Source organism: Amycolatopsis sp. NPDC051903 (genome assembly GCF_044452505.1).
In the GTDB taxonomy this organism is placed as follows: domain Bacteria; phylum Actinomycetota; class Actinomycetes; order Mycobacteriales; family Pseudonocardiaceae; genus Amycolatopsis.
The window spans coordinates 1-57,671 of sequence record NZ_JBITBT010000051.1 but is presented as its reverse complement, the minus strand read 5'-3'; the positions used below and the strand labels follow the sequence as shown (position 1 = coordinate 57,671).

The 57,671-nt window shown below is 68.8% G+C and carries 43 protein-coding genes and 2 pseudogenes (1 of these 45 running past the window's edge); 33 read left to right on the top strand and 12 right to left on the bottom strand.

The features are described from left to right. A protein-coding gene (locus ACIA77_RS47695) for a LuxR C-terminal-related transcriptional regulator (protein WP_395892838.1) crosses the window boundary here: on the top strand, positions 1-1,802 show its 3' portion. The gene continues 826 nt to the left of window position 1, outside the view; the window shows 1,802 of its 2,628 coding nt (coding positions 827-2,628); its start codon lies beyond the left edge, outside the window; its stop codon occupies positions 1,800-1,802. An 18-nt stretch (positions 1,803-1,820) separates the two neighbouring features. Here the strand turns inward: ACIA77_RS47695 and ACIA77_RS47690 are convergent, their stop codons facing one another. Together ACIA77_RS47690 and ACIA77_RS47685 are read right to left on the bottom strand one after the other, a co-directional pair. Beyond that, positions 1,821-3,455: an FUSC family protein gene (locus tag ACIA77_RS47690; protein WP_395892837.1), complete on the bottom strand. Its 1,635-nt coding sequence runs from the start codon at positions 3,453-3,455 to the stop codon at positions 1,821-1,823. A gap of 110 nt (positions 3,456-3,565) precedes the next feature. Further along, positions 3,566-6,352 (bottom strand): AAA family ATPase, encoded by a 2,787-nt coding sequence (locus tag ACIA77_RS47685; protein WP_395892836.1) that lies wholly within the window; start codon positions 6,350-6,352, stop codon positions 3,566-3,568. 330 nt (positions 6,353-6,682) lie between these two features. On the opposite strand from ACIA77_RS47685, the gene ACIA77_RS47680 reads away from it, so the two are divergent. The 9 genes from ACIA77_RS47680 (at position 6,683) to ACIA77_RS47640 (ending at position 16,017) form a co-directional block, all read left to right on the top strand. After that, complete coding sequence (locus ACIA77_RS47680) at positions 6,683-7,078, top strand: heme-binding protein (protein ID WP_395892835.1); 396 nt, start codon at positions 6,683-6,685, stop codon at positions 7,076-7,078. A 7-nt stretch (positions 7,079-7,085) separates the two neighbouring features. Beyond that, positions 7,086-8,321 carry an LVIVD repeat-containing protein gene (locus tag ACIA77_RS47675; RefSeq protein ID WP_395892834.1) on the top strand — a complete coding sequence of 412 codons (1,236 nt, stop codon included), beginning with the start codon at positions 7,086-7,088 and terminating at the stop codon, positions 8,319-8,321. A gap of 3 nt (positions 8,322-8,324) precedes the next feature. Then, complete coding sequence (locus ACIA77_RS47670; RefSeq protein WP_395892833.1) at positions 8,325-9,278, top strand: NADP-dependent oxidoreductase; 954 nt, start codon at positions 8,325-8,327, stop codon at positions 9,276-9,278. Beyond that, positions 9,275-10,204 carry an NADP-dependent oxidoreductase gene (locus ACIA77_RS47665; protein WP_395892832.1) on the top strand — a complete coding sequence of 310 codons (930 nt, stop codon included), beginning with the start codon at positions 9,275-9,277 and terminating at the stop codon, positions 10,202-10,204. Before ACIA77_RS47670 ends, ACIA77_RS47665 begins: the two co-directional genes overlap by 4 nt. Before the next feature lie 130 nt (positions 10,205-10,334). Continuing rightward, positions 10,335-12,068, top strand: coding sequence for a ubiquinone-dependent pyruvate dehydrogenase (gene poxB, locus ACIA77_RS47660; protein WP_395892831.1), 1,734 nt, complete (start codon positions 10,335-10,337; stop codon positions 12,066-12,068). A 16-nt stretch (positions 12,069-12,084) separates the two neighbouring features. Further along, entirely contained in the window at positions 12,085-13,173 is a 1,089-nt protein-coding gene (locus ACIA77_RS47655; protein WP_395892830.1) for an L-dopachrome tautomerase-related protein, read from the top strand. Next, entirely contained in the window at positions 13,170-14,279 is a 1,110-nt protein-coding gene (locus ACIA77_RS47650; RefSeq protein ID WP_395892829.1) for an enolase C-terminal domain-like protein, read from the top strand. Before ACIA77_RS47655 ends, ACIA77_RS47650 begins: the two co-directional genes overlap by 4 nt. Before the next feature lie 30 nt (positions 14,280-14,309). Further along, the gene (locus tag ACIA77_RS47645; RefSeq protein WP_395892828.1) at positions 14,310-14,834 is read left to right on the top strand and encodes a YbhB/YbcL family Raf kinase inhibitor-like protein; all 525 of its coding nucleotides are present in this window, start codon (positions 14,310-14,312) and stop codon (positions 14,832-14,834) included. A 550-nt stretch (positions 14,835-15,384) separates the two neighbouring features. Next, positions 15,385-16,017, top strand: a complete 633-nt coding sequence (locus ACIA77_RS47640; RefSeq protein ID WP_395892827.1) for an alpha/beta hydrolase — start codon at positions 15,385-15,387, stop codon at positions 16,015-16,017. Positions 16,018-16,114: 97 nt separating this feature from the next. Here the strand turns inward: ACIA77_RS47640 and ACIA77_RS47635 are convergent, their stop codons facing one another. The 4 genes from ACIA77_RS47635 to ACIA77_RS47620 form a co-directional block, all read right to left on the bottom strand. After that, entirely contained in the window at positions 16,115-17,725 is a 1,611-nt protein-coding gene (locus tag ACIA77_RS47635; protein WP_395892826.1) for a helix-turn-helix domain-containing protein, read from the bottom strand. A gap of 1,225 nt (positions 17,726-18,950) precedes the next feature. Continuing rightward, positions 18,951-19,481 (bottom strand): IclR family transcriptional regulator C-terminal domain-containing protein, encoded by a 531-nt coding sequence (locus ACIA77_RS47630; protein WP_395892825.1) that lies wholly within the window; start codon positions 19,479-19,481, stop codon positions 18,951-18,953. A gap of 36 nt (positions 19,482-19,517) precedes the next feature. Beyond that, positions 19,518-19,703 carry a helix-turn-helix domain-containing protein gene (locus ACIA77_RS47625; RefSeq protein ID WP_395892824.1) on the bottom strand — a complete coding sequence of 62 codons (186 nt, stop codon included), beginning with the start codon at positions 19,701-19,703 and terminating at the stop codon, positions 19,518-19,520. 37 nt (positions 19,704-19,740) lie between these two features. Further along, a complete protein-coding gene (locus ACIA77_RS47620; protein WP_395892823.1) occupies positions 19,741-20,193 on the bottom strand; it encodes a PPOX class F420-dependent oxidoreductase in 453 nt (150 codons plus the stop codon). A gap of 39 nt (positions 20,194-20,232) precedes the next feature. On the opposite strand from ACIA77_RS47620, the gene ACIA77_RS47615 reads away from it, so the two are divergent. From ACIA77_RS47615 to ACIA77_RS47605, 3 genes are all read left to right on the top strand, one after another. Beyond that, complete coding sequence (locus tag ACIA77_RS47615) at positions 20,233-20,673, top strand: MarR family winged helix-turn-helix transcriptional regulator (protein WP_395892822.1); 441 nt, start codon at positions 20,233-20,235, stop codon at positions 20,671-20,673. A 66-nt stretch (positions 20,674-20,739) separates the two neighbouring features. Next, positions 20,740-20,925 (top strand): hypothetical protein, encoded by a 186-nt coding sequence (locus ACIA77_RS47610; RefSeq protein ID WP_395892821.1) that lies wholly within the window; start codon positions 20,740-20,742, stop codon positions 20,923-20,925. 1,056 nt (positions 20,926-21,981) lie between these two features. Beyond that, complete coding sequence (locus ACIA77_RS47605; protein WP_395892820.1) at positions 21,982-22,614, top strand: helix-turn-helix domain-containing protein; 633 nt, start codon at positions 21,982-21,984, stop codon at positions 22,612-22,614. A 130-nt stretch (positions 22,615-22,744) separates the two neighbouring features. Here the strand turns inward: ACIA77_RS47605 and ACIA77_RS47600 are convergent, their stop codons facing one another. After that, a complete protein-coding gene (locus ACIA77_RS47600) occupies positions 22,745-24,127 on the bottom strand; it encodes a recombinase family protein (protein ID WP_395892845.1) in 1,383 nt (460 codons plus the stop codon). A gap of 342 nt (positions 24,128-24,469) precedes the next feature. Here ACIA77_RS47600 and ACIA77_RS47595 point away from each other — a divergent pair, with 342 nt between their 5' ends. The 4 genes from ACIA77_RS47595 to ACIA77_RS47580 are packed head-to-tail and all read left to right on the top strand — an operon-like array spanning position 24,470 to position 32,767. Further along, positions 24,470-25,996 (top strand): TIGR02677 family protein, encoded by a 1,527-nt coding sequence (locus ACIA77_RS47595; RefSeq protein WP_395892819.1) that lies wholly within the window; start codon positions 24,470-24,472, stop codon positions 25,994-25,996. After that, on the top strand, positions 25,993-27,258 hold the full coding sequence (locus ACIA77_RS47590) for a TIGR02678 family protein (protein ID WP_395892818.1): 1,266 nt from the start codon (positions 25,993-25,995) through the stop codon (positions 27,256-27,258). The genes ACIA77_RS47595 and ACIA77_RS47590 overlap by 4 nt, the downstream gene beginning before the upstream one ends. Then, the gene (locus ACIA77_RS47585) at positions 27,255-31,448 is read left to right on the top strand and encodes a TIGR02680 family protein (protein WP_395892817.1); all 4,194 of its coding nucleotides are present in this window, start codon (positions 27,255-27,257) and stop codon (positions 31,446-31,448) included. Before ACIA77_RS47590 ends, ACIA77_RS47585 begins: the two co-directional genes overlap by 4 nt. Next, positions 31,445-32,767 carry a TIGR02679 family protein gene (locus tag ACIA77_RS47580; protein WP_395892816.1) on the top strand — a complete coding sequence of 441 codons (1,323 nt, stop codon included), beginning with the start codon at positions 31,445-31,447 and terminating at the stop codon, positions 32,765-32,767. Before ACIA77_RS47585 ends, ACIA77_RS47580 begins: the two co-directional genes overlap by 4 nt. Before the next feature lie 161 nt (positions 32,768-32,928). Here the strand turns inward: ACIA77_RS47580 and ACIA77_RS47575 are convergent. After that, positions 32,929-33,370: pseudogene (locus ACIA77_RS47575) on the bottom strand (transposase family protein); the annotation flags it as partial. A 160-nt stretch (positions 33,371-33,530) separates the two neighbouring features. Here ACIA77_RS47575 and ACIA77_RS47570 point away from each other — a divergent pair. Together ACIA77_RS47570 and ACIA77_RS47565 are read left to right on the top strand one after the other, a co-directional pair. Further along, on the top strand, positions 33,531-34,199 hold the full coding sequence (locus tag ACIA77_RS47570; RefSeq protein ID WP_395892815.1) for an IclR family transcriptional regulator: 669 nt from the start codon (positions 33,531-33,533) through the stop codon (positions 34,197-34,199). Positions 34,200-34,323: 124 nt separating this feature from the next. Then, positions 34,324-35,349: a CapA family protein gene (locus tag ACIA77_RS47565; protein ID WP_395892814.1), complete on the top strand. Its 1,026-nt coding sequence runs from the start codon at positions 34,324-34,326 to the stop codon at positions 35,347-35,349. Between the two features lie 122 nt (positions 35,350-35,471). Here ACIA77_RS47565 and ACIA77_RS47560 read toward each other — a convergent pair. Beyond that, a pseudogene (locus ACIA77_RS47560) lies at positions 35,472-36,157 on the bottom strand (transposase family protein). A 105-nt stretch (positions 36,158-36,262) separates the two neighbouring features. Here ACIA77_RS47560 and ACIA77_RS47555 point away from each other — a divergent pair. Continuing rightward, positions 36,263-37,627: an MFS transporter gene (locus ACIA77_RS47555; protein WP_395892813.1), complete on the top strand. Its 1,365-nt coding sequence runs from the start codon at positions 36,263-36,265 to the stop codon at positions 37,625-37,627. Positions 37,628-38,156: 529 nt separating this feature from the next. After that, the gene (locus tag ACIA77_RS47550; RefSeq protein WP_395892812.1) at positions 38,157-38,510 is read left to right on the top strand and encodes a transposase; all 354 of its coding nucleotides are present in this window, start codon (positions 38,157-38,159) and stop codon (positions 38,508-38,510) included. 98 nt (positions 38,511-38,608) lie between these two features. On the opposite strand, the gene ACIA77_RS47545 is transcribed toward ACIA77_RS47550, so the two are convergent. Next, the gene (locus tag ACIA77_RS47545) at positions 38,609-38,947 is read right to left on the bottom strand and encodes a hypothetical protein (protein ID WP_395892811.1); all 339 of its coding nucleotides are present in this window, start codon (positions 38,945-38,947) and stop codon (positions 38,609-38,611) included. 112 nt (positions 38,948-39,059) lie between these two features. Between ACIA77_RS47545 and ACIA77_RS47540 the strand changes: the two genes are divergently transcribed. Continuing rightward, positions 39,060-39,461, top strand: a complete 402-nt coding sequence (locus ACIA77_RS47540; RefSeq protein ID WP_395892810.1) for a VOC family protein — start codon at positions 39,060-39,062, stop codon at positions 39,459-39,461. Positions 39,462-39,779: 318 nt separating this feature from the next. Then, positions 39,780-39,950 (top strand): hypothetical protein, encoded by a 171-nt coding sequence (locus ACIA77_RS47535; RefSeq protein WP_395892809.1) that lies wholly within the window; start codon positions 39,780-39,782, stop codon positions 39,948-39,950. 1,530 nt (positions 39,951-41,480) lie between these two features. Here ACIA77_RS47535 and ACIA77_RS47530 read toward each other — a convergent pair. After that, positions 41,481-42,416 (bottom strand): LysR substrate-binding domain-containing protein, encoded by a 936-nt coding sequence (locus ACIA77_RS47530; protein WP_395892808.1) that lies wholly within the window; start codon positions 42,414-42,416, stop codon positions 41,481-41,483. 135 nt (positions 42,417-42,551) lie between these two features. Between ACIA77_RS47530 and tcuA the strand changes: the two genes are divergently transcribed. The 10 genes from tcuA to ACIA77_RS47480 all read left to right on the top strand — a co-directional run bounded on the left by tcuA (position 42,552) and on the right by ACIA77_RS47480 (position 55,640). Further along, the gene (tcuA, locus tag ACIA77_RS47525; RefSeq protein ID WP_395892807.1) at positions 42,552-44,135 is read left to right on the top strand and encodes an FAD-dependent tricarballylate dehydrogenase TcuA; all 1,584 of its coding nucleotides are present in this window, start codon (positions 42,552-42,554) and stop codon (positions 44,133-44,135) included. Further along, on the top strand, positions 44,132-45,550 hold the full coding sequence (locus ACIA77_RS47520; RefSeq protein WP_395892806.1) for an MmgE/PrpD family protein: 1,419 nt from the start codon (positions 44,132-44,134) through the stop codon (positions 45,548-45,550). The genes tcuA and ACIA77_RS47520 overlap by 4 nt, the downstream gene beginning before the upstream one ends. Further along, the gene (locus tag ACIA77_RS47515; RefSeq protein ID WP_395892805.1) at positions 45,547-46,944 is read left to right on the top strand and encodes an MmgE/PrpD family protein; all 1,398 of its coding nucleotides are present in this window, start codon (positions 45,547-45,549) and stop codon (positions 46,942-46,944) included. Before ACIA77_RS47520 ends, ACIA77_RS47515 begins: the two co-directional genes overlap by 4 nt. Further along, positions 46,941-48,431, top strand: a complete 1,491-nt coding sequence (locus tag ACIA77_RS47510; RefSeq protein WP_395892804.1) for an aldehyde dehydrogenase — start codon at positions 46,941-46,943, stop codon at positions 48,429-48,431. The genes ACIA77_RS47515 and ACIA77_RS47510 overlap by 4 nt, the downstream gene beginning before the upstream one ends. A 73-nt stretch (positions 48,432-48,504) precedes the next feature. Then, the gene (locus ACIA77_RS47505) at positions 48,505-49,878 is read left to right on the top strand and encodes an MFS transporter (protein WP_395892803.1); all 1,374 of its coding nucleotides are present in this window, start codon (positions 48,505-48,507) and stop codon (positions 49,876-49,878) included. Positions 49,879-49,912: 34 nt separating this feature from the next. Then, positions 49,913-50,593, top strand: a complete 681-nt coding sequence (locus tag ACIA77_RS47500) for a cyclase family protein (RefSeq protein ID WP_395892802.1) — start codon at positions 49,913-49,915, stop codon at positions 50,591-50,593. Beyond that, positions 50,590-51,768, top strand: coding sequence for a mandelate racemase/muconate lactonizing enzyme family protein (locus tag ACIA77_RS47495; RefSeq protein WP_395892801.1), 1,179 nt, complete (start codon positions 50,590-50,592; stop codon positions 51,766-51,768). The genes ACIA77_RS47500 and ACIA77_RS47495 overlap by 4 nt, the downstream gene beginning before the upstream one ends. 1 nt (position 51,769) lies before the next feature. Next, a complete protein-coding gene (locus ACIA77_RS47490; RefSeq protein ID WP_395892800.1) occupies positions 51,770-53,353 on the top strand; it encodes a GMC family oxidoreductase in 1,584 nt (527 codons plus the stop codon). Beyond that, complete coding sequence (locus tag ACIA77_RS47485) at positions 53,353-54,816, top strand: aldehyde dehydrogenase (RefSeq protein ID WP_395892799.1); 1,464 nt, start codon at positions 53,353-53,355, stop codon at positions 54,814-54,816. Before ACIA77_RS47490 ends, ACIA77_RS47485 begins: the two co-directional genes overlap by 1 nt. 353 nt (positions 54,817-55,169) lie before the next feature. Next, the gene (locus tag ACIA77_RS47480) at positions 55,170-55,640 is read left to right on the top strand and encodes a transposase (RefSeq protein WP_395892798.1); all 471 of its coding nucleotides are present in this window, start codon (positions 55,170-55,172) and stop codon (positions 55,638-55,640) included. Positions 55,641-55,677: 37 nt separating this feature from the next. Here the strand turns inward: ACIA77_RS47480 and ACIA77_RS47475 are convergent, their stop codons facing one another. Then, positions 55,678-57,066 (bottom strand): recombinase family protein, encoded by a 1,389-nt coding sequence (locus ACIA77_RS47475; RefSeq protein WP_395892797.1) that lies wholly within the window; start codon positions 57,064-57,066, stop codon positions 55,678-55,680. Positions 57,067-57,671 lie beyond the last annotated feature (605 nt).

Below are 57,671 nucleotides of genomic sequence, written 5' to 3'. Positions count from 1 at the left end.
CGGTCTACCACTCGGCGCCGGCCGCGGTTCGCCGGCAACTCCACGCCGACTTCGTGGCCGCGATCGCCGAACCGTCGTTCGAACGCGCCATGCACCAGGGCCGGGTGCCGCTGGGACCCGACGCCGACGCGGCGAACGCGCTGGAAGAAGCGAGCCGCCGCGCGCTGGCGGTCGGGGCGTTGCAGCAGGCCGGCCTCGCCGCCCACCGCGCCGCCGAGCTGCGGTCCGACCAGAGCGATGCTGCTCGCGCCTACCTGCTGGCCGGGCTCGCCGCCGCGGCGGCCGGTGACGGGGAGTGGGCCCGGGATGTCGCGCCGCTCGTGCTGCGCCGCACCGAGCGCCCCGATCTCCGGGCCGGCGTCGCGATGACCACCGCACTGGCTTTGTCGCGCAAGGGGTTGCAGCGCGAAGCGATGGAGACGCTGGAAGGTGCCGCGCGCAGCCACCCACCGGCTGACCGGCTGACCGCGCTCGGGTCGGCGGTCTGCGCCAGCGTGGTGGCCGCGGCCTCTGGCCTTGCCGAGCACCTCGCGGCGGCCCGTCGGCTCTTGCGCTTCGCCGACACTCTGGCGCTCCGGTCACCGCCGGTGCCCGTCCTCGGCTCCGCTGATCCCGACCTGCAGCGTGCCGCGGCCGAGGTCCGGCTCGACGCCGGCCGCGCGCTGTCTCGCCAGGAGATCGTGCGCCGTCCGGAATCAGGCGCCCGCGCGGCCGACCGGCTCGCGCTGGCCGAGCTCGCGGACCGGAGCGGCGCCGCGGAGCTCGCGGTCGAGCTGCGGTGGGGAGTGCTGATGGACCCAGTCGCCGAGCCGAGCGCACCCCATCACCCCGAGGCGTGGCCGCTGCTGGCGGCCGGCCTGATTGTCTCGGGCCGGTGGCCGGAGGCCGATCAGGTCCTCGGCGGCGCCGGGGACCTGGCCGCCACCCACGAGCTGACTTTGTTGCAGGTCGAGGTCTTCGCGCTCAGGGCGATGCTTCTGGCGTTGCGCGGCGACGCGCCGGGTGCTCGCTCACTGGCGGAAGGTGCGTGGCCGCTGCTCGACCTCGGCGTCAACCGGGAGGCTCATCGGGATCTGCTGCGTGCCCTGGGGTTCGCCGCGCTCACCGCGGGCGACTACGACACGGCCACCCGCGACTTCCTGGACATGGACGCGATGTGTGAGCTGGCCGGGTCGTTCTTCCCGCGCCTGCTGGACCCACTGGGCCTCGCCATCGCCGCCTCGCGTTCGGGGAGAACGCGGGACGCTCTCCCCGCCGTGAACCGGATCCGCGAACGGGCCGGCGCTCACCCGCCGGCCCACGTGAGCCTCGCCCTCGACCACGCCTACGCCTTGCTCTGCGACGACGGCTCGGCCGAGGAGCGGTTCCTGTCCGCGATCCACGGCCCCGGCGCACCGGCGCGGCCCGTCGAGCGGTCGCTCGCCCGCTTGCACTTCGGGGCGTGGCTGCGGCGCAAGCGACGTCCCTCTGAAGCCCGGCTGTACTTGACCGACGCGATCACAGGTTTCGATCGGCTCGGTGCGGCATCGTTCACCCAGGCCGCTCGCGTTGAGCTGCAGGCCAGCGGGGGACAGGCCGGCAGCGCCCCCTGCGCCGCCCCGCTCTCGGCCCAGCAAGTACTGATCGCCGGCCTCGCGGCGCAGGGTTTGGGGAACCCCGAGATCGCGGAGCGACTGCAGGTGTCGCCGCGGACGGTGAGCAGCCATCTACGCAACGCCTACCTGCGGCTCGGCATCAGCGGCCGCAATCAGCTCCGCCAGGCGTTGCCCGCCGAAATCTGGAGATCCGACGCGGTCCGGTGACCCGGCTGCCGCGGGAGTTCACCACCGCGCATCGACCCGCTTCGTGCGCTCGGCCAACGCGTTTTCGAGCCGGTCGGCCACCGCGGACCAGCCGGCTGCGCGCTCCCGCAGCGCCCGGGGTTCGGAGCCGGCCTGACGCGCCCGGCCGCGCAGCGCGGCGAGTTCGGTCGCGACCTTGACACGCTGGAGCGAAACGTCCACAAGAGACCCGCCGGGCATTCGCTCGATCATCGTGGCCAGCCGCCGCGACTCCCGCTCGAACCGCGGGAACCAGGTTCCCGGCCTCAGCGCGTACCCGAACACCAGGACGACCAGGCACCCGGTGGCCGTGTTCACCAAACGCTGCACCGCGACCGCCGGTCCGGTCGGACCGCCGTAGTCGAGAAGCAGCAGAACGAGTGGTGTGATGAGCACGGAAAAAGCCCAGTAGCTGCGGCGGACCGCCCACGGGATGAACCCGCACAGCGCCGCCAGGATCGGCAGCAGCCAGTACCCGCCGGAGAAGCAGGTCGCCACGGCGCCGAGGACCACGCCCACCGCCGTGCCGAAGCCACGTTGGACCGTCCGTGAGAAGACAGAGGCGAAGTCGGGCTTCAGGCACAGGGCGACGGTCAGGATGATCCAGTACCCGTGGCCGAACGGCGTGAGCTGGCGCAGCACCTCCGCCGCAAGCAGGCACAGGGACAACTGTGCCGTGAACGCCCAGGAACGGCCGTCCCCGAGGCGCTCGGCGACAATGCGCGCGACCGGGATCGGCCGGGCAACCGGGAGCGGCGCCGACAGAATTCCGGCGAGAGCCCCTGGCAGTGAAGGGGCGCGTGGCGCAGGGCCGGACACGTTCGTGACCGCAGCCGCGTATTCGCCCAAAGCCGCGGCGATGTGCGGCGACGTACTTCGCGCGCGCAGGAGCGTGGCGAGCACGCTGGTGGTGCCGAGGATCGAGCGGTACACCGCGATCCGCTGCCCGCGGGCCGGCCGGACGGGCCGCGCAGTCAGCACGAGGTCCGCGGCCGCGCCGAGCGCGCCATCGGCGCTGCGCCCGAGTGCGGCGGGCCGCGGGGAGCCGGCCCAGCCGGCGAGCGCTCCGACCGCGTCGGCGAGTGCCCGGGCGTAGAGCCGGTCGGTGCGCTCGAAGGCGCTTTGCAGCCACATCCCGGCAAGTGCGACGACGCCGCCGGCGAGGTAGGCGCACACCTTGTCGCGCAGGGCCAGGTCCACGGAGATCCCGCCCGCGATGGCCATCTGAACGAGCAGCTGCATGGCGGCCCACGACAGCCCGGAACCCAGGCAGCTCAGAAGACCCGCGAGCAGACCGAACGCCAGCACGACGGCGATCGGACGCACCCCGCCGCCGGCCGTGAGCGGTCCGGCCACCATCGCGAGCGCGCCGGCGGCGAGCCCGCCGCCCGACCGCAGGGTGCGCTGTCCCGTCGTGCCGCCGCGTTCGCTCAGGACGATGAGCAACGCCGACAACGAGGCGTAGAGCGCGATCGCGGGGCCGCCGACCGCGTAGCTCACCGCGGAGACGCCCGGCAGAGTCAGCGCGGAGCGCACCGAATCGCGCCAGGGCACCGGGGACCGTGCGAACGCGAGCGACGCGGTGAACCAGTGCGGCACGATCGTGCGCCGGTGACGGGTGCTGCACTGTCGCATGTCGTCCCCCGCGTGGCCCGATGGCGCCCGGCCGCGCGGCCGGGCTCGGGCCGACGGTGCCAGTGCCGGCCCGGAAACGCCTCGGTCGAATGACTGCCTTTCCTCGCCGGTCAGTCGTCGACGGCGGCCAGGGCGTCCCGCAGCGCCGCGCGCGAGGTGACCCCGAGCTTGGGGAAGATCTGGTACAGGTGCGCGCCGACTGTCCGGTGCGACAGGTAGAGCTTTTCGGCGATCTGCTTGTTGGTCAGGCCTGACGCGGCCAGGCGGGCGATTTCCCGTTCCTGAGCGGTGAGCGCGCCCACGGGCAGCCCGGTGCGCGCGCCCGTGGACGACGACCAGCCTGCCGCGCGCAGCTCCTTCGCGGTCCGTTCCGCCCACGGCCGGGCGCCGAGCCGGTCGAACACCTCGCTCGCCGCCAGCAGCTGGCCTCGGGACAGCGCGGTTGATCGTGCGCGCCGCAAACGCTCCCCGTAGGCAAGCCGGACTCGCGCGGCATCGAACTGCCAGCGATCGACGTCCGGAATCGCCAGCGCCTCCTCGAACCGCTCGACGGCTTCGCGGTCGGAACGCGCGCACAGCGCCTCCGCCGCGTGGACGTGCAGGGCGAGCCGTGGTGAGAGGGCCGACACCCCGGAATCCCGCATCGCACGCAGGTGAGCTGCCGCCTCGGCGTCGCGGCGGGTGCGGACCGCGGCTTCGACCAGGTCCAGCATCACCCACAACGCGTGGGGCGTGTGGGGTTCCAGCCTGCCCGCGGGACTGACCGCGGTCGCGTGGTCGTAGGCGCGGTCGAAATCGGCGCGGGCCAGTGCGGCGACGGTGCGCGCGTGCCCGGCGAGGTCGAGCGCGGCTTTGACACCGCGCGGTGCGGCCCAGCCGATCATCCGCGCGGTGGAACGGGCGCTCGTGTCCTGGTCACCGCGGGCGCCTGCGACCAGCGCCCGGTTGTAGTCGTAGTACCACGCGAGGAACTCGTATCCGTGCTCCGCGCAGAGCGCCAGCGCCTCGCCGGTCAGCTCGTCGCACTCGTCCCAGCGCCCGGTGAGGAAGTTGTCGAGGCAGAGTTGCATCATCGCGCCGAGCTGCCGCCGCACGGGCCCGCCACGGCGGCCTTGGCGGACCACCTGCCACGACACCTGGCGGATTTCGCCCAGCCGGTCGGTGTAGACGGCGGCGCTGCCCAGCCGGTTGATTCGGGCCAAGTCCGCGTCCCGAGGTGCCCGCGCCAGCAGCGCCTCGAGTTCGCCCACGGTCGCCGCCCCGGCTCCGGCCGGGTTGCCGAACAGTCTCGCCGCGACCGTCATCAGCGGAGGTGGCGCGGGCCGCACCCGGCCGAGGACGCGGTTGAAAAGATCCCACAGCTCGCTGCGGCCGGCGTAGTAGGACAGCAGGAGCAACGTGTCGAGCGCCGCCGCCAACGTCGGGTCGCCGCCGTCGTACTTGTGGTCGCCCGCTTCGATGGCGCTCAGCAGCAGCCGGTGCGCGGTCTCGACGGTCCCGTCGCCGCTGAGGAGCAGGAAAGCGGCCGCGGCGGCGGAGTGCAGCGTGCGGACCCCGGGGGCTGCCCGCCGGGCGTCCTCGAGCAGTTCCCGTACGTCGTGCATCCGGCCGGCGGACTCCGTGCCGAGGTAGGCCGCCTCGGCCAGCCGGCGCGCACGAGCGGCCGGTTCCGGGCTGAGCTCGGCCGCGCGGGTGAGCGCGGCGACCGCCGCAGCCGCGCTGCCGCGTTCGAGGATGAGGTGCGCCGCTTGCTGGAGCAGCGTGGCCACCTCCTCATCGGGCTCCAGCGAGGCTTCGCCGAGGTGCCAGGCACGCCGTTCGGGCTGGTCGGCCAGGGCGCCGGCCAGCGCGCGGTGTGCTGCCCGGCGTTCGAAGCTGGTGGCCGCGGTCACGACCGCGGAGCGGATGAGGGGGTGTCGGAAGAGCAGCCGGCGGGTCGTGGTGTCCACCTGGACCAGCTGCGCGCGTTCGGCCGGGGCGAACTCGGCCAGGTCGGGCCGGCCGCCCATCAGCAGCGCGCAGGACTGCAGCACACCGAGCTGACCGGTGCCGTCGAGCGCGGCGGCCAGCAGCAGCCTGCGGGTGGTGTCGGCGAGTCCGGCGATCCGGCCGGCGAACACGTCCTGCAGCCGTTCGGACAGCGGAAGGACCTCCGGCACTTCCTCGTGGGCCAGTTGCTGCGCGGCGGTGAGCGCGGTCGGCAATTCGAGCAACGCGAGGGGGTTGCCCTTGGCGCTGTCGAGCAATCGATCGCGAACCCGGTCCGCCAGAGCGGGGAACCGCAGCCCGACCAGCAGTTGCGCCGCTTCCTCGTCCAGCGGCGGAAGTTCGTACGCGGGCAGACCGCTGTGCCCGAAGAATTCGTCGGCACCGGTGCGCATCGCACCCAGGAAACCGACACCGGTTCCGGGAAGCCGCCGCGCCATCAGCCCGAAGACCGTCGCACTGGCACGGTCGATCCACGGCAGGTCGTCGACGACGAGCAGGACGTGCCGCTCGGCCACCGGGCCGCGCAGCAGCGCGATCGCCGCGTTGGCGACGAGCAACCGGTCGGGACGCCGGCCGGCGGTGAGGCCGAGTGCGACGTCCAGCACCTCGCGGTGGGTGCCCTCGAGTGCGCCGAGGACGCCGAGCAGGGGGAACAGGGCCTGGTTGAGGCCGGAATACGCGATGTCGGCCTCGAACTGCACGCCGGCCGCGCGCAGCACGAGCGTGCCCGTTTCCGCTTCCGTCTCGGCGATGGCGTCGAGCACGACCGATTTGCCCACGCCGGCCGCACCGGTGAGGAGCACAGCTCCACCCGCGGCAGGCAGGAGTGACTTCACCCGGCGCAGATCCTCCCGGCGGCCGATCACCGCGGAACCCGGCTCGGCGGTGGCCGCGGACAGTTCGCTCACGGTCGGCGACGCCGGTCGGGGCCCGGGTTTCCCCGCCGGGGGCTGCTCCGGTTCCAAAAAGAGATCACCAACTCCTGTTCGGAATATGAGGGCTTCGGTGTCGCGGAAAAACGGCGACGGCCCGGAACCTGTGTAGCAGAAGGCGCCCCGCGGCCAGGCCGCTTGGCAGGACGCGCCACCCCGGCGAGGGCGAGATGGACAGTCACATGACGGATGGAGCCGCGACACGCACGGGCGAGACTGACACGAGTACCAGGCTGAACCGGCCAATTCGGACGGTCAGCGGGCCTTCGGCCCGCCGGGGCCGGGAAGAACGGAGGGAGACAGGTGATGATCACGTTGGCAGCCGCGGAAAAGGCCATTCAGGCCGGTAAGGAGAAGAGTGCCGAGCTCGGTGTCGCGTTCACCATCACGGTCGTCGACGCCGGCACGCATCTGATCGCGGCGGCCCGGGTGGACGGCGCCGCGCTCGCCGCGGTGGAAACCAGCCACACCAAGGCGCGCACCGCCGTCCTGTTCGAACAGTCCACCCAGGACCTCGTGCCCGCGGTACAGCCCGGCGCGCCCCTGTTCGGCATCGAAGCGGCCACCCGCGATCCGCTGGCGTTCGTGCCGGGTGGCATCCCGGTGTTCGAGAACGGCGCGCTGGTCGGTGCGATCGGTGCGGGCGGCGGCACGCCCGATCAGGACCACGAGGTCGCCGCGGCGGCCGTCGCGGCGCTGTGAGGACGCCATGACCGTCCCGGAACCGGTTTACGCCAAGGGCTTCTCCCTGGTCGGCCACTCGGACCAGGGAGGACGGCCGGACGCGATGCAGGTGCAGTACCACCGCGACCACGTCTACGTCGGGCACCTGTTTTCGGGCGGCTTCTCCGTGCTCGACGTCCGGGACCCCCGTTCGATGCGGGTGCGCCACTTCGAGCCCGCGCCGCCGAACACCTGGAACATCCACCTGCAGGCCGCCGACGACTTGCTCCTGGTGATCCACGCCAAGGACCTGTGGGCGGAGTTCCGCGACGAGTCGGCGTACTACGGAGGTTCGGTCGGCACCCGGCTCGCGGGGACGAACCGGAACTGGAGTGCGGGGGTGGCGATCCACGACATCAGCGACCCGGCCGACCCGAAACCGATTTCCTTCCTGCCGGTGGAGGGCGTGGGGGTGCACCGGCTCTGGTACACCGGCGGCCGGTGGGCATACGCGTCCGTGCTGTTCGACGGTTACACGGATTACGTGTTCGCGGTGATCGACCTCGCCGACCCCGCGCGGCCGAAGTGGGCGGGAACCTGGCACCTGCCCGGCATGCACGCCGCGGCCGGGGAGACGCCAGGGTGGGATACGAAGCGGTGGCGATACGCACTGCATCACGCGATCGTCCACGACGACGTCGCTTACGCGTCCTGGCGTGACGGCGGCCTGACGGTGCTCGACCTCACCGACCGCGAAGCACCCCGGCTCGTCGTGCACCGGAACTGGTCGCCGCCGTTCGGCGGGGGTACCCACACCGCGTTGCCCCTGCCCGGCCGGGACCTGCTGGTCGTCGCGGACGAGGCGGTGGCCGACGAGCTCGCCGACGGGCTCAAGCACGTGTGGGTGTTCGACATACGTGAACCGGCGAACCCGGTGAGCATCGCGACGTTTCCGACGCCCTCGGACGACGCGTACAGCGCGAAGGGCGGTCATTTCGGCCCGCACAACTTGCACGAGAACCGGCCGGGAACGTTCGTGTCGGAGTCGTTGATCTTCGCTACGTATCAGAACGCCGGGCTGCGAGCGGTCGACCTCACCGATCCCTACCGCCCGGTCTCGGTCGGGGCGTTCGTGCCGGCGGCCCCGGCCCGGCTGATCGACCCTCGGCCGGGTCGTCCCCGGGTGATTCAGACCGCGGACGTGACCGTCACCGAGTCCGGGCTCGCGTTCATCACCGACTACAACGCGGGTCTGTATGCCGTGCAATACGAGGAGGTCTGAGTGATGCGGGTGGTCGTGCAAGAGCGGCTGGGCGGCCCGGAGGTGCTGACCGTGATCGAGCGCGCTGTGCCGGAGCCCGGCCCGGGGGAGGTGTTGGTCCGGGTGCGGGCCGCGGGGATCAATCCGGTCGACTGGCAGACGCGGGCGGGGCAGGGCGTGGCTCGGGGCATGGGGCCGATGCCGTTCACCGTCGGCTGGGACGTGTCCGGCGAAGTCGTCACCGTCGGCTCGGCCGTCTCGGATTTTCGCCCCGGTGACGAGGTGTTCGGGATGCCGCGGTTTCCCGCGCAGGCCGCTGCGTACGCCGAGTACGTCGTGGCGCCGGCTGGGGAGCTGGCGCCCAAACCGCGACGGCTGGACCACGCGCACGCCGCGGCCCTGCCGCTGGCCGGGCTCACCGCGTGGCAGGCTCTGACGGGCAAGGCCGGTGTCCGGCCGGGGCAGCGAGTACTCGTGCACGCCGCGGCGGGCGGGGTCGGCCACCTCGCGGTGCAGATCGCCAAGGCGCGTGGTGCCTACGTCATCGGAACCGCGAGCGCCGGAAAGCACGAGTTCCTCCGCGAGCTCGGTGCCGACGAGCTGATCGACTACCACCGGCAGAGCTTCGAGTCGGTGGTGTCCGACGTGGACGCAGTGATCGAGCTGGCCGGTGGCGACAACGCCGCGCGCTCCCTGCGCACGTTGCGTCCCGGTGGTGTCTTGGTCGACGTCGCGCACGGGGGACCGCGAGGACTCGGCGCCGGAACCGGGCTGCGGGTCACCACGATGCTCGTCAAGCCCGACGGACGAGCACTTCGTGAACTGGCCGCCCTCGCCGACGACGGCCGGCTGCGCGTGGAGCTGGACTCGACTTTCGACCTGACCGAGGCAGCCGTGGCTCACGCCGTCGGTGAGAAACGCGCCACCACCGGAAAGCTCGTGCTGCGATGCGCCAGTGGCGCTGAGGCCCGATCGTGAAGGCCGTTCGACAGCACGAGTTCGGCGGTCCCGAGGTGCTGCGCTGGGAGGAAGTCCCGCGCCCGGTGCCCGGCCCGACCGAAGTGCTGGTGCGGGTTCGCGCCGGGAGTGTGAACCCGGTCGACGGCAAGACCAGAGCCGGTTCGAGCCGGGTGCGCGAGCTGCCACTCGTGCTCGGCTGGGACGTCGCCGGGGAGGTGGTGGAACTCGGGGCGGGCGTAACCAGGTTCTCGGTCGGTGACGAAGTGCTCGGCATGCCGTGGTTCCCACGACCGGCCGGGGCGTACGCCGAGTACGTGACCTCACCGTCGAGGCAGCTCGTCCGCAAGCCCGCCACCATGGATCCGACGGCCGCCGGGTGCCTGCCACTGGCCGGCTTGACAGCGTGGCAAACGCTGGTCGACGTCGGCCGCGTCACCTCGGGCGATCGCGTCCTCGTGCACGCCGCGGCGGGCGGGGTCGGGCACCTCGCGGTGCAGATCGCGAAAGCCCGAGGGGCATACGTCATCGGCACGGCGAGCGCGGAAAACCACCCGCTGCTGCGGAAGCTTGGCATCGACGCGGTCATCGACCACCGCACGACCCGGTTCGAGGACGTTACCGACCAGGTCGACCTGGTGCTCGACCTTGTCGGCGGTGAGACCTCACGGCGATCCGTCGGGCTGTTGCGCCCGGGAGGCTGCTTGATCTCGGTCCCGAGCGGCACGACCGGCGATCTCAGCGACGAGGCCGGGCGCCGGGGTGCGCGCTGGAGCGATTTCCTCGTCGAGCCGGATCAGGTCGGCCTCGAAGGCCTGACGGCGCTGGTCACCTCAGGCCGGCTCGAGGTGGTGGTGAGCGCGGCGTTCCCGCTCGCGGCGGCGGCGGACGCCCACCGCGCCTGGGAAGGCGCCCACGGTCCCGGGAAGATCGCCCTCACCGCCTGAAACAGCCACGAGGACGGCCGCCGCGGCGACGTCTCATCGAGGCAATCCGCGCGGTGTCCGCCGCACCCCGGCCACCTGCCCGCGTGCACTTCTGTCGGTTCCGCTCATCACGAAGGGAAGGCAAGAACTCATGACCACCATCGCCGACCACATCGTCGAGTCGCTCAAGGCCAGCGGCGTCGATCGGGTGTACGGGCTTTCCGGCGACTCGCTGAACGGGTTGACCGACGCGATGCGCCGCAACGGCACCGTCGATTGGGTGCACGTGCGACACGAGGAGACCGGCGCCTACGCCGCGGCCGCCGAGGCTGGCCTGACCGGCGAGCTCACGGTGTGCGCGGGCAGCTGCGGGCCGGGCAATCTGCACCTCGTCAACGGCCTGTTCGACGCGAATCGAAGCCGAGTGCCGGTGCTCGCGATCGCCGCGCACATTCCCGGCGCGGAGATCGGCTCCGGGTACTTCCAGGAAACCCACCCGCAGAACCTGTTCGCCGAATGCAGCGTCTACTGCGAACTGGTGAGCAGTGCCGAATCCGCACCGCGGGTTCTCGAGATGGCCATGCGGGCCGCGGTCGAAGAGCGCGGTGTTGCCGTCGTGGTCGTTCCCGGCGAAGTCTTCCTGAGCAAAACGGACCAGGGCATCGAGCCCACCGTCGTGCGCGCGGCCGGTTCGGTCGCGCTGCCCGACCGGGACTCGCTGACGCGAGCGGCCGAACTGCTGAACGCCGGGGAGCGGGTCACCATCCTCGCCGGCGCGGGCGCCGCGGGTGCCCACGACGACCTCGTCGCACTCGCCGGAAAGCTGCAGGCCCCGATCGTGCACGCGTTGCGCGGTGCCGAACACATCGCCTACGACAACCCCTACGACGTCGGGCTGACCGGGTTGCTCGGCTTCGCCTCCGGTTACAAGGCGATCGACGAGGCCGACACCCTCCTCATGCTGGGCACAGACTTCCCGTACCGGCAGTTCTACCCGAAACGCGCCAAGGTCATCCAGCTCGATCTGCGGGGCAGTCAGATCGGCCGCCGCACCCGGGTCGATCTCGGACTGGTCGGTTCGGTGCGGGACACGATTCCCGCGCTGCTGCCGTTACTGGCCGGGAAAGCCGACGGGACGCACCTTGAACGCGCTCGCGAGCACTACGTGAAGACCCGTGAATCGCTGGACTCGCTAGCGGTCAACGATCACGAGCGCACGCCGATCCACCCCCAGCTGGTCGCGAGCACCATCAGCGAACTCGCCGCCGACGACGCCGTGTTCACCACCGATGTGGGCTCGCCTGTGGTGTGGGCCGCGCGGTACTTGCGGTTCAACGGCCGGCGGCGCCTGCTCGGCTCGTTCAACCACGGCTCGATGGGGTGTGCCCTGCCGCACGCGGTGGGCGCGCAGGCCGGGTCGCCGGGCCGTCAAGTGGTCGCGCTGGCCGGCGACGGCGGGCTGACCATGTCCCTGGGTGAACTCCTGACCCTGAAGCAGAACCGGCTGCCGGTCAAGGTCGTGGTGTTCAACAACTCTTCGCTCAACTTCGTCGAGCTGGAGATGAAGGCGGCGGGAATCGTAAACTACGGAACCGACTTGGAAAACCCGCCGCTGGCCGACGTCGCCACGGCGATGGGCCTGTGGGGCCGGCGAGTCGAGCGCCCAGGAGAGCTCGAAGGTGCGCTGAAGGAGGCGTTCGAACACGACGGTCCGGCGCTCGTCGAAGTGGTCACGGCCCGTCAGGAGCTGGCCGTGCCGCCCGCGATCACCTTGGAGCAAGCGAAGGGCTTCACGCTCTATGCGATCAGGACGATCCTGTCCGGCCGCGGTGAGGAGCTGCTCGACTTGGTCACGACGAACGTGGCCCGCCGGATCCTGCATTAGTGGAAGGAGAATCGAAATGTCCGGAAAGGACACAACACCTCTGGGTGGCTGGGTCGCCGACAGCTATGACGTCGTCGCGGAGTTCGACGACCTGATGCCGACCGGTCTCACGGTCACCGACGAAGGCCGGGTCTTCGTCTCGTTCCCCCGCTGGGGCGACGAAGTGCCCTACACCGTGGCCGAGGTCGTGGACGGCAAGGCACTTCCGTACCCGAGCCGCGAACTCAACGAAAGGAGCACCGAGCGCACGCCGGACCGGCTGGTCTCCGTGCAGAGCGTGATCACCGATCCCGCCGGGCACGTCTGGCTCCTCGACACCGGAAGTCCCTCTTTCCAGCCGTGGCTGGAGAACGGGCCGAAGGTCGTGGAGGTGGACCCCGCAACCGACCAGGTGGTGCGCACCATTCACCTGGACGGTGCGGCGGTGACGCCGACGACCTACCTCAACGACATCCGGTTCGACTTCTCACGCGGGCCGGGCGGTTTCGCCTACGTCACCGATTCCCAGCCCGAAGGCGCACTCATCGTCATCGACCTCGGCTCGGGCGAAAGCTGGTCGAAACTGCGGGGGCACCACAGCACCCGCGCGACCGACGGGTTTCGCGCGGTGGTGCAAGGGATCGTTCGCGAGAACTACGCCGTGGGCGCGGACGGCATCGCCATCAGCGCGGACGGGACGCGGCTGTACTACTGCCCGCTGTCGAGTCGGCGGCTCTACAGCGTGGCCACAGCCACGCTCATCGACCGGTCCCTCAGTGACGAGGAGGTCGCCAAGTCCATTGTGGATCACGGCGACAAGGGCGCCTCCGACGGGCTGGAGTCCGACACCGACGGCAACCTCTACGCCACCGCCTACGAGCACAGCGCGGTGCTCAAGCTCGCCGCGGACGGCAGCTGGTCGACCCTGCTCCACGGGCCCTCGGTGCTGTGGCCGGACACGCTAGCGCTCGCAGCGGACGGGTACCTCTACGTCAGCGTGAACCAGCTGCCGCGCACTCCGCTGTTCAACGCCGGGGTCGACGACCGGGTGCCGCCGTACCGGATCGTGCGGGTACCGGTCGACGCGCGCCCCATCCGGCTGACCCGATCCGAGCCGGTCCGATGACGGCCGCGGAGGTGGTTGTCGAGTCCGCCACGCTGCGTGCCGTGCGGGCCCGGCCCGTGCTCGTCCCGTTGCGCCGCCCGGTGATCGCGGGCATCGGCCGGTTCGACGAGTGGCCGCTGGTACTGGTCGACGTCGAGACCAGCGCGGGTGTCGTGGGCAGCGGGTACCTGGCGCCCTACCGCGCGGCCGCGATGCCGGCGATCGTCGCGGAGATCGATGATCTGGCCGCGGTGTGGCGGGGCAAGGTTATTGCGCCCCTCGACGCGTTCGGCGCTTTCGGCGACGCGCTGAATTTGGTCGGTATCGCCGGAGTGTCGATGATCGCCCGCGCAGCGCTGGACATGGCGCTGTGGGATGCCCACGCCAAGGCTGCCGGACTGCCGTTGGTGCGCCTGCTGGGTGGCACGCCGGGGCCGGTGCGTGCCTACAACAGCAACGGCCTGTGGCGGCACGAGATTTCCACGCTCGCCGAGGAAGCCGCACAGCTGCGCGGCGAGGGCGGGTTCACGGCGATGAAGCTCCGGCTGGGGCACCCTTCGCTGCGCCACGACCTCGACGCCATCAAGGCCGTGCGAGACGGCGCGGGGGAGGTCGATCTGATGGTCGACTTCAACCAGGCCCTCGGGTACGGCGACGCGATCCGGCGCTGCCACGAGCTCGACGAGCAGGGCCTGTACTGGTTCGAGGAGCCGATCCGGTACGACAACGTCGAGGGCTACAGCCGCCTCGCCCAGCAGGTCCGGACTCCGTTGCAGCTGGGCGAGAACTACTACGGAGCCCGCGACTTGTTCACGTTCCTGCGCGCGGGCGCGGTGCCGTACGCGATGGCGGACCTCATGCGCATCGGCGGCGTCAGTGGATGGCTGCGCACCGCCGGTCTGGCCGCCGCCGCGGGCACGCAGTTGTCCAACCACCTCTACCCCGAGATCTCCGCACACCTGATGCGCGTGACGCCGACGGCGCACTGGCTCGAATGGGTCGACTGGGCCGCGCCGATCCTCGCCGAGCCGCTCCGGCCCGTCGACGGGTGCCTCACCGTCCGCGACGCGCCGGGGACCGGAGTGGCCTGGGGCGAGACCGCGGTGCGCAAGTACGCCGTCGGGTGACAACCGGATACCACGAGGAAGGAACTAGTCATGGAAACTCCGTACGACGTGATGGGGAAAGTCCCGGCTTTCACGGTGACGAGCGTCGACATCGACGACGGCGGCGTGCTCCCGCTCGCGCAGGCCAGCGGCATCTTCGGCGCGGGCGGCTCCGACACGTCCCCGCAGCTGAGCTGGTCGGGGTTCCCGGGCACGACCAAAAGCTTCGCTGTCACGGTGTATGACCCGACCGCTCCTACGGCGAGCGGGTTCTGGCACTGGGCGGTTGCCGACATCCCCGGCACAGTGACGGATCTGCCCGCCGGAGCGGGCGACGATACCGGATGCGGACTGCCGGAAGAGGCGTGGCAGCTGGCCAATGACGCTGGGCTCAAGCGCTACCTGGGCGCCGCCCCGCCACCTGGTAGCGGTGATCACACCTACTACGTCGCCGTGCACGCGGTCGACGTGGAGACGCTTGGTCTCGACAAAAGCGCCACCCCGGCGTTCCTGGGGTTCACCCTCTCGTCGCACACGCTCGCGCGTGCGGTGATCACCGCCCGGTTCGCGGTCTAGTGCTGGGCACGAAGAAACGAGGAACGACCGTTGCGTCAGCTGACCGAATTGCGGTCGCACAGGTGCACGGCGCGTTCGCTTACGCCCGCAACTGGTCGGGCGTGCCCGACCAGTTGCGGGCGTAGGACGGACGAGCGCGCGGCGGCCGTCAGGCGGACACCATCACTGGTCAGCTCTACGTGACGGCGTTCGCCCTGGGAAGAGCGAGAGCCCGTTCGGGTTGCCGGGCGGGCGCGCACCAGGGCCTGTGCGATCTCACCCGAAGCCCAGCGTGGCGTGGCCGCGCGCGTGCTCGACCGTCGTCGAATTCGATTGCTGCCACCTCGCCCCGTGGCGCACCCCGGCGAGGTCGCTCGCCTCATCACCACCGCAATGGGCCCGGCGGACCGCACGTGAAGCTTTCCCGAGCCGTGGCGACCGCCGTCTCCCGGCCGCGCTGGGCACGACGAGCGGGGCGGCAGCGACTCCGACGCCCGCGGTCACACACCCGGCCAAGCCGACCATCGTGCTGGTCCACGGCGCGTCGGAGGGCGGCTCGGCGTGAAACACGGTGACCGTGCGGCTGCAGCAGGCCGGGTACACCGTCGTAGCGCCCGCGCTGCCGTTGCGCGGCATGGCGTCCGGCTCCGCGTCTGGTGCGAGCCTGCTCAAGACCGTCACCGGTCCGAAGGTCCTGGTGGGCCACGCCTACGGTGGGGTGATCATCAGCCAGGTGGCGGCGGAGCTGCCGGACGTGACCGGTCTGGTGTACGCGGCCGCGCTGATTCCGCAGCCGGGGGAGAGCCTGCAGGGCCTGGTCTCGCTGTATCCGGGTTCGCTGTTCGGCTCAGCAGCACGCACCGTGGATTTCCCTGGCGGGACCGACGTCTACGTCGATCCGGGGCAATTCCGCGACGTGTTCGCCGATGACCGTTCGCCGTCCGACGCCGCGTTGAGCGCCGCCACGCAGCGCCCGATCGCGGCTTCGGCAACGACCGAGCCCGCGACCCAGGCGGCTCCGGCCGGGATCCCGAAGTACGTGCTCGTCGCGACGGAAGACCACGCGATGCCACCCGCCGCGGAGCGGTTCATGGCCCGGCGCGCCAACGCGTGGACGGTCGAGGTGCGCTCGTCGCACGGCCTGCCCACCTCGCACCCCGGCGCCGTCGCCGGTGCGATCGCGAAAGCGGCGGCGGACCGCTGACGGTCAGGCAGCCGGTCCGGTTCCCGCAGACCCGAACGGCTGCCCGGCAGCGAAGCACGAGAACCGCGGCGGAGCCGAAGGTCTTGCCGGTTCAGGTTCAACCGGCCGGCGTCGGGACGAGGCGCCGGTAGCGATCGGCTCTCCCGGCGTCCCCCAGGGCTTCTGCCGATGCGGCAGCCAGGGCGAAAACCTCGGCCCAGCAGTCCTGCGACGCCATGGCGTTCGCCTCGGGGGCCAGTGCGTCGGCGGTTTCGACCACCGCCTCGTCGTCACCGGCGCCCCTGGCGAGCCGCAGCGCCGCGAGCCAGGTTCCGGCTTCGTCGCGGAGCCAGCGACGAGCGGAGTCTGGCTCCGGGAACTCCGCTGAGGACGTCGCCCGCCGGTGAGCGGCGTGTCCCGCGGAGCGCGCGGTAGCCAGCAGCCACGACATCAACCGGGTGCTGGCCTCGGTCACCGCGTCGGCGTCGTCGTCCGCCCGCAGCCGCTCACCGGCGAAGAGGCGGACGAGAGGGTGCAGGACGACGCGGTGGCCTGGCGCCACGCTGACGAGGCTGTGCTCGGCCAGGTCGTCAAGCCGCCTCGCGAGGTCGCGTGGCGGCAGCCCGCTCACGATGGCGGCCGATCGCTGGCTCGAGTCTTCCCCGGGGACGAGGGCCAGCCGGCGGAACACGAGCTGGGTGATCGGGTGGAGCGAGCGGTACGACGAGGCGAAGGTCGCGTCCACCCGGAGGTCACCGGCTGCCAGCTGGTCGAGCCTGCTGTCCTCGCATTCGAGTTGCCTGATCAACCCTTCGGGGTCCCAGCCGGGCCGGCTCAGCAGCCGGTTGCCGGCAATCCGGAGCGCGATCGGATAGTTCCCGCACAGTTCGGCGATCGGACGCAACCGTGCGGGGTCGTCGGTGGGCGTGCCGCCGGCGGCCAAGACCGCGCGAAGCATGTCGACGGACTCCGGTCCGGTCAGTGGCCCCAGCACGACCCGGCGCGCGTGCTCGAGTCCGGTGAGTGCGCGGCGGCTGGTGATCAGCGCCGACGTGCCGCCCTGACCGGGCAGCAACCCGCGAACCTGTGCCTCGTCGGCGGCGTTGTCGAGAACCAGCAGCATGCGGCGGTTCGAAAGCAGGTGCCGCAGCAGCTGGCTCCGGTCATGGGAACCGTCGGGAACGTCGGGGACAGGCACGCCCAGTACCCGCAGCAAGCGGGCCTGGACGAGGTAGGGCTCAAGCGGGTCGCCGCTGGTGCCGCGGAGATCGACGAACAACCGCCCGTCGGGGAAGTCTCCGCACGATTGGTGTCCACAGTGGATGGCCAGCGAAGTCTTGCCCACTCCGCCGGGTCCTGAGAGCACGAGCGGAATCGCGGCGCCGCGCAGCTGTGCGAGCCACGAGGAAACCGTGGCGATCTCCCGTGCGCGGCCGGTGAAGTCCGGAACGTGGGTCGGCAGCTGGCACAGCGCGGCCGGTTCGGGTCCGAGCGGGGGATGTGCGCCGCTCGGGGCGGTCAGCAGCGTCCGGCGGTCCGCATCGGTGAGGCCCAGTGAGTCCGCCAGCACGGTGAGCGTCCGGGCGTGGGGGCGGCGGCTGCGCCCGCGCTCCAGGTCGCTGATGGTCCGCACACTCACGCCGGACCGGTGGGCGAGGTCCTCGAGGGTCAGCCCTGCGGCGCGCCGGTGGCCTCGCACGAGGCGGCCCAGGCTTGGTCGTTCACTCATGGCGGGCACTCCTCGTCTGTCGGCCCAGGCATCCCATCGTACAGACTGTTCCGTTCGATTAAGCCTCGTCGTGCGCCGGGGAGGTGTGCGGGCCTGGCTCGGCAGGCTGTCGGCTTCGAGGCGCGTCTGTGCCACCGCCGGGCGGCGGCTTCCGAGCAGGCTCTCCAGCAGGTCGTGGTTGTGGCCTGCCGGCGCGTTGTCCCGGACTTCGTGCCGTGGATCCCCGTGGCGGTGGGTGTGATGACGATGCCGTCCCCAGCGGGCCAGGAGGTGAGGGAGGTGGGGAAGGACACTCGGCCGGTGATGGCACGGTCGAGCGCGATGGCTCTTCGTCGTACTCCGTCACGCTCGGAACACTTGCGCGGAGCGGTTACGGTCCGTCCTGGCCTCCCGGTGCCGGACCCGGGGCCGACGGGCCTGGGATCCAGCGCACGAGGCGCGGGAAGAAGACGGCACGAGGCAGGCTCGCCGCTACGGCGGGCGGACTCCGGTGATCAGCCGTGTGGTCCGGTCTGGGGCGCCTGCGAGGACCAGCCGGGCCGGGGCGCCTTGCCGTCCTGACGACAACGACCGGCCCGGCGTTTCGCCGGAGCGTTCGGCTGTGCGTTGCGGCGGTCAGCCGCCCCCGACGACGGCACGGACGCGTGGCACGAGAACCGCTGAGAACTCTCGGGTGCCGAGGACGCCGGCCACGGGTTTCGCCGCGAGATCCGTGGCCGGCGCCGGATCGACCCATCGACCCGCTGCGGCGGTCGCCGACCTCGGTCGGGTTGCCGTGCCCGGCCTGGTGAGGGGGCAGCGTTGGGAGGCTGTGATCTTCGCCGTCGTGTCGGCGAACAGCCCCGGCACGTTCACGAAGCCGTGGACCGTGCGGAGGTGGTCGTGGACCTCGACGGCAGCGCTCGCGGCATGAAGCGCGCGCACGCCAGGCCCTCGTCGGGCAGAGGACCATCGCCCGCGACGACATCGTCGCCGGTGGTAGCAGCCTGAGGTCTCGGGCGTACTCCGGAGAGATCAGCGGGTCGCGCCGGTCCGCGTACTGGGAAAGTCGCGCCGGTGTGCCGCCCGCATCGAGGCGGGGCAGGGGATGGGTGCGTTCGCTTCCGTCTGGCAATAGCCGGCACACGTCGTCGCGTCCGACGCCGAGTGCACCAGAGCCTGGTGCGCGATCTTCGGGTCATTTCGCGACGGCGTCGAAGATGTTCGGTCACATGGTGATCGAACGTCACCCGAAGGCGTTTTGCCTGCGGAGGACCGAGCGCAGCCGGTGCATCTCTTCGACCAGCGTGCGTGCGGCCGCCTCCCGGGTCGGGAGGTCGAACCGCGACTCGGGAGCCAGGACGCTGCAGGCCGCCAGGCCAGGTTGCGGCCACGGGATCGGGGCGGCGATCGACACCGCGCCCTCGAGCGTCTCACCGACGGTAAGCTTGTAGCCGCGCTCGCGGCCGGCCTTGAGGTCCGCGAGCAGTGCGTTCACGCCGCCGATCGGCTCTGGTATGCCCGGCTCCGCAAGCAATGCGCGAACGTCCTGCTCGTCCAGGGAGAGCAGCAGGGCCTTGCCCGCGGCTCCGCGAGTGAGCGGGAAGTCCGCCCCGATGCCGGCCTCGACGCGGTGCGGCTGGGGACTGGGCAGCTCCTGGGTGCACGTGCACTTGTTGCCCAGCCGCCAGTGGATCGCGACGGTCTCGCCGGTCAGCGCCCGCAGCCGGATCAGGCTGGTCTGGGTCTGTGCGACGAGCGCGTCGCGGTGCGGCATGACCCCGGCCAGGCGGAGGATTTTCGGCCCCGGGCCTTAAGCGCGTGTCGTCCGATCGAATACCAGGAAGTGCTCGGCCTCGAGCGCGCGCAGCAGCCGGTATGCGGTCGGCGGCGAGTACCCGAACATCTCTGTCACCTCGGGGCCGGTGAGCGTCGGCCTTTGCGCGGAGAAGGCGTGCAGGATCGACAGGGCGCGAAAGACGCTCTGCGTGCCCGTCACAGCAGGATCGACCTCGGTGAGGGTCCGTTCCTCTCCCTCATTCCCAGTGGGTAGCGAGTGAGTCTGAGATCGGCTGCCGCCGACCGCGACCTGAGAACGTGACCTCGATGCCGGTCCACGGCTCCTTCTTGCCTCGCACCACGTACCAGGCGCGGGCCAGCCTGGCGAGCGGCATCTTGCGGGCCATCAGCCGGTACGCCCGCTTGGTCTCCTCGGTGTCGAGGATCCGCCCTGCGCCTTCGATGGTCCGCGCGCCGGCCGAGAGGACTCCCGCCGAGTTGCAGGGTGCGACGGTCACCCGGGAATTGTTGCGGAGCCGCTTGAGCTTGCCGGTGTTCGGATAGCTGAGGATGTAAAGCTTTCCGTCGCCCACCACACCGCCGACGGGAGTGGAAACCGGCGTGCCGTCTTTTCGGAATGTGGTCAGGCTGACGTTCATGCTCCTGGCGAGCTGGTCCAAGCCCGGATACTTCGAGTCTCGAACTGTCATGTCGGCAACTGTACACTTCGAGAGTCGTACTATGGAGTCATGACGTCCTCGCCGAAGTCGGCGCTAGCAGCGGTCTACGAGATCGTGCTGGCGACGACGCGCCGTGCCGAGCCCGCTCTTGCCGAGCTAGGGCTGACCATGTCGACCGCGTACGCACTGTGGGCGATCGACCCCGACGAGCCGCCTCCTACGATGAAAGCAATGGCGCAGCGGTTGCGGTGCAACGCCTCCAGCCTCACGTTCCTCTCCGACCGGCTGGTCAAGCTCGGGTACGTCACCCGTACCGAAGACCCCTCGAACCGGCGGTTCCGCGTTCTCTCGCTGACCCCGGACGGGCGGGAGGCCCGCCGCCGCGCGCTGGAGGTGCTGGAGGAGTCGTGCCCGCTGATCCGGCTCACCGAGGTCCAGCAGGACGACCTGATGAACCTGCTCGGCGAAACGCTCGTCGAACCGGATCCGCCGCGGGCGTCGAACGCCTGAACAGCTGGCCATCGTGACGACGACCAGGGTCCGGCGCAAGGATCGCGCCGGTCGAGACCGAGTCGTATGTGGACGACGTTCCGGTGCTCCGCCTCCGGGGCCAGCTGGTTGCGGCTGGCCACGCAGCAGGCGACGAGCCCGCCGCAGTCCACGCCCGCGCCGCACGGAACGTCGAAGCGGGTTGGGAAGTTCGACAGCGAAAGCGGTTACCAGGAGAGCGCCGAGCCGCACGTCGACGCGCTCGGCTCCTGATCAGGTGGGGGCGTCCCGACTCCCCGCACCTGGTCACATCGCTGCGATCGGGGCCTGATCGCCCTCCATCCACGAGTTGGTGTCGTCGGGTACTGCGTAGGGCCCGTGATTCGTCCGAGATCCTCGCCCTGTGCCGGGCGACCGCCTCCGGCGTCAGGTCCCGGGCCGCCGCGAACGTAGCCCTCGGTCTCGGCCACGAACAGCCGCGCATGCCGGTGCCCATCGCTGACGAACGTCTCGCCGGTGACCGAGCACGACTCGTGCACAGCAGCATGACCAGCGGCGCCACCAGCGCGGTGTCCCTGTCGTCGCCGCCGGCCGGCTGGGTCGCCGCGACCGGCACGACACTGTCGATCTTGATGCCGAGATCCCTGCCCGTCGCCGCGGGCGCGGGCCATGGCGAAACCGCCGCCCTTCGCCGTGCCGTACGCGAACAACGTTGCCGCACCGAGGATGCCGTGCGACGTGGTCTGCACGATCCCGCCGTGGCCGGATCGGCCCACGTACGGCCGGCACGGCGAGTAGCTTCGCGTACGCCCTGCCGAAGCCATGCCCGGCTCCTGTGGCAACGGCCACTTCGTCGTCGAATCGTATGGGTTCCCCAGTCACCTCATCGTTGCGATGCAACTATTGTCGTTGGACCAGTCAGCTCGCCCGCTGAGTCTCGTCGACGCGGCGAAACGTCGGATCACATGGTGATCGGTTCGGTTTTCCGCAATTGCATGGTGACCGGATTTTGCTAGTGGATCATCGGCTTTGGTAGGTTGATGGCGGAATCTGATTGGCGCTCGTTAATGTGAGCTACGGTGGAGATAACTCCCGGGTAAACAATTTTGAGGAGGAGTTTTGGTCGACGAGAAAGCGCGGTTCTCGTGCTTTCGCTGGCGCGGGGATCGGGAAGCTCCGCCGGATCCCCCGTGGCATTATGCGCTGTTGCGCACGGAGGTGCCCTTATCGCGTATCGAAGCGCTGCGGGAACCCACCGCGGATCTTCGACGGGCTGCGGGACCGGATGGTCGAGTCCACACAGTACGCGCCGTCTCCGCGGCGCGCGGCGTGCTCGACCGCACTCGGGGCCGCGCCTCGGGTGCCCCCGCGCTGATGGAGGTCGTGCTCGACGCGGCTGCCGAGGGAGCGATCCGGACGCGTGCCGCACGTCGGCTCGGCCTGCCCGACGCCGCGCGGGTGCTGGCGATCGAGGGTGGTGCCGCGCGGATCGAGGCCACCGGCGCGGTCCCCGAGCACGGGCGAGTAGGGGTCGGGCCGCTGGTGCCCGTGCTGGAACTGCCTTCGTCGTGGGAAGCGGCCCGGACGGCGTTGCGGTTCGCCGCCGACGGGACCGAGCAGGACCCCGGCGCGAGGGTGGTCCACGCGGACGAACTCGGCGGCCTCGCCGTCCTCGCGGCGGCCGTCGCGCCGGGGACAAAGCCGGTGGCCGACGTCCTCGCGCTGGAGCGGGCCCGGTGCGCGGCGCCGTGGGTGCTCGACACCCTCGTCACGTTCGCGTCCAGCCCGAACCTGCGCATGGCGGCGACGGCGCTCATCGTGCACCATTCGACGCTGCAGGACCGCATCACGCACGTCGAGCAGCTGCTGGGCTGGCCGGTGCGCGATCCGCTGGGGCGGCTCCGGCTCCGGCTCCGGCTGCAGCTCGCGCTCGCCCTTCGGCGCCTTCACCTGCATTCCTAGGCGGCACGGACGTTCGCGCGGGACTCGTCGGTGCGTCGGCTGGCCGAGGCAAGAGGAGTGTTGTGGTTAGCGTGCAAGATCGTCTCGGTCGGACACTCAATTACCCATGGAGCCGCGGGTCGCGGCCGGGTCAGAGTAACAGCAGCTGTCCTTCGGTGGTTTCGTCTGCAGTGGCTCGTATGCGTGGTGGACCGCATGGTTTGAGTTCTTGCGTGGGACCTCCGCAGATGAGCGTCAGGTGATTCGATCTCAGGTAGTCCGCGATCGCCGACCCGTCGTCGCCGTCGCCAACCTTCTCGGGAAATCGGGCGCGGAGGTCGTCGAGTAGGTGGTCTTCGCGGACGTAGACGTTTTTGGCGAGCTCTGGTGGGCGGTGGCGGGCGCTGGTGTGGCCGTGGCGGCAGCGGTAGCCGGCGCGGCCGTTCACCCAGTGCGAGTCCAGCCGGCGGCCGCACAGCCGACATTGCACGAGCCCCGCCAGCACGTACGTCCTGGTGCCGCCGTACTTCGTGGGTCGGCCTGTGCGCATGCCCTGGATCGCCAGGAACGTCACCTCGCCCACGAGAGCCGGATGTGTGTTCTTCCCCGATTCTGCCCAGCCCCGCGCCGCCGCCGGCCGGACTTGTGGACGGCGGCGGACAGGAGACGTGGTGCTGGCGCCGTGCCGATTCCACACCTGGCGCCCGGTGTATCGAGGGTTCTCGAGTATCCCCACAATTGTCCGGACGATCCACTCGTGCTTCGTTCGGTGTCGGTTGCGGCCCCGGTCGGCGCTCGACGGGCACGGGATGCCCCGGTCGTTCAACTCCCGGGCGATGCCGGCCACGCTGCGTCCGGTGGCTCGTTGCTGGAAGATCCACCGCACCCATGGTGCGGTGGCCGGATCGGGTTCCAGGCGGTGCATGCGGCGACCCCAGTTCGCGTGGGCTCGGTTCGGGTGGGGGCCAGCGTCGGCCAGGCGGTATCCGTAGGGCGGACGGCCGCCGAGGAACCTTCCCTGTACGCAGGTTTGGATGTGCATCGCGGCCAGCACCCGGTGCCGAGCCCGCAGCACTTCGCGACGCGACTGCGACCCGAGGAGCAGCAACAGCGCCCGGTGCACTGGGTCATCAAGGTGCACGGGGCCGTCAGCCTCGGGCAGCCACAGTTGGACGCCTCGCACCGTTAGCGCGGTCAGCACTGCGTCGAACTGATCTCCGTAGAACGCTCGCTCGTACTCCCCGATGACGACGGCATCGAACGGACGGTTCGGGTGCTCCGCCGCTGCCATCAGCTGGGCCGCGGCCGGCCGTTCGCGCCAGGGCAGCCGACGTGAACATCCTTCGTCGAAGTACTCCGCCACGATCACGCCGTGCCCTTGGATTGTCTCCTCGGCGACCTCTCGCTGCCACCCCAATGACGTCGTCCGGTCCTGGAACTCGACCGTGGACATCCGTCCGTAGAACGCGAACCTCAGCCCGTGACCTTGGACGGTTTGCTGGCGACGTCGGGCGCCGGCCCGACGCGGAGACACCGCGTCTGTAAGAGTCGCTGCTCGGGCAGGGCTGAACATCGGGCACCTCGATGCTTGCGGTGGATTCGGGTCAAGGGCGGAACGCAGCGACCCGGTGCCGATGACGAATCGAGAGTTGGTCCGCACCCTAATGGCCGCATTTGCGACCCACTTCGACATGCAGAGGGGCAGCTCTCGTGACCAGGTGGGGAAACGAGCAGGGGTCGAGTTCAACTGGGCGCCTTCCGCGCAAGGACGTGGTGCTTGCGCCGTTTCGGTGAATTTCGTCGATCGGCGGAGAAAAAGCGAGCCGTTTTGTTGCGTCGGTGATCTTCCGAGCGATCACCTCTGCAGGGAGGGGCCGTGCCGAACAGTGAGGACTTCGATGACGGTGAGGCGGCAGGGCGGGCAAGCCTGTTCGTCTACCTGACGACCCGCCTGTCCGCCGAATACCGGGCGATCATGGACCTGTTCACCGGCCCGTTGCTGGCCGACCTTTCGGCAGCGGAGGTGGCTCAGCAGCTTGCAGATCGCGGTATCAACCTGCCGGTCGACGAGGTCACTGAGCGCTGTGAACGGTTGCAGAGCTGGGGCAATCTGGTGCGCGGCGTCCGTGACGCGCGGGTGCCCACCGTTCGAGACTTCCTGCGTTCCCGGAGCCGCTACCAGGCCTCCAAACTGGGCGGCAGGGTCCACCGAGACGCCGAGGCGGTGCTGGCCGCCGGCGATGGGGCGCAGGAGGTCGCGCGTGAACTGCTCGGTGCCACTGTCCAGGTCCTGGACCGCATCATCGAACGCCTGCGCGATCCGCATCCGGACCCGGAGACCCTGGCTGGCGACGTGACGACTGTGTTCAACAACCAGCGGCTGTTCAACGAGAGCGTCCGGGACTTCTACGCCTACTTGAACGCAGTGCTGTCCCGGTACGACCTTGCCGGCGACGAGTACCGCCAGTTCAAGGAGCTCCTGCTCGAGTACATCGACCTCATCACAGCAGATGTATCGCGGCACGCACCGGCGATCGCGATGCGGTGCGAGCGGATCTTGCCAAGACTCGATCGAATCCTGGCAGTCCTGGAGAAGCTGCCCGTGCTGATCATGCCGGATGGGACACCCGCCGATCGCATGCCCGGTCGCACCCGCGTGGATTGGGAGCAACTCCATGCCTGGTACTGCGGGGGTGACGGGCGTTCCGGGCCGGAGACACTTCGGGCCGCAGCCGACCAGGCACTTCGTCAGCTGCTCACCAACGCCAAGCGCATGCTGGCCGCTGCGGGCACCGGCGTCAGCAGGCGTGCCGACTTGCTCAAGCTGGCCGCTTGGTTTGACCAGGCAGGCATCGAGGACGCACACCGGCTTTACGCCGCGTCCTTCGGCGTGTTCCCCGCCCGGCACCTGTTCGGCGGACCGGACGAGCCCAGCCCCAAGGACGGTGTGAACACGTCCTGGTGGGATGCGACACCGATCGACGTACCGGTGAGCTTGCGCGACCGAGGTGACCGCCAGGCCCGCGGCGGAAGCGCGTCGGTGCCGGATCCGGGACTGGACGAGGAGCGGTTGCTCCGCCAGGCGGAGGCCGAGGCCCGTGCTCGTCGAATGGCCGCCGACGAGCTCGTCGCCGCCGGAGCCCTGGACGGTGCGCGGGTGAGTCCGGCGGCGCGGGATCTGCTGCTCGCGATGGTGGGTTCGTTGCTGGCCAAGCACCAGGACCTGACCAGGCCGGTCGTTGAATCCGACACCGACCTCGACCTGGAGATCATCGCCGAGACCGAACCCGGTGCGGCCACCCGGGTGGAGGCCCCAGACGGCACCGTGGTCGTACACGAGCTGAAGCTGCACGCGGGCCGGCGGTTCGGTGCCTCGGCTGACGAGAGCGGGAGGACAGCGTGAGTGCGAGGCCGAGGGGCACTCAGGAACACGAGGCGGACGACCGGCGGACCGCTGCCAGAGAGCTTCTGATGCACCCCGTACTCACCCTCGCGCGACAGCCGGACCAGCTCATCCAGGTTCGGCGACACGCTTCACAGCTGAAACGGATGTTCACGGCCACTCTCGGCTATCAGCTGGTCGTGGAACCGACATTCGCCCGTCTGCTCAAAACGCCGTTGAGCCCCGACACGGCTGTGCGGCCGGCTCGTACCCACACCGACAAGCCGTTCACGCCGCGGACCTACATGTACTTGGCCTTGGTCTGCGCGAGCCTTCTGGCATCGACCACGGCAGACCAAGTCCTGATGAACGCACTGGTGGAGCAAGTCCGGGCGGACGCGGTGACCGCCGGTGTCGCGGTGGCGGACTCGATCAGCGAGCGTCGTGACCTGGTGCGAGCCATCGGACTGCTCATCGAGTGGGGTGTGCTCGGCGAGACCGACGGGTCGGTCGCCGGCTGGGAGAACAGGCAGGACGAGGCGCTGCTGGACGTGCACCGGCCACTCCTGCCGCACCTGCTCTCCCGATCTCTGAGCGGTGTGGAAGCACCCGAGGGCTTGCTCGACGGATCTTCGGGGGACGCGGCGGAGCTCGAGCAGCCACGCCGCAGTCTCCGGCGGAAGTTGGTCGAGAATCCGCTCGTGCGACGTGAAGACCTCACGGAATCCGAACGCGACGTGCTGTCCCGCGAGCGACGGGACGTGACGCGGATGCTCGACGAGTCCTTCGGTCTCACAGTCGAGGCGCGGGCCGAAGGCGTGCTGGCTTACGATGCCGACGAGAAGCTCAGCGATGTGGCGTTCCCGGGCACCGGCACGGTCGCGCACGTGGCGCTGCTGTTGATCAACGCGTTGGCCGACGACCTGTCTGCCAACGTGGCCGACACCGTTGTAACCAAGGGGAGAACGGTGCCCGGCGCCCTCGCTCCCTGGGCAGCGGTCGACTCGAACATCGACTTGCTCATCGAGCAGTACGGCAAGGCGTTCGGTGACGGCTACCGCAGCGACCCCGCGTCGTTGAAAACAGCTGTGGTCGGTCTGCTCGAGTCCGTGAGCCTGGCTGCCTCCTCGGACGGCGGCCTGGTTCTGCACCCCGCCACCGCACGGTACCGACCCGAGCCCCACCGCGCGCCCGTACGCACGCGAGCGATGCGCCGGCTCGAAGAGGAAGATCCGTACACCTTGTTTCCCGCTCAGCCGGCCCATCGCGGAGAGAGCACATGACGGACGCGGTCGCGGAGACGTTAGAGCCGGCACCGCCAAAGCACCACCCCGACAGGTGGGGTTTGACCCGGGCGGGCATCGTCAACGTTTGGAACTACTACGACACCCTCTTCCGGTTCGCCGGCGGCCGCATGATCCTGCGTGGTACCAACGGTTCCGGCAAGGGCCGTGCCCTGGAAATGCTGCTGCCCTTCCTGCTCGACGCCGACCGCCGCAAAATGGACGCCACGGGCTCCGGAAAGGTCCGTCTCGAGGATCTGATGCGCCACGGTGCGCACGCTCAGGTGAATCGCCTGGGCTACCTCTGGCTCGAGCTGAGCCGAGAGGCCGAGGAACCGGCCGATCGGTACCTGACCATTGGGGCCTTGGTGCGGTTTTCGGCCAGCACCGGCGGAGCGAAGGTCTGGTACTTCACGACCCCGCTGCGAGTTGGGGGCGACCTGCGCCTGATGGACGACCGCCGGCAGCCGCTCTCACGGGAACACCTCGGGCAGCTGATCGGCGTGGACCGGATCACGGACCGGCCCGACGTCCATCGCGAGAAGATCGCCGCGCAGGTGTTCGGCTTGACCGGTAGCAGCGGCAAGGAGCGGTACGCCGGACTGCTCCAGTTGCTGCACACACTCCGCGCGCCGGACGTCGGCAACCGCATCGATGAGGGAAACCTGCCCAAGATCCTTTCCGACGCTTTGCCGCCTCTTTCGGAGGTGACCCTCCGGGAGGCGGGTGAACGGCTCGATTCGTTGTCCGATTCGCGTGAAGAACAACGACGGCTCGTCAAAGCGGTGGAGCAGCTCCACGACTTTCTCGACGTCTACCGCCGATACGTCGCGCGGACGCTCTTCGATGCGGCAGAGCGCACCAAGACCGCCGCGGGCGAGGCCGCCGCGCTCGCGGCGCAGGAGCGCAAGGCGAACGCTGATCACACTGAACTGCGCTCGAAGCACGAGCGCGTCATCGGGGAACTCGAGGAGGCGAAGGAACGCGAGAACGAACTGGGCTCGATCATAGAAGGCCTCAAAGAGTTGCCGGCGTACCAAGCCGGGCTGGACATCGAAAATCTCAGGAAGCGTGTCGAAGCATTGGGACACTTCGCAACAGGCAATCTCGAGGCCGCCTCCGCCCGACGGGAGGAAGAAGCACGTGCGGTAGGCCGTGCTGACGAGCTCGCGGAAGAGATCCGCGTCATGGCCGAGCGAGCCGACGCGGGCCTGGCCTCAGTGCGACGCCACTTGACCGAGGCGAAAATGCGGGTCACTGCCCTGCCGGTGAAGGTAGTGGCGGACCTCGGTGCGGCCGAAGGCGAGTGGGAGCACGTCCGGTGCTCACTGACCGACGCTGCCCAACCGGTCCGGAGACCTGTCCCACCGCCGATTGTGATGGATCCTTCCGCGCCCGACGTGGTCGCGAGCACCGTGCGTGATGTCGGCCAGACCGCGGGAAGGCGTGCCGGGGAGGCCTTGAACCGGCAGGCCCAAGCTGCGGCGATCGAAGATCGCGCTCAGGAATTGCGGCAGACCGAGCAGCACGTGGAGGATCTCGGCCGTCGAGCCGAAGAGGACGCCGAACGGGCGGAAGCCCGGGCCGGCGAACGGGACGGCACCGCCCGGGACTTGGCCGCGGAGTGGCGCCGGTGGACTTCGGACGAGCGCACGCACGCCATCCTGGGCGCCGTTGACTGGTCGCGGACCGCCGTCAGCGTGCTGCTCCTCGACGCCGACGCGCTGACCGGCACGGCGCCGGACGAAGAAGTCTCCGCTCTGGACCACCTGGCCACCGAAGCCGCCGCCCCGGCTTGCTCGATGATCGCAGACCGGCGTGCGGAGGTGCGGCAAGCCAGGCGGACGGATGCCGTGCTGCGGCGGCAACTGGAGGAGGAACAGCAGGACCTCCGCGCCGAGCGCGATCCCGAACCACCTGGGGTCCCGTGGACGCGAGACGCTCCGGCCGGCTCGCGACCGCTCTGGCGCCTGGTCGATTTCACGGGGGATGTAGGTGGAGCCGAACGCGCCGGCCTGGAAGCGGCTCTGCTGTCAGCCGGATTGCTGTCGGCTGCTGTTGCCGAGGACGGCTCCCTGGTAGCCGGGGACGGACAGGTCCTGCTGACCGCGGATGCCCCAGTGGCCCCTCGTGCGCTGACCGAGGTGCTCAGCTGGGACTCGACGGGAAGCCTGCCGGAGGCGCCCGTCACCGCGGTGCTCGCCCGGATCGGATTCGGTCCCGGCCACGCCACATGGGTCGGTCCGGACGGCCGCTGGGGCAACGGGCCACTGCGGGGCAAGCACCACGTCGACACGGCTCGGTTCATCGGAGCGGCCGCCCGCTCGTCGGCGCGTGCCGAGCGACTCAACGCCATTGAAGGGGAACTGTCCAAGCTCGACGAACAGGACCTGGAACGCACCCGCGAGCTCGAGCGGTTGCAGAGCGCCGACGATGAATTGGACCAGTACGTCCGTTCCGCTCCCAAGTCCGTCGACCTCATCAAAGCCCGTGCTGAGGCGCGAGCTACGGCCGACGAGGCAACCAGGTCCGCGCGAGCGGCCGCCGAAATATCGGCGAAGGCAGAGCGCTTGCGTGAAGAATTGGCTGCTGCTCGCCGAGCGCACGGAGAACTGTGTGCTCGGCTGGGTCTTCCAGCGGATGTGGCGGGCCTGGTCACCGTCGTGGAGGCTGCGCACGAGGCCAAGCGGGCCGGGACCCTGCTGGCCGATCGCCTCGACGCGATACACGGCCATCGCGAGAAGCACGAGAGGGCATCCGCTGAGATCACGACCGCTGCCGGCGGCCGACGGCTGGCCGAGTCGGCAGCTCGGAATTCGTGGAGCGAATGGCACGAAGAGAGCGGAAAGTTCACCACGTTGAGCGAAGCGCTCGGAGACGAGGCCGAGGAGGTGAGAGAACGGTTACGGGACGCCGAGCAGGAAAAAACCAGGGTTCATTCCTCGGTCACGAAGCTCGAAGCGTTGGAACGGAAGCTCTATGAGGCCGCCGCTGACGCGAAAGCAGATGTCGACGAGTCGCGCCGCAAGGCCAGGGAGGCCACGGGAGCGATGACGGCGGCCGTCGAGTCGCTGGGCCGGCAAGTCGCGCTACGGGGTGTGAGCGAAGCAGCCACAAGCGGAGCGGCCGGAATCCTGAGCGAACTGTGTCTCTTGGCCGCTACGACGACGACCACGCAGGTCGAACGGGCCGCGGTGGCCGTTCAGCAGCACGTCGACACCTCGGGCCAGCACGTCGGTGAAGCCGGACTGATGCGGGCGGTGCAGGTCACGGCAGGAGATCTGGCCAATACCTTCGACCTCAACTCGGACAACCAGGAGGGTCTCTGGCTGGTGGACCTGACTGATGCCACGGGGCGCCAGCCGGTCGCGCTCGCCGCAGCCCGGCTGCGTGAGCAAGCCGAACGCGCGGCTGGCGCGCTCACCGAACGGGAACACCGGGTCTTCACCGACTTCGTCATCGGTGGCGTCGGTGAAGAGCTGCGACGCCGCCTGACTCAGGCGGAGGGCCTGGTCAAGGCCATGGATGCCAGTCTACGAGACATCAGGACGAGTCACGGCATCGGCGTCCGGCTTCGGTGGGAACTGGTGGAACCGAGGGCCAGCCCGATCGGGCGGATCCGCGAACTGGTCGCCGAAACAGCCGCGGTGCGGCGATCGGAAGACACCGAAGAACTCATCCGCTTGCTCAAGGAGCGGGTCGACGAGCGGTTCACAGAGGACGAGGCAACCGGCTACAGCGAGCATCTGCGCGCCGCCTTGGACTACCGGCAGTGGCACCGGGTTGAAGTGTCCATTCTCGGCCCGGCACCCGGGCAGGTGCGCAAGATCAGCCGACGCGCCAAGCTGTCCCAGGGCGAGACGCGGTTCGTCTCGTACCTCGCCCTCTTCGCGGCCGCTGATGCGTACTTGACCTTGCTGCCCGACACTGCCCGAGCCCTGCGCCTCATTCTGCTGGACGACGCATTCGCCAAGGTGGACGACCGAACGATCGGGGAGCTGATGGGGCTGCTGGTCCGGATGGACGTGGACTTCTGCATGACCGGGCACGCCCTGTGGGGAGCCTATCCGCAAGTTCCCAGCGTTGACATCTACGAGATCCGTCGTGCCGAGGGGACTGCTGCCGCTGCCACCCACGTGCATTGGGACGGTCACACCCGTCACTACCTCCGCTCGGCGGGCGGCGCGTGACCGGCGGCATCCCGTTGTCCTCGCGCGCTTACCTTGCTCGACCGAGCTTGGCCCCTTTGTGGCTGGCGCTGCGCAAGCGACTGGAGAACAACGAACTGGCTGTGCGTGGCTCGGTGGTCATCGAGCTGGACTACGAGTCGGCCGAGGACCTGTCCGGACTGCTCGGCCGGGTGCTCGGGCCGGGACGCCGCAGTGTGTCGCTGCCAGAGCTCGACGCGGCTTTGCGTTCGTCGGCGGTCGCCCAAGGCTTGGTGACCGTCGTAGCCGAACTGACGGGTGAACCGCTCCTCGACCGGAAGGCCACCAGCCGGGCCAGACGAGTGGAGAAGCTCGGCTTGTGGACCACCTGGGAGGCCGCGGTGGCCGAATCGGGACTGGGTGCTGCACCGTGGCTATCCCGATGGCAGGAAGGCGTCCGGCGCGCTGGTTTGCTCAGCCGTGCCGGCGATGGGGCCGGCGGTGTGATCCACCGGACAGTGGCGGTCTTGCAGATGCTTGCGACGACCGTCCCGCTGGGCGACCGGAATGCGGACGCGGTGGCCGAAGCCTGGCCGGCAACGCCGTCGTTTGAATTGGCAGAGCTGGCGAGCCGGGCTTGCGCAGACGCACACGCCCTGGACGACGGGCAGTTGACCGCTGTCCTCGTACTCCGGGCGCTGGCGGCAGCGAGTGGCGAGGACATTCCCCGTACACCCGCAGCTCGGCGTGAACTGTGGGCAATGGCCGGCGTCACTCCCGACGCGGTCTCGGGCACGGTCCTGGCGTGGTCGGTACGCCCGCCGGGCGAACACCCGTGGGCGAACGCCATGCGAGCCCGCTCCGATCTTGGTGTCGTCACCCACGTCACGCTCCAGGAATGGCACGCTGCCGCAGACTGCATGTGGGCTGCGCCGGGAGCGCAAGTGTTCGTCTGCGAAAACCCGCAGGTGCTCCAGGCAGCTGCACGTGCAGGCTCGACGAGTCCGCTGCTGTGCACTTCGGGGAATCCGGCGACGGTGGCCATCAAAGTGCTGGACCGGCTCGTCGCGGGAGGAGCCACCGTTCGCTATCACGGCGACTTCGACACCGCCGGCGTCCGTATCGCCGGGCGCCTGTTCGATCGGGGCGCTCTGCCGTGGCGTTACGCCGCCGAGGACTACCTGGCCGCAGTTGGGAACGCGCAGCTACCGCTCATCGGCGCAGTGCCCGAAACCCCGTGGTCTCCAGACCTCGCGAAGGCGATGCAGTGCCACCAAGTGGCGGTGCATGAGGAAGCCCAGCTGGATACTTTGCTCGCAGACTTGACTCGCTGCGGTTCGCCAGGCCACGGCAAAGGATGAGCACCAGGAGTCGGCGGTCTGCTGGCGGATTCACCTCAATACCTGTCGTACGGCCCGAACTGAAAAGTTCCAACGAAGACGCGGGCTTCAGGTGAATGTTCAACGTGACGCTAAAGGATGTCTCGTAACTGGTGTTGTGGTTGGTGGGTTGGTGTTGTGGATCAGTCGGTGAGGAGGATGTTGTGGAGGTGGGCGATGCCGGAGACGGTGTCGTTGAGTGTGCTGGCGGCGCGGCGGTAGTCGCGCAGGATTTTCCAGCACTTCATCCGTGCCAGTGCGTGTTCGACGCGGGCGCGGATCTTGCGGTGGCCGGCGTTGAGGTCTTGTTTCCAGTCCGGGAGATGGCTGCCGTCGCGAGGTTGGCGGTAGGGCATGATCACGGCCGGGGTTGCCTTGGTAGCCGCCGTCGGCCATCACCGGGCGCCGTTGCAGTGTCCGTTCGATGCCGGAGTCGCGGTAGACGGTGCAGTCGTTGCGGTTGCCGGGATGCGCGTCGCCGGTGGCGATCACCAACCGGGTGTCGGCGTCGATCGCGACTTGCACATTCGTGGAGTAGCGGTAGTTCTTCGACGGCGCCGCCAGCCGATGATCCCGCGTCGGCAGGTGGCCTCAATTCGCCTCGGGGACGTCTGAGGAATACGGATCTTCGGCGGGGTGGACGCCTGGGGGGCCAACCCCGCCGATGCTGTTTCGGCGCACTGCGAGGGCGCCTGCTAGCGTTTCGCTGATGGAGGGTCGAGGCTCGGGCAAACCGGACCGGTCGGTGTCGCAGACGCTGAGCCGGGGCCTTCAGGTGCTCGAACTCCTCGCCAGGGAAGGCCGGCCGCTCACCGCGCAGGAGATGGCCAAATCGCTCGGGCTCTCACGGCCGATCGTGTACCGCCTGCTCCATACGCTGGCGCAACATCACCTGCTGAGCAACGAGGTCGAGAACGGTCGCTACGACCTCGGGCTCGGCCTGCTGTCGTTGTCCCGCAGTGTCCAGAAGGACCTGCGCAGCGCGGCCTTCCCGATCATCAAGTCGCTGGTGCACCAGCTCGACACCACCGCTGTCCTCGGTCTGCGCGACGGCGACGAGGTTGTCTACGTGCTCGCGGTCGAGCCGGAGTTCGCGCGGATGGCGGTGCGCTCGCGGGAGGGTACCCGCCGACCGATTGACGACAGCACTTCGGGCCTCGCATTGCGGCTGACGCTCGAGCCCAGTCCGGATGACGACGAGGAACTGCGGCAGGCGCGGGCCAAGGGCTTCGCTGCGCGGCACATCGTCATCGACTACCAGGCGACCGCGATCGCGGCGCCCATTCCGTCGTTTCCCGGCCCGAGCGACGCCTGCGTGACCGTGCTGTTCCCCAACGTCATCGACGACATCGACGACAAGGCGGCGGTCATCGTCGAGGCGGCTCAGCGCGTCGCCCGAGTCGTCCGCATCTGAGGCATTTCTTCTCTTTCGCGCTGTTCCGTGGGGCATTGACGCACCCGTCTGCGCTAGCTACGTTTAATATACGTACAGGTGTTACGAATATCGGACACAGTGCCTGGGAAGCGAGGAGTACGCGATGGCAACATCGGGCCCGTTCCGGATGGGTGCGGTCGGCGACATCAACCTGGAGAATTTCGCCACCGACTCGAACCCCTTCCGCCAGTTGATGCCGCAGCTGGCTGAGCTGAACCTCGCCGTCGGCAACCTCGAAGGCCTGCTCGCTGAGCCGGCCGAGCTGTTCTACAAGCCAGGCTTCAAGCACGTCGGCGAAGGTCATGCGCCGAACCTCGCCGAGGCTGGGTTTCGCATGCTCAATCTGGCGAGCAACGTGACCTTCGGTGCGGAACCCATTGGCACCACGGTGAAACAGCTCGACGAGGCAGGGATCGTGCACTCCGGTGCCGGCCTGGACCGCACGAGCGCACACCGCGCGGCGCGGACCGAAGTGGACGGAAAACGGATTTCCCTGGTATCGCGCACGGCGGTGTTCTGGCCGCACGGCCACGAGGCGACGGACACCCGCGCCGGTGTCGCGCCGATCCACGTGACGACGTCCTACCATCCACACGCCCGGCTCATCGAGATGCCGGGCCTGCCCGCGAAGACGATCACGACGCCCGACCCGGCCGATGTCGAAGCGCTGCGTGCCGATATCGCGGCCGAGCGGGAAAACGCCGATATCGTCATCGCGTTCTTTCACTTCGGAGTGTCATCTCAGCGCGATGTCGTGGACTACCAGCGCACTCTCGCGCAGGTGTGCATCGACGCGGGCGCGGATGTGGTTTTCGGCTCGCATGCGCACGTCATCCAGCCCATCGAGGTCTATCGAGGCAAGCCGATCTTCTACGGCTTGAGCCAGGTGATCTTCGGCTGGGACTTCGTGGCGAAGCTGAAGCACCCGGGCCAGCCCGGTTTGCTCGCCGAACTCGAGCTGACGGATGGCGATTTCCGCTGGAGCGCCCGTTTCGTCAAGCCGGCGGAGAATCTCGAACCGCGCGTCGTGTCGCTCGACGAGGTGCCGGAAGAGGTGGAGTTCCTCACCAAGGCCTGCGGCGACGCCATCCATTTCGAAGGCGATCGCCTGATCGTTCACACCGGATAGAAAAAGGCGATTTCGTAATCGGCGGAGCCGCTGGCCGTGGGCAGTCGGCCTGCGCCGCCACGTGCACCGCCTAACGGATGTCTCGTAACTGGTGTTGTGGTTGGCGGGGCTGGTGTTGTGGATCAGTCGGTAAGGAGGATGTTGTGCAGATGGGCGATGCCGGAGACGGTGTGGTTGAGCGTGCCGGCGGCGCGGCGATAGTCGTGCAGGATCTTCCACCACTTCATCCGCACCAGAACGTGTTCGACGCGCCACGGATCTTGCGGTGTCCTTGCGATAGGGCATGATCACCTCGGAGTTGCCTTGGTAGCCGCCGTCGGCCATCACCGGACGCCCCACCAGTTTCCTGAGCTATGCCGGAATCGCGGTAGACGGTGCAGTCGGTGTGGTTGCCGGATGCGCGTCGTCGGTGGCGATCACCAACCGGGTGTCCGCGTCGATCGCAACCTGCACATTCGCCGAGTACCGGTAGTTCTTCGACGGTGCCGCCAGCCGGTGATCCCGCGTGGGCACCAAGGTGCCGTCCACGTTCGCGACCAACGCCAGCAGTGGCCCGATCGTGTCGATCACCCGGTGTGTCGCGGAATGCGACACCCCGAACAGTCGTCCGATCTGGCACATCGTCAGGTTCGTCCGCCGGTACGTCGCCACCAGCAGCACCCGATCGGCCAGATCAAGACGCCACTGACGACCACGGCCATCAGCGATCTCGTCACCGCCACGATTCGCACCAGCTTCCGGAACTGCCCCGGCGCCAACCCCGTGAACGGGGGCAATCCTCCGACCGCGACGCCGAGACCACCTGCAGCACCACACCATGTTCAACCAACACCCCCAACCAACCCACACCGGGTTACGAGACATCCCTTAGCAAGCCATTACAGAGTGTTTTCGAGCGCACAAAGGAGTGTGCATGTCGGACACAACGAGAGATCGGCCGATCATCGACGTCAGGCCGCTGATCGAGAACCAGCGCATCGCCGGGTTCTGGGTAGCGCTGTTCGCTGTGGCTTGGCTGGTCACCTTTCTCGAAGGCTTCGATCTGCAGGTCATTTCGTTCGCGGGCAGTTTCCTGAAGCACGATTTCGGGATCAACAACACGCAGCTCGGCACGCTCGGCACCATCGGTGTAGTGGGCCAACTGTTCGGTGGCATCGCGATCGGGTATCTGGGCGACAAGTTCGGCCGGAAGCCGTTGATCATCGGCTCGGTGGCGGGCTTCGCCGTGTTCATGGTGCTGTTCGCGTTCGCCGCGAACTACAGCCAGCTGGTGCTTCTGCGGTTTGCCACGGGGTTGTTCATCGGTGGCGCGCTCCCGCTGGTGTGGGCATTGGTGAGTGAGTTCGCGCCGAGGCGACTGCGGTCCACGTCGGTCGTCATCGTGATGGTCGGCTACAGCCTGGGCAGTGCCTCGGGTGGGCCGGTGTCGAACCTCCTGATTCCGCACCACGGCTGGTCGTCGGTGTTCCTCGCCGGTGGTATCGCGTCGTTCGCCGTGCTGATTCCGGTGATTCTGTTCATGCCGGAGTCGATCAAGTTCCTCGCCGAACACAATGTCAGGCGGGAAAAGATTCTCCCCATCCTCCGCCGTGTCAGCCCGGGGCTCCAAGCACCGGCCGACGCACGGTTCGTGGTGGGGACGCAGGAAGTCGAGCGGGTGCGGTTCACCCCGGCGCACCTGTTCCGTGGCAAGCTGGCGTGGCTCACACCGCTTGTCTGGGCGGCGTGGTTCTGCTCCGCGACGATCGTGTTCTACCTCGCGTTCTGGAGCCCGATTCTCAACCAGCAACTCGGTTTCAGCGTGTCGGCGGCAGCGAATCTCGCCGCGGTTACGTCGGTCGCGGGCGCGTTGGGTCAGGTGCTGATCAGCCGGTTCATCGATCGCCGGGGCGCGGGCTCGATCATGTGGATGCCGCTGCTGGCCGTGCCGTGCCTCATCCTGATCGGTTTCGCACCGCTCGGCATGGCCGGCTACGTGGCGGTGCTCATCCTGTCGCACATCATGATTATCGGTGGTAATGGCGGTGTTATCAGCATTTCCGGTATCTTCTACCGCCCGGGGATCCGCGCGAGCGGTGGTGGCTGGGCGGCGTCGGTGTCGAAGCTGGGCGCGATGCTCGGCCCGTGGCTCGCCGGGCTGCTGCTGGACGACGGAATCAGCGCGAAGGGCACGTTCTTCGTGTTCGCGATCTTTCCGGTCGCGATGGTGGTGGTGCTCGCGGTGCTCGGCCGCATCCAGCGGACGCTCCCCGCGGGCGCCGAAGGCTCGCTCCAGTAGGTCACATCGTCCAAATAGGACGCGGTCCGTTCCGCTTCGCCACGGTGTTTCTTCTTACCGTGCGGACGACGTCGCCGCGAATCTTCTGCCCAGTCGGCGTCGGGTATGTCACGCCGACGCCCTCTTCGTCGCCTCTCAGGCGCTCTCGGCAATGGGAACAACCCACCCCGACTTCGTCACCTCGGTAGAGCAAGCCCACAGCAGCCTCGCGGACCTTATCCTCCGACCGCAACAGCCGATCAGCACGGTGACAGAGCGGGCCCGCATGAATGATGGGGCCACGACACCGCGAGCACGCGCGGCGCTGATTGCTGAGCGCCGGGCGCCTGAACAACTTGGACGTTGCACGCTGTTCAGGCGCCCGGTCATTCTCACGATCCGGCACTTACAGGTCGTCGCGACCTGAGCGACCGAACCGCGACAACGTGGATCAACAACTGGCGACATTGGGAGTCGGTCAATGGCGGAGTGCGCACATGAAGTGCGCCGGTGACGTCACTCAAGCCGCAGGTCGGCGGCGAACTTCAGCGTGGGGTTATGGGTCAGCTCCGTCCCGCGAGTCAGGCTGCAGGTCGTGGTCGACAACTTCGCCACCCACAAACATCCCGACGTCCGGAAGTGGCTGTCCCGCAACAAGCGGATCAGCTTGCACTTCACACCCACCAGCTGCTCCTGGCTGAACATGGTCGAAATCTTCTTCGGCATCATCACCCGCCAAGCCATCCGACGCGGCACCTTCACCAGCGTCGCCGACCTCGAACACGCCATCCGCGACTTCATCGACGCCTACAACAACCGCTCCACGCCGTTCACTTGGACCGCCACCGCCGACGGCGTACTCACCAAAATCAACCGTAAAACAAACTCAGACACGAAACACTAGCTTGGCGCCGGGTGACCAGGCCTCGACCCCAGATACCTGAGTCCGCGTCGATGAGCCGGCCGTGCGGCTGCTGGATATCGTCGGAGCATGGCGGTGGTTCACGACGCAGCGGCCGACGTCGCGAAGCTGGTCGTTTCGGCTTCGGCCATTTGGGCGAGACTGCCGCAGCGGTCGCCTGTCCCGGTAAGATCGTGGCCCTGGATGTCGACGATCTGCATGCGCTCGTCGGTGATCTGAACCGAGGCGGAGCATTCGCTGGTCGACCGGCCCACACGGTAGGCGAGCGCCGGAAAGCCGGCGATCGGCGTTTCGGTCCACGGGTACGATTCGCTTTCCTTGTTGCCTTTCCTCGCACAATTTTCAGGTGTTGGTGGCGCTGGCACGTGCTTTTCGCGCTGCGTAGCCGAGGACTCTGGTGGGCCGAGCTCGGTCGGCACCAACCGGCGCCATAAGGACCACCTATGTCGTTTTACTTGACAACGGCGTTACAGGTGGGTCAAGTGGAGTGATGGCCGTCAGGCCTGTCCGGCGAGTGATGGAGGATGTCCCGTGTCTTTCCCCGGTCTACAGCATGTCGCGATCACCGTCAGTGATCTCGAGCGCAGCGCGAGGTGGTACTCAGCGCTGTTCGGGGCGGAGCCCCTGCTCGACGAGGACGAGGAGGGCGGCCGGTTCCACCACGCCGTCTACGCCCTCGACGGCGGGATGTTGTTCGGCCTGCACACCCACCACGGCCGTGAGACCGGGGAGCGCTTCACCGAAGAGCGCACCGGCCTCGATCACGTGGGGTTCGCCGTGGGCTCCCACGGCGAACTGGAACAGTGGGCGCACAAGCTGACCGCCATGGGCATCGCGCACGACGGCATCAAGAAGGCGCACTACGGCAGCGGGATCTCTTTCCGCGACCCGGACAACATCGCCCTCGAGTTCTTCGCCTTCCCCGAGAGCTGATCCGGCCGGACGGCCTCCGCGACAGGCGCGGATGAGCGTTGGTGGGGCGTCGACGGCGAAGCCCGGCGAGCCGATCGGGCTCGAGCCGAGGTCGCTCTGATGCTGCCGTCGGCTAACCTGGCACCGGCCCGAGTTCACTGTGCTGCGCATCGGTTCGTTCTGCCGCCCGGTGGTCCGCACCGGAGCTTTCGGATCCAGCCGTTGCCATCATCGCCGGGTGGGCTCGGGTCGTCCCACAGACACACTCGTCGGCGCACTGTGCGGGTCCTTCGCGCTGCGCCAAGACGTTCGTCGCGCCGGTGGTGCGGAAGCTGACCGGTGAGGGGTTCCGCCGCCATGGGCGGAGTGCCGCCGGTCGACGTGGCCGATCTGGTCCGCAAGGGCAAGCGCGTGATCGATGTGGTGGACGGCTGCGGCAACGCGCCGACGTCCTGCCCGAGCTGGCGTCGCTCGTCGCTGCGGGCCGGGTGCCGGTCGGGAAGCTCGTGACGACGTTCGGGCTCGACGATGTCGAGGGCGCGGCCGAAGCGATGGAAACGGCACGGCCGCGAAGCCGGTGCTGCGGCCCCGGGAGGAGACCGGTGGCCGGAAGCCTTTCTCCCGGGAGGAAAACCGACCACCCGACCACGGATCACCACGCAATCTTCGAAGCGAAGTGCGCCGCATCCGAGGTCTCCGGCCCGACCGTGGTGAGGCGGGCAGCGCCGAGAAGTTACGGAGCCCGCGCCATGGCGAGTTACGCGAACCACCGCGCGCATCCTCGGCGACAAGAGCTTCGAAGCCCTGACAGCTGCGTGTGCACCGCCGAGTAGAGCCAGCCGATCTTCCGCGTCGTGGGCTCCGCCGATGGCCTGTTGACCTATGACCCACTCAAGCCGGAGATCGTCCTGCTGACCGAGGAACCGGACACGAAGCCGGCGGCCGCGTCGCAGGCGGAGCCGACGATCCGTACCCGGGGTGTTCATCGAGGTCCCGTTGCGGGAGGTTCTCGGCCGCACGATCACGTGGCGCTGAACCGGCGCCACCCGGTGGTGCCCATAGCGAAGATTGATGACCCAGGCCCGTGCGGCAGTCCGGATTTCAGGATCACGGCTTCCGACGATGAGGCGAACGGAATCCCCGGCAGACAGTGTGACGGCGCTCCGGGCCAGGAGGCCCGAGCGCCCGTCCGGTGCCGTTGCGGCCCGACGCGACCGCGGGGGAGGCGCTGACGGCCTATCTGCGAAGCGAGCGGCAACGGCTTGCCCAGTCCGAGTGAGCGATCCTGCAGAACCGGCCGGACGCCGCGTTCGACCTGCGTACCGCCAGACGGGGGGCCCGTGTGGCGCTGCGCACCTACCGGCCTTTGGCGGCCGACGACCGGCGTGTCACCGAGCTGATCGACGAGCTGTGCCGGCCGGGCGGTGAGGTGTCTCCGGCTCGCGACGCCTAGGTCGCCCGGGAACGATCACCGCCGGGCTCGCCTGACTCGACGAGGAGCTGTGCCGCGGTCGGGCCGGGACGCTGGTCGCGACGTACTTCGTACAGGTGGATGGGGAAGCCGAAGCCGCGCTGTCTGAAGCGCCGGACTCACCGCGCTGGCTGGCCTTGCGCGGGCGGCTCGAGCGGTTCGTCGATGCCCCGGCCTTCACCGAGCCAGCCGGACACCCCGCTGGCACGGAACTTCGGGTGCACCTCCGGACGACGGCCCCGAGGCTGGTCGATGCGGTGCGGCGGGGTGACCCGTCGGACGTCGGGCTGGCGCGCCGGCCGATGCCCTCGTTCGTCCAGGCCGTCGCACCGGCGGACAGGGCGTGGCTGTTGTAGTAGCGCGGCCACGACCCGACCGGCTCGGTCCGGCCTCCAGGACCACGGCCCGTTGGACGCGGGATTTCAGGGCGCGGCGACGAGGGCGACAAGTCGCGGCACCACGGGTGGCCGTCGCGACACCGATGTGCTGTCCCGGCGGGCGCGTGCAACTGGATGAAGGCAAGGGAATTCTTGACCTTCCGCCGATTATTCCCTGCAGCACCCGGAGACTTACTCCGTGCGGCCGCCGGCGTCTTTCAGCGTCGCGCGCACGATGTCCGGGGTCAGGCGCGGGGCGAAGCGGTGAATGAACTCCAGCAGGTAGGGGCGGAGATAGGTGTTGCGCCGCAGTTTGAGGTAGGTCGTGCTGGATTCGAACAGGTGGTCCGCATCGACGGTGCACAGGCCGGTGTCGTGCTTGGGGTCGAAGGTGATCTTCGTGAGGACGGCCAGGCCCAGGCCCATCCGCACATAGGTCTTGCACACCCCGGCGTCGATCGCGCTGAGCACCACCTTGGGTTCGAGCCCGGCGCGTTCGAACGCGGTGCGCACCTTCCAGTGTCCGCTGAAGCGTGAGTCGTAGGTGATCAGCGGGTACTCGGCGATCGCGGGCAGGGTCAGCTCGCGGGACAGGATGGGGTGCCCGGCTGGGGCGATGACCGCGCGCGGAAGTGCGAAGCAGGGGAGGTTCACCAGCTCGGGAAAAGCGGGCAGTACCTCCGTGCCGATCGCGATATCGGCTTCTCCTGCCTCCAGGAGGGTGCAGATTCCTTCCGGATCACCTTGTTTGAGCACCAGGTGCACGTCCGGGAAGTCCGCCACGAACGGCCCGACCACCTTCGGCAGGACGTAGCTCGCCTGGGTGTGGGTGGTGGCGATGGTGAGGGTGCCGCGATCGGAAGCCGCCAGGTCCGCCTTGAGCGAGGACAGCGCGTCGACATCGCTCATGATCCGCTGGGCCAGCTCCACCACCAGTTTGCCCGGCTCCGTGAGGCCATCGATGCGATTGCGGGTGCGGGCGAATATTTCGAAACCGAGTTCGCTTTCCAGCAGCTGCAGCTGCCTGCTGATACCCGGCTGGGAAGTGTGCAAAGCAGCGGCCGCGGCGGAAAGGTGATTCCCGTGTTTGAAGATTTCGAGGACGTAATGGAGTTGTTGCAGTTTCACCGGGACCTCCACGGGGCATTGTCGGCCGGTAGTATCAGGTTCCAGTATGCCAGTATAGCATAATGGTCTGCTCCAGCATGCATTTCGGTGATACGCTCCAGCGAGCCAGGTCGAAGACCTACGGGAGGTAACCGAATGGCAGATCTAAGGCCGGGCCCGGGAAGTGGTGCCGCGTACGACGTCATTGTCGTCGGGGGTGGGAATGCGGCACTGTGCGCGGCTCTTTCGGCGACGCAGGAAGGCGCTCGCGTGCTGGTGCTGGAGCGCGCTCCGGAAAAGGAGCGCGGTGGCAACAGCGCCTATACTGACGGGCTCATGCGCGTGGTCTACGAAGGTGCGGACGATATTCGTGCACTCGCGCCGGACCTTACTGACGACGAAATGGCGTCAGCCGATTTCGGGCAGTACACCGAATCGGATTTCTTTGACGATATGGCCCGGATAACGCAGTACCGCACGGATCCGGACCTGTGCGAGATCTTGGTGCGCCGCAGCAAGGAAACGCTGCTGTGGATGCGTGAGCAGGGTGTGCGGTTCATGCCGAACTTCGGCCGCCAAGCGTACAAAGTGGACGGAAAGTTCACCTTCTGGGGCGGCGCGACCATCGCGGTCGCGGCCGGCGGGCCGGGACTGGTCGACGCGCTGTACAAAGCCGCGGGCAAGGTCGGCGTCGAGGTGGTCTACGGCGCACGGGTGAGGGGGCTGGTCCACGACGACGGGGGAGTACGCGGAGTCCGGGTGAAGGTCGATGGCCACACCCGGGAGTACCAGGCGGAATCGGTGATCCTGGCCTGCGGTGGCTTCGAGGCCAACGCCGAGATGCGCACGCGCTACCTGGGCCCGGGCTGGGACCTGGCGAAGGTGCGGGGCAGCCGGTACAACACCGGGGACGGGCTGGAGATGGCCCTGCAGGCTGGTGCGCAGCCGTTCGGGCACTGGTCGGGCTGCCACTCGGTGGCCTGGGAGCGCAACGCGTCGGAGTTCGGTGATCTGGCGCTGACGCCGCAGTTCCAGCGGCACAACTACCCGTTCGCGGTGGTGGTCAACAGCGAAGGCAAGCGCTTCATCGACGAGGGCGCCGACTTCCGTAACTACACGTACGCCAAGTACGGCCGCGCGGTACTGGAACAGCCGGGACAGGCGGCCTGGCAGATCTTCGACAGCAAGACCGAGCACCTGATGCGCGACGAGTACCGCACCCGCCACGTGTCCAAGGTCAAGGCGAACACGCTGGAGGAGCTGGCGGCGAAGCTGTCCGACGAACTCGAAGAAGCACAGTTCCTCCGGACAGTCCGCGAGTTCAACGCGGCCGTTCGGGACGATGTGCCGTTCAACCCCAACGTCAAGGACGGCCGCAGCGCCGACGGGCTGGATGTGCCGCGCAGCAACTGGGCGGTCAAGCTCGACACCCCGCCCTACACCGCGTACGCGGTGACCTGCGGCATCACGTTCACCTTCGGTGGCGTGAAGATCGACAACCACGGACAGGTCGTCGACGTCAACGGCGAAACCATCCCGGGACTGTTCGCCGCCGGTGAGATGGTCGGCGGGATCTTTTACCACAACTACCCCGGTGCCAGCGGTCTCACCAGCGGAGCGGTCTTCGGCCGCCTCGCCGGGGCGAGCGCGGCGAAGGCCGCGCTCGCCCGCACCGAAGGGACGAACGGTCACGCGGCGAACGGCCACGGGACGAACAAGGAAAGGATTGCCAGCCGATGACCGGCACCATCGACAGCGAGGTCAGCACCCGGCCGGTCACGCGGGAACTGGCGACATTCGCGGCAGGGCTGCGGTACGAGAGCTTGCCGCCCGAGGTCGTGGCCATGGCCAAGCGCTGTGTTCTGGACAGCCTGGGCTGCGGGATCTACGGCTCGGCCACCCCCTGGGCCGACGCCGTGGCCCGGACCGTCGGCCAGCTCGGCCAGGCGCCGGCGGCCAGCGGCTGGGGCCGCGTTGTGCGGGCGGACGCCCTCGGCACCGCCATGATCAACGGCACCGCGGCCCAGGGTTACGAACTCGACGACTGCCACGACCAGTCGATGTCGCACTACGGCGCCGGGGTGGTGCCCGCCGTGATCGCGGTCGCCGAGGCGATGGGCCCGTTCGACGGCAAGCAGCTGATCACCGCGGTCGCCGCCGGGTATGAGGTCGGCACCCGCGTGGGGAACACAGTCAGCCCCAGTGCCTTCCACCGCGGGTTCCACCCGTGCGGGCTGACCAGCACCTTCGCCGCCGCCGCCGCGGTCGCGACCCTGCTGGAGCTGGACACCGAGCAATACATCAACACGCTCGGGCTCGCCGGTTCGCAGGCCGCCGGCCTGATGGCCGCCCAGTTCGGCGCGATGGCGAAGCGGTTCCACTCGGGCAAGGCCGCGCAGAACGGCATCATCGCCGCGCTGGCCGCGCGTGAGGGCCTGACGGGTGTGCGCGACGTGCTGGAGGCACCCTACGGCGGCTTCTGCTCCACCTACTCGGCCGAGTACGACCTCGACTACGCGACCACCGGGCTCGGCGAGCACTGGGAGATCCTGCGCAACGGCTTCAAGCAGTACTCGTCGCTGGCCAGCAGCCAGACCAGTGTGGACGCGCTGCGTGCCATCCGTGCGCGTGGCGGAATCAAGCCCGGGGACGTCGAGCACGTCAAGGTGGAGACGACCGAAATGGTCTACGTCCACTGTGGGTGGCCCTACGTGCCGAACGGCGAGACCATCGCCGCGCAGATGAACCTGCCCTACACCGCGGCGGTCACGCTGATCGACGGTACCGCGTTCATCGACGGGTACACCGATGACCGGCTCGCCGACCCCCAGATCCTCGAACTGGCCGGCCGGGTGGAGGTCGTCGTCGCCCCGGACCTGGACGCACTCGGCAAGGACGAGATGCGTGCGGTGCGGGTCACCCTGACCACCAAGTCCGGGGAGCAACTCACTGAAAGCGTGCTCTACCGCAGCGGACACTGGAAGAACCCGATCTCCGACGAGGACCTGGCCGCGAAGTTCCGCAACCTCGCCACCCGCGTGATCACCGACGAAGCCGCGCAGAAGATCCAGCAGATCGTGCTCGACCTGGAGAATCACCAAGCTCCCTCGCCCGAGATCGGTGCGCTCGCGCAGAAGATGCGGGTGGCCGCATGAGCCCGTCCCTGTCTTCGGCACTGGCCGAGTTCAGCGCCGGACTGCACTACGAGGACCTGCCCGCACCGGTGCGCCGCGCGGCGCAGTGGCATCTGGTCGACACCATCGGGGTCGCCATCGCCGGCGCCGACCCCGCCGAAACCACCGGTGCGGCGCTCGGCAAGCTGGCCCGGCAGTGGCGCAGCGACGCGGGTGCGACCGTGCTCGGCGCGGGCGAGACCGCGCGCCCCGAGTCCGCCGCGCTGCTCAACGGCTCGCTGGCCCAGGCGCTGGAAATGGACGACAAGCACGGCTCTTCGCTGGCCCGGCCCGGTTCCACGGTGACCCCGGCGGTACTGGCCGTGGCGCAGGACCGCGGCCAGCGGCTCGACGAGGTCCTGACCGCGATGGCCGCTGGATACGAGACGATGATCCGGCTCGGATTTGTCGCGGGCAAGCGGTTCCTCGCTCGCGGTTACCACACCAGTTCGCTGATCGGCGGGTTCGGTTCCGTGGCGGCCATCGGGCGGCTTACCGGGCTCGACGCACCGCACATCGCCGATGCGTTCGGCATCGCAGGCACGTTCGCTTCGGGGATTCAGGAATCCACCCGCACCGGGTCGACGTCGAAGATCCTGCACGGTGGCTGGGGCGCGCACGCGGGCATCGTCGCGACCGACCTGGCTGCCGCCGGGATCACCGGGCCGAGCACCGTGTTCGAAGGCGACTTCGGCTTCTTCCACACCCACCTGACCCCGATCGAGGACGAACTGGACTGGCGCACGCCCGCCGACGGGCTCGGCACCCGCTGGCATCTGCCCGACACCGCGATCAAGCCCTACCCCTGCTGCCAGCTGATGCACTCGTTCATCGCCGGGGTCAAGGAGCTGCTGGTGGAGTTCGCGGCGGCGGGCATCACCCACGCCGACATCGACAAGGTCACCTGCCTGCTCGCCGAGCCGGGCCTGACGCTGGTTACCCAGCCAGCCGACCGCAAGACGCACCCGCAGGAGCCGCACGAGGCGCGCTTCAGCCTGCCCTATGTCGTGGCGAGCGCGCTGGTGCGCGGTGATGTCGGGCTCTCGACCTTCCGCGTACCGGCCCTGTCGGACCCGGCGGTCGGCGCGCTGGCGGACAAGATCGTCACGGCGGAGGACCCGGACTCGGACTACCCGAAGCACTGTCCCGCGGTGATCGAGGTCAAAGCGGGTGACCGTACCTTCACCAAGAGGGTGCCCTACCACCCGGGCTGCGCCGAGGCGCCCCTGGCCGACGACGACGTGCTCACCAAGTTCGAGCGCAACACCACCTGGCTCCTGGGCGCCCAGTCGCGGAAGGTCGGTGCGGAGCTCGCCGCGCTGCCGTGGGATACCCCGGTCGCCGAGCTGATCGCGATGGTGGAGGTAGCGCGATGACCGAGACAGCGCAGATGCGCAGGTACGACCGGTTGTACATCGGCAGTGAGTGGGTCGAGCCGCACTCCGGCCGGGTAATCCGGTCCATCGACCCGTCCACCGAAGCGGTCTGGGCCGAGGTCGCCGAGGCCGACGAGCAGGACGTCGACGCCGCCGTGGCGGCCGCTCGTGCGGCGATGACCGGCCCCTGGCGCACGAAGATCACCCCCACGCAGCGGGGTGCGCTGCTGTTGAAGCTGGCCGAACTCCTGCGCCGGGACGCGGACCGGCTCGCCGCGATCGAAAGCAGGGACAACGGAAAGCCGGTGCGGGACACGCGCGGCGAAATGCTGCGCGCGGCCGACTGGTTCACCTTCTTCGCGGGCGCCGCGGACAAGATCCGCGGCGCGGAGGTGCCGGTCGGTGCTTCCGCCCATGCCTATACCCGGCGTCAGCCGGTCGGGGTGGTCGGCGCGATCCTGCCCTGGAACTCGCCGATCTCGCTCTCGTCGTGGAAACTGGCTCCGGCGCTGGCCGCGGGCAACACGGTGGTGCTCAAACCCGCCGAGCTGACCCCGGCCAGTGCGCTGGAGCTGGCGAAGCTGATCGAGGAAGCGGGTTTCCCACCTGGCGTGGTGAATGTGGTGCCCGGCTTCGGTCCGGTCGCGGGTCAGGCACTCGTCGCACACCCTGGCGTGAACAAGATCACCTTCACCGGTGAGCACCGGACAGCCCAGAAGATCATGGCCACCGCGGCCGGCACGTTGAAGCGGGTTTCCTTCGAGTGCGGTGGAAAATCGCCCTACCTGGTCTTCGCCGACGCGGACCTGGACCGGGCGCTGACCGTCGCGGTGCACAGCGCGTTCCGGTCCACGGGCCAGTCCTGCTCGCTGGCTTCCCGGGTCTTCGTCGAACGTCCCGCCTACGAGGAGTTCACCAAGAATCTCGCCGACCGCGCATCGCGCATCCGGGTCGGCCTGCCGACGGACCCACGCACGCACATCGGGCCGCACACCTCGGCCGAGCAGCTGGCGAAAACCCGGTCCTACATCGACTACGGCAAGGAAGCGGGCTTCCGGCTGCTGACCGGTGGTGGCCGTCCGGCCGGTCTGGACCGCGGCTACTTCGTGGAACCCACGGTGTTCGCGGACGTGGATCCGGCCTCGCGGCTGGCACAGGAGGAGGTGTTCGGCCCGGTACTGGCGGTGATGCCCTTCGACACCGAGGCGGAAGCAGTGGCGATGGCCAACGACACCCGCTATGGGCTCGTCGGAGGCCTGTGGACCTCGGACGTGAGCCGCGCCCACCGGGTGGCCGCCCAGATCGAAACCGGGCTGGTCTCGGTCAATACCTTTCGGCCGATCCTGCCGGCCCTGCCCTACGGCGGGTTCAAGATGAGCGGGATCGGGCGGGAGAACGGGCTGGAAGTACTCGACGCCTACACCGAGACGAAAGCGGTGTACGTCGATCTGTCCACAACGGATCCGGCAGATCCCTTCCGGGACTGACCGGCCCCCACCGTCCCCGCTCCGGCCCGTACCCCGGGCCCAGGGCACAGCTGGTCCGATAGGAGAGACACCGATGTCTGATCCGATCGCACTCACCGGGCGCACGCGACCGTCACCGGCCCAAGTGGCCATGGTCAGCCTGATCGGCACCACCATCGAGTGGTACGACTTCCAGGCCTACGGCCTGGCGGCGTCCCTCGTGTTCAGCAAGCTGTTCTTCCCCAGTTTCGACTCCGTGGCCGGCACTTTGCTGTCCTTCGCCACCTTCGGGGTGGGCTTTCTCGCCCGGCCGGTGGGCAGCATCGTGTTCGGGCATCTCGGTGACCGGTTAGGCCGTCGCCGGGTGCTGATGGCCAGCCTGCTTCTCATGGGCACCTCCTCGGTGCTCATCGGGTGCTTGCCGACCTACACCAGTATCGGGGTCGCCGCGCCGATCCTGTTGGTGCTGCTGCGGTTGTGCCAGGGGTTCGGGCTCGGCGGCGAATGGGGCGGCGCCGCGGTCTACGCGGTGGAGTCGGCGCCGGAGGGGCAACGCGGCCGGTACGGCGGGTGGCCGCAGATGGGTTCCCCCTTGGGGCTGCTACTGGCGACGATAGTGTTCGCGCTCGTCGGTCTGCTGCCCGAGCAGGCCCAGCACTCCTGGGGCTGGCGAGTGCCGTTCCTGGCCAGTGCGCTGCTCGTGGTCGTCGGGTTATACATGCGGCGCAACCTCGCCGATACCGAAGCCTTCGCGAAGGCTCGTGCCAGCAAGAGCTTGAACCGGTTCCCGGTGCTGTCGGTGTTGCGGAACAACCCGAAGGAGCTGCTGCTCACCTTTGGTATGTTTTCGGCCACCAGTGGCGGATTCTACATGTTCGTCACGTTCATCCCCGCGTTCGGTACCACGACATTGGGGATGTCCTCGCAGCTGTTCTTCGTCGGGCTGCTCGTGTTCGCGGTCGTCGAACTGCTGGCGGTGCTGATCGGAACGTGGCTGACGGACAAGATCGGCAGAAGGCCGTTGTTCATCGGCTGCGCGATCTTCACCATCTTCGCCTCCGTTCCGCTGTTCCTGGCGGTGATGACGAAGTCACCGGTGCTGGTCGTGCTGGTCCTGCTGGTGGGTGGGCTGCTCATCGGGGTCATGTTCGGCATTCCCGGTGCACTGGCACCGGAGCTGTTCCCGCCGGAGGTGCGCTACAGCGGCGCGGGGCTGGGCTACCAGCTCTCCGCCGCGGTGGTCGGCGGCCTGACGCCGGTGGTGACCACCGCGGTCGCGGCGGCGGCCGGATCGACTTGGCCGGTTGCGTTGCTGCTGGCCTTCTGCGCGGCGATTGGGCTGTTTGCCGTCTTGAAATGCCGGGAGACGGGGCGGCGTCGCCTGCCCGAGCCCGGTTCCGGAGGGGGATTGGCCACACCCGCCGGCGAAGGGTGGACGCATGAGGTGCGCAGTGCGAAAGATGCATGAGGCGACCGACCACTCGACGACGAGGAGTGTCAGGATGACCCGTGTTGTGGACTTGTCCCATCCACTGGAGCCGGGCATGCCCCACGCCCGCACCATTCCGGCTGCGGAGTTCACTCAGGTGCGCACCTGGGACGAGCACCGGATGCGGGCGATGCGGCTGGACATGCCCACCCATATAGGCACACATCTGGACGCCCCGTCGCATTTCGTCGCCGATGGCGTCACCGTCGATGAGCTGCCGCTGGAGTCGTTGATCGGATCCGCGTACTGCGCGCAGGTGCTGCGGGACGGGCCGGACCCGGTGACCGCCACGGATCTCAAGTCCACATTGGATGAACACGGGGTGGTGCTCGGTGCCGGGGACGCTCTGTTGGTGCGCACCGGCTGGGACGAGCGGTACGCCGAGCCCGACTACGTGGACAAACACCCGTATCTGAGCGTGGACGCCGCGCAGTGGGCCGCGGACACCGGCCTGCGCCTGGTCGGCGTGGACACCATCACCCCGGAATACCCCATGGGATTGCGCCCGCCGGACTACCACCACGAGATCCACGGCACGCTGCTCGGCGCGGGGACCCTGATCGTGGAAAACCTTGTGCTGCGGGAGATTCCGGACCGCTGGTGCACGTTGTTCCTCGGTGCGCTGTCAGTGCTGGGCGGCGACGGCGCACCCGCGAGGGCACTGGCCCTTCTGGAAGAAAGCAGTGTGGCATGAAGATCGAACGGGTTGACATCGTTGTGACCGAGCTGGCGGGGCGGGTGCGGCGCACGATGTCCAGCGGTGGCTACGACACCGGTCCGGCGGGAACCCCGATGGGCAAGCCGGTGCTGGTCCGCATCCACGCCGAAGGGGTGGTCGGATACGGGCAGGTGCGCCCGACCGCACCGGGGCACTTCGTACCCGACACCGTGCACAGCGTCATCGCTGCGATCCGGGAGATCTACGGCCCGTATCTGATCGGCAAGGACGTGTTCGACATCGCCCGGACCTGGGACGATTTCGACCGCATCCTGCCGTTCAACTCCAACGCCCGCGCCGCAGTGGACTTCGCCCTGCACGACGCGATGGGCAAGGCCGCCGGCCTGCCGGTGCACAAGCTGATCGGCGGGGCGTGCCAGAGCCGGATCCCGCTGGAATGGTCGATCAGCCTCGCCGACGACGTGCGCACCATGATCGACGACGCCGAGCGCGCCGTGCACGAGTTCGGGATCAAGGTGCTGTGCCTGAAAGCGGGCGGCCGGGGCGGCTGGCGGGCGGACGTGGCGAACTTCGCCGCCGTGCGGGCCGCGGTCGGACCGGACGTGGTGATCGGCGTCGACCCGAACACCGGCTGGCTGGTCAGCGAGACGATCAAGGCGATGTCCGCGCTGGCCGAGTACGACCTGGGCTACGTCGAGCAGCCGGTCGGGCGCCGGGACATGGCGGGGCTGGCCAGGGTGCGTGCGGCGGCCGCCGGGGTACCGGTGATGGCCGACGAAAGCCTGTTCACCGTCCAGGACGCCCATGACCTGGCCAAGGCCGAGGCGGTGGACGTGTTGTGCGTCAAGCTGTACAAGACCGGGGGGATCCACCAGGCCAAGCGGATCGCGGCGATCGCCGAGGCGGCGTCGATGCGGATCAACATCGGCGGGCTCGCCGTGCAGTCCCAGCTGGAAGCGGCGGCGGGCGCGCACTACTGCGCGAGCCTGCCCGAGCGCCATGTGATGCCGGGTGCGGAGTTCATCTTCGGGCTCGGGGTGGCCGGCGCCGACCCGCTGGTCGCCGACAGCGGCTTCGTCATCCAGGACGGGCATGTGGACGTGCCGACCGGTCCCGGGCTGGGGATCACGATCGACGAGGACGCGGTGGCCGCGCGCACCATCCTCAGCGAATCGGTGTCGCGGTCCTGACATGAACGAACGACGTCACAAGGAGGCAGGCAAGACGATGGCGGACTGGAACTGCATCGTGGTGGGCGGCGGTTCGGCCGGCGCCACGCTGGCGGGCCGGCTCAGCGAGCGGCCCGGCCTGCGGGTGCTCCTGCTGGAAGCAGGACCCGACTGGCGTTACGACACCTGCCCGCCGAGCCTGCGCAACCCGGTCAACATGTACAAGTGGGACATCACCACGCACGGGGCCATTCCCCCGCAATACCAGTGGGAGGGCCAGGTCGCCAAGCGGATCGCCGGGCGGGCACCGGCAGCGTACCTGCGTGGGCACGGCCTCGGCGGGTGTTCCTCGGTGAACGGGTGCTACGCGATCCGGCCACCGGTGGAGGAGTTCGCCGACTGGGCAGCCGCCGGGTATGCCGGATGGGGGCCGGAGGAGGTCATGCCCTACTTCTCGCGGCTGGAGCGGGACCTGGACTTCGGCGCCGAGCCGTACCACTGTGCAGACGGTCCGACGCCGATTTCCCGTGTGCCGCAGGAGGATTGGGGAACCATCGACGACGGGTTGCGGGACTCGGCGGCCAAGCTCGGGCATGACTGGGCGCCCGATCACAACGCGCCGGGGGCGCAGGGCGTGGCCCTGACCGCGTCGAACATCGAGAACGGGCACCGGTGGACAACCAATGACTCCTACCTGGAACCGGCCCGCGAGCGCGAGAACCTGACGATCATCGGCGGGGCGCTGGTGGACCGGGTGCTCTTCGACGGGGACCGTGCGGTCGGTGTCGCGGCTATTGTGGACGGTGAGCCACGTGAGTTCCACGCCGAGGAGGTGGTGCTCAGCGGCGGCGCGCTCCTGACCCCGGCGATCCTGCAGCGGTCGGGCATCGGCCCGGCCGGGCTGCTGACCTCGCTGGGCATCCCAGTCCGGCAGGACCTGCCGGTCGGGGTCGGGCTGCAGGACCACGGCGGGTTCGAGCTGCTGCTGCGAGTGCCCGACGGCCGGCCCGCCCGCAGCGAACGGCGGCGGGGTAACTGCACGATCCGGCTGACCTCGGGGCTGCCCGACAACGGTTTCGGGGATCTGCTGATCACGGATGTCAACCTCGCACCCGGCGGCGACCTCGGTGGTCTGCTGTGCAAGCTCGCGCAGTCCCACTCCCGCGGCAGCGTGCGGATTGTCTCCCCGGACCCGGCGACCATGCCGGAGGCCGATTTCAACCTGCTCGGTGACGAGCGGGACGCCAAGCTTGCCCGGTACCTGCTGCGTCACACCTTCGACCTCGTCCGCGCCGGGGGGTTCCCCTCCGGTACGTCCGTTGTGGACGTTGCGGGGCACGAAGTCGATCTGGCCATGTCCGATGCCGAGCTGGACCGCTGGGCTGCCGAGGTCATCCGGGACACCGCGCACGCGGCCAGCGGGTGCGCGATCGGCGCTCCGGGCGACCCGGCGGCGGTCCTCGACCTGCAGTGCCGCGTGCGCGGTGTGACGAACCTGCGTGTCGCCGACACGTCGGTGCTGCCGACGGTGCCGCGCGCCAACACACACCTGCCCGCGGTCATGGTCGGCGAGCGGGTCGCAGACTGGGTTGCGGGGGATCGCTGATGAAGGACTGCACCAGCCAGTACATCGGCGGAAGCTGGGTGCGCGGCGGAGGAGAAGAACTTACCTCTATCGATCCCTACACCGGTAAGCCCTGGGCACGGTTGACGGCCGCGAGCCGCGCGGACGTGGCGCAGGCGATCGGCGCCGCGGACCAGGCAGCCCTGGACTGGGGGCGCACCCCCGGGGTCGAACGGGGGCGGCTGATGGACGCGCTCGCGGATGCCCTGCAAGAGAACGTGGACGTGCTGGCCGAGATCGAAACCCGGGACAGCGGAAAGGTATATCGCGAAAACAAGGCGCAGATCGCGTTCGCCGCCCGGAACTACCACTTCCATGCTGGAAACGCTGACAAGCTCACCGGGGAGACGAAGCCGCTGGACAACCCCGACACGGTCGACTTCACCACTCGTGAGCCGATCGGTGTCACCGCGCTGATCACCGCCTGCAATTCGCCGCTGAGTCAACTCGCCAACAAGCTGGCGCCGGCGCTGGCGGCGGGGAACACCGCGGTGGTGAAGCCCTCGGAACACGCAAGTGTCAGCACGCTGGAGTTCGCCCGGCTGGCGGAAAGGGTGGGCTTCCCCGCTGGGGTGATCAATGTGGTCACCGGTGCGACCGAGACCGGTGACGCGCTGACCTCTGATTCGCGGGTCGGCAAGATCAGTTTCACCGGTGGTGTGGGCACGGCCCGGCGAGTGGCGGCCAACGCTGCCGCGAATCTCGTGCCGTGCGTGTTCGAACTCGGCGGGAAGTCGGCGAACATCATCTTCCCGGACGCGAAGCTCGACCGGGCGGTTGTCGGTGCGGTAGCGGGGATTTTCGCCGCGGGCGGGCAGACCTGTATCGCCGGCTCGCGGCTGCTGGTCCACGACTCGATCTACGACGAGGTGGTGCAGGCACTGGCCGAGCGGGCCGGGCGGATCCGCCTCGGCAATCCGATGGACCCAGGCACCGACATGGGGCCGATCGCGCACCGAGCGCAGTACGAGTCCGTGCTGACGAGGATCGAGGAAGCAGTCGAAGACGGTGCGCGGCTGGTCACGGGCGGACGCGACGAGGAACCGACCGACGCGTTGTTCGTGCGTCCGACAGTGTTCGCCGACGTGACGCCGGAGATGCGGCTGGCGCAGCGCGAGGTGTTCGGCCCGGTGCTGGCGGTGATGCGGTTTCGCGACGAAGCCGAGGCGATCTCCATCGCCAATGGGACCGATTACGGTCTGGCGTCCGGGATCTGGACCACCGACATCACCCGGGCTCACCGGGTGGCCAAGCGGCTGGCCGCGGGTACGGTATGGGTGAATACCTACCGCACGAGCGCCGCACAGGCACCGTTCGGCGGGGTGAAACGCAGTGGTTATGGGCGCGAGCGCGGCACCGAAGCGTTGCTCGAGTACACCCGGATCAAGAACACGATGATCGACCTGTCTGATGATGAGCGAGACCCGTTCCGGCTCGGCACCTGACCGGCGGTAAGCAACCGGGCGAGAGCCCCGGTGGCGCGCTCACGCGGGGCGTGCCACCAGGGCGCCCGGCACCGGTGTGGGGCCGGGTCCTACTACGCCAACCGCACCAAGGTCGACCGGCTGGATTCGAAATCCTGGCCAAGCTGCCGTTGCTGCATCCCGAAGGGCTGCACATCACCAACGGCCGCGGGCCGGGAGAACCCCTGCGCCGGGCGGTCAAACTGCCATCCAACCTGGTCAAACTAGCGTCCTCGCCCGGCTCGACGCCCTCCTGGAACTGCTCTGGCCGACCCGGCACGCCGCCCTGGGAGCAGGCCTGGCCAACAAGACCCCGCTGCGTTCCCTGGCCGACTTTGCCGACCCTCACCAGGTCCCGCGGCTGGGCGGGCACGCCTCGCGCGGTTCTTCCACCGCCATTCCCGCGGCGCCTGGGGCGAAGCCCAGCCGTCCGGCTGCCCGCCGCCGAGGAAACGCCCTCGCTCTGGGCCGAGGAACTCGATTACCCCGACCTCGCCGAAGACATCGCCCTGGAGGCACGGCTGACGCTGCACCTCACCGAGGAGATCAACGATCGCGATGAACGCATCCGGGTGCTGCTGTGCCGGGCCGATCCGGCCGGGATCGTCGCGTCGGTCCCCGGCGTTGGCTCGATCCTGGCCGCCCAGATCCTTGGCCGGCTGGACCAACCGGGCAGGTTCACCTCGCTGGACGGTATCCGCTCCTACGCCGGTCTGCGACAACGCAATCAACTGCCGGCGATATCGAGAGCCGAGGGTTGGGGGAGTGTCCACACCGCGTGCTCGTCGGTTACGCTGGTGACATGATCTCCCGAAACTTGGGAGATCTCCCATGCGGAGGGGTTCAAGTCTCGGACACAGTATTACCCCACGGATCGCGAAACGCGATCTTGGTGGTTCTGCCTGGTGGGGGCTCAGGTCGAGTTGATCGTTTCGAGCCGCCAACCGGTGCTGTCGCAGACGATGAATCTTCCTGATGCGCGTAGCGCTGCCGCGATGCGGCTGCTGTGTGTTCGGCCGGGCCGAGTGTGGTGTGGCTGTTGGTGGTCTGGTCTCCGAGCTGGATGCTGATCTGGTCGATGAGATGGTCTTCTCGGATGTATATGGTCTTCGGCCGAGCCTGGTTTGGGCGTCGGGTGCTGCTGTGGCCGTGTCGGCATCGGTAGGTCGGGCGTCCGTGGTTCCAGTGGGAGTCGAGACGTCGGTGGCACGTGCCGCAACGGATGAGGCCTGCGAGTGCGAATCGGCGAGCACGGCCGTCGTTGGCCGGTCGCGCCGCCCGGATCTGCTGAGCAGTGACGAAGTCGTGCTCGGTGACGAGGGCTGGGTGGGCGAGCTTGATCGACAGCGCGGGTGTTGACCTCGGATCGGTGGACCCTGTAGTGCGACGGTTCCAGGTTTGCCGGCCGCTGTAGCGGGGGTTGGCGAGGATGACGGCGACGGTGCGCAGCCTCCAGGCGCCGCGGCTTCGGTGCGGGTTGCGGTCGGGGGCGGCGCTGGAGGGGCAGGGGATGCCTCGTTCGTTGAGGTTGCGGGCGATGCTGGCGACGCTGTGGCCGGCGAGCCGTTGCCGGAACATCCAGGTGACATGCGGCGCAGTGCGTGGGTCGGGCGCGAGGCGTTGCAGCCGTCGGCCCCAACGGGCGTCGGCGCGGTTGGGGTGAGGGCCGGCGTCGACGAGTTGGTAGCCGTAGGGTGGTCTTCCGCCGAGGTAGCGGCCTTGCTGGGTGGCTTGGTTGTGCATGGCGGCCAGGACGCGGTGTCGGGCGCGGAGTACTTCGCGTTGCGATTGGGTGGCCAGCAGCGCTGTGAGCGCTCGGTGATCAGGATTGTCGAGATCGACTGGTCCTGCGGTTTCGGGTAGCCAGAGCTGGATGCCGTGTCGGGCGCACCAGGCGTAGATCGTGGCGAACTGCGATCCGGTGAAGGCGCGTTCGTACTCGCCGACCACGATCGCATCGACTGCCCGCTCGGCACTGGTGATCGCGGTCATCAGCTGGGCAGCCTGAGGTCGTTGTGGCCAGGGGGTGCGGCGGGAGGTGCCGGCGTCGAAGTAGTCGGCGACGATCTGGCCGTGGCCGGTGACGAGGTCCTCGGCCATGTCGCGTTGCCAACCCTGTGATGAAGCACGGTCTTGGTGGCGCAGGGTTGAGGTGCGGCCGTAGAAGGCGAACCGCAACCCGCGGCTCGGCTGTGGCGGGCGAGAGGGCCGGGTGAGTCTGCCGGTGGTCATCCACTGCGCTAGCACGTCCACTGTCGCTGTTGAGGATGGCGCTGACCTGGAGGTTGGCGGGGTAGGGGGCACGATGAACCGATGCACCGGTTCCGGGTCCATGACGGTGAGCCTGGCTACGTTCGCCCGAACAGCGCAGCGGAGACACCGGAGGGTAGGGGTATAACGCCGTAGTCATCGCCGCGTGTGGGTCTGTGGACTCGAAGTCCTCGACACCCTCTGCCAGAAAGGTCCGAACCATGCCTCTGATCTGCGGTTATCGGGAATCCGCTGGTCGTCAGGTGTAGTTGGTGGCGGTTAGGCGCGGTTGGACCCTGTCGATAAACGTTGACCATGCGCCGCTGCTCCAGAATTGTTCCAGCAGTCTCGGCTCGCTTGGTGTGCGTTGGCCGGCGTTGAACGGGAGGTGGTTCAGGTTCTCGGTAGCTTTATGGTCGTCGACGGCTGGGCACCGGGCGGGGTTAACGGGTTGTACTGGGAGCCACGTTCTGTGGCTCGGGGTTCCGTCGGTGGGGTTGACCCGTTTTGACGGACAGGGTCGTTGAGGTGTGGTTAGGCTACGTGGCGTGTGGTTGTTTCGTAGCGGGCGGGGCTGAGGTAGCCGA

Bases quoted from the DNA above. Each gene is read 5' to 3' on its own strand.
- ACIA77_RS47690 (WP_395892837.1), bottom strand. From the start codon at position 3,455: ATGCGACAGTGCAGCACCCGTCACCGGCGCACGATCGTGCCGCACTGG.
- ACIA77_RS47680 (WP_395892835.1), top strand. From the start codon at position 6,683: ATGATCACGTTGGCAGCCGCGGAAAAGGCCATTCAGGCCGGTAAGGAG.
- ACIA77_RS47675 (WP_395892834.1), top strand. From the start codon at position 7,086: ATGACCGTCCCGGAACCGGTTTACGCCAAGGGCTTCTCCCTGGTCGGC.
- ACIA77_RS47670 (WP_395892833.1), top strand. From the start codon at position 8,325: ATGCGGGTGGTCGTGCAAGAGCGGCTGGGCGGCCCGGAGGTGCTGACC.
- poxB (WP_395892831.1), top strand. From the start codon at position 10,335: ATGACCACCATCGCCGACCACATCGTCGAGTCGCTCAAGGCCAGCGGC.
- ACIA77_RS47655 (WP_395892830.1), top strand. From the start codon at position 12,085: ATGTCCGGAAAGGACACAACACCTCTGGGTGGCTGGGTCGCCGACAGC.
- ACIA77_RS47650 (WP_395892829.1), top strand. From the start codon at position 13,170: ATGACGGCCGCGGAGGTGGTTGTCGAGTCCGCCACGCTGCGTGCCGTG.
- ACIA77_RS47645 (WP_395892828.1), top strand. From the start codon at position 14,310: ATGGAAACTCCGTACGACGTGATGGGGAAAGTCCCGGCTTTCACGGTG.
- ACIA77_RS47635 (WP_395892826.1), bottom strand. From the start codon at position 17,725: ATGAGTGAACGACCAAGCCTGGGCCGCCTCGTGCGAGGCCACCGGCGC.
- ACIA77_RS47630 (WP_395892825.1), bottom strand. From the start codon at position 19,481: ATGCCGCACCGCGACGCGCTCGTCGCACAGACCCAGACCAGCCTGATC.
- ACIA77_RS47620 (WP_395892823.1), bottom strand. From the start codon at position 20,193: ATGACAGTTCGAGACTCGAAGTATCCGGGCTTGGACCAGCTCGCCAGG.
- ACIA77_RS47615 (WP_395892822.1), top strand. From the start codon at position 20,233: ATGACGTCCTCGCCGAAGTCGGCGCTAGCAGCGGTCTACGAGATCGTG.
- ACIA77_RS47610 (WP_395892821.1), top strand. From the start codon at position 20,740: ATGTGGACGACGTTCCGGTGCTCCGCCTCCGGGGCCAGCTGGTTGCGG.
- ACIA77_RS47585 (WP_395892817.1), top strand. From the start codon at position 27,255: ATGACGGACGCGGTCGCGGAGACGTTAGAGCCGGCACCGCCAAAGCAC.
- ACIA77_RS47565 (WP_395892814.1), top strand. From the start codon at position 34,324: ATGGCAACATCGGGCCCGTTCCGGATGGGTGCGGTCGGCGACATCAAC.
- ACIA77_RS47555 (WP_395892813.1), top strand. From the start codon at position 36,263: ATGTCGGACACAACGAGAGATCGGCCGATCATCGACGTCAGGCCGCTG.
- tcuA (WP_395892807.1), top strand. From the start codon at position 42,552: ATGGCAGATCTAAGGCCGGGCCCGGGAAGTGGTGCCGCGTACGACGTC.
- ACIA77_RS47520 (WP_395892806.1), top strand. From the start codon at position 44,132: ATGACCGGCACCATCGACAGCGAGGTCAGCACCCGGCCGGTCACGCGG.
- ACIA77_RS47515 (WP_395892805.1), top strand. From the start codon at position 45,547: ATGAGCCCGTCCCTGTCTTCGGCACTGGCCGAGTTCAGCGCCGGACTG.
- ACIA77_RS47510 (WP_395892804.1), top strand. From the start codon at position 46,941: ATGACCGAGACAGCGCAGATGCGCAGGTACGACCGGTTGTACATCGGC.
- ACIA77_RS47505 (WP_395892803.1), top strand. From the start codon at position 48,505: ATGTCTGATCCGATCGCACTCACCGGGCGCACGCGACCGTCACCGGCC.
- ACIA77_RS47500 (WP_395892802.1), top strand. From the start codon at position 49,913: ATGACCCGTGTTGTGGACTTGTCCCATCCACTGGAGCCGGGCATGCCC.
- ACIA77_RS47495 (WP_395892801.1), top strand. From the start codon at position 50,590: ATGAAGATCGAACGGGTTGACATCGTTGTGACCGAGCTGGCGGGGCGG.
- ACIA77_RS47490 (WP_395892800.1), top strand. From the start codon at position 51,770: ATGAACGAACGACGTCACAAGGAGGCAGGCAAGACGATGGCGGACTGG.
- ACIA77_RS47485 (WP_395892799.1), top strand. From the start codon at position 53,353: ATGAAGGACTGCACCAGCCAGTACATCGGCGGAAGCTGGGTGCGCGGC.
- ACIA77_RS47475 (WP_395892797.1), bottom strand. From the start codon at position 57,066: ATGACCACCGGCAGACTCACCCGGCCCTCTCGCCCGCCACAGCCGAGC.